Origin of the sequence: Burkholderia sp. Ap-955, assembly GCF_011753045.1 — a bacterium.
Classification (GTDB): Bacteria; Pseudomonadota; Gammaproteobacteria; order Burkholderiales; family Burkholderiaceae; genus Burkholderia; species Burkholderia lata_D.
On record NZ_VWWH01000041.1, the window covers coordinates 1 to 55,778 of the forward strand.

The 55,778-nt window shown below is 67.6% G+C and carries 56 protein-coding genes (1 of these 56 running past the window's edge); 29 read left to right on the plus strand and 27 right to left on the minus strand.

Annotated elements, in window-relative coordinates:
• Window positions 1-50: 50 nt before the first annotated feature.
• Window positions 51-851, minus strand: coding sequence for an SDR family oxidoreductase (locus F3J15_RS21220; protein WP_166893829.1), 801 nt, complete (start codon window positions 849-851; stop codon window positions 51-53).
• Between the two features lie 135 nt (window positions 852-986).
• Here F3J15_RS21220 and F3J15_RS21225 point away from each other — a divergent pair, with 135 nt between their 5' ends.
• Entirely contained in the window at window positions 987-1,946 is a 960-nt protein-coding gene (locus tag F3J15_RS21225) for a GlxA family transcriptional regulator (RefSeq protein ID WP_166893831.1), read from the plus strand.
• A gap of 76 nt (window positions 1,947-2,022) precedes the next feature.
• Window positions 2,023-3,171 (plus strand): epoxide hydrolase family protein, encoded by a 1,149-nt coding sequence (locus F3J15_RS21230; RefSeq protein ID WP_166893833.1) that lies wholly within the window; start codon window positions 2,023-2,025, stop codon window positions 3,169-3,171.
• Between the two features lie 93 nt (window positions 3,172-3,264).
• Here the strand turns inward: F3J15_RS21230 and F3J15_RS21235 are convergent, their stop codons facing one another.
• Complete coding sequence (locus F3J15_RS21235; protein ID WP_166893835.1) at window positions 3,265-3,756, minus strand: 2,4'-dihydroxyacetophenone dioxygenase family protein; 492 nt, start codon at window positions 3,754-3,756, stop codon at window positions 3,265-3,267.
• A 172-nt stretch (window positions 3,757-3,928) separates the two neighbouring features.
• On the opposite strand from F3J15_RS21235, the gene F3J15_RS21240 reads away from it, so the two are divergent.
• Genes F3J15_RS21240 through F3J15_RS21250 form a run of 3 tightly spaced genes read left to right on the plus strand, consistent with a single transcriptional unit; the run spans window position 3,929 to window position 6,007 of the window.
• A complete protein-coding gene (locus tag F3J15_RS21240) occupies window positions 3,929-4,399 on the plus strand; it encodes a MarR family transcriptional regulator (protein WP_089485869.1) in 471 nt (156 codons plus the stop codon).
• Window positions 4,400-4,436: 37 nt separating this feature from the next.
• On the plus strand, window positions 4,437-4,772 hold the full coding sequence (locus F3J15_RS21245; protein WP_166893837.1) for a hypothetical protein: 336 nt from the start codon (window positions 4,437-4,439) through the stop codon (window positions 4,770-4,772).
• On the plus strand, window positions 4,769-6,007 hold the full coding sequence (locus F3J15_RS21250) for an MFS transporter (protein ID WP_166893839.1): 1,239 nt from the start codon (window positions 4,769-4,771) through the stop codon (window positions 6,005-6,007). Before F3J15_RS21245 ends, F3J15_RS21250 begins: the two co-directional genes overlap by 4 nt.
• A gap of 170 nt (window positions 6,008-6,177) precedes the next feature.
• On the opposite strand, the gene F3J15_RS21255 is transcribed toward F3J15_RS21250, so the two are convergent.
• On the minus strand, window positions 6,178-7,128 hold the full coding sequence (locus F3J15_RS21255) for a LysR family transcriptional regulator (RefSeq protein ID WP_166893841.1): 951 nt from the start codon (window positions 7,126-7,128) through the stop codon (window positions 6,178-6,180).
• Window positions 7,129-7,233: 105 nt separating this feature from the next.
• Between F3J15_RS21255 and F3J15_RS21260 the strand changes: the two genes are divergently transcribed.
• Together F3J15_RS21260 and F3J15_RS21265 are read left to right on the plus strand one after the other, a co-directional pair.
• Complete coding sequence (locus tag F3J15_RS21260; RefSeq protein ID WP_069251498.1) at window positions 7,234-8,589, plus strand: aspartate aminotransferase family protein; 1,356 nt, start codon at window positions 7,234-7,236, stop codon at window positions 8,587-8,589.
• A gap of 51 nt (window positions 8,590-8,640) precedes the next feature.
• Window positions 8,641-10,158 (plus strand): CoA-acylating methylmalonate-semialdehyde dehydrogenase, encoded by a 1,518-nt coding sequence (locus tag F3J15_RS21265; protein WP_166893843.1) that lies wholly within the window; start codon window positions 8,641-8,643, stop codon window positions 10,156-10,158.
• Window positions 10,159-10,269: 111 nt separating this feature from the next.
• On the opposite strand, the gene F3J15_RS21270 is transcribed toward F3J15_RS21265, so the two are convergent.
• The 5 genes from F3J15_RS21270 to F3J15_RS21290 all read right to left on the minus strand — a co-directional run bounded on the left by F3J15_RS21270 (window position 10,270) and on the right by F3J15_RS21290 (window position 15,066).
• Window positions 10,270-10,644: a hypothetical protein gene (locus F3J15_RS21270; protein ID WP_089447578.1), complete on the minus strand. Its 375-nt coding sequence runs from the start codon at window positions 10,642-10,644 to the stop codon at window positions 10,270-10,272.
• A gap of 286 nt (window positions 10,645-10,930) precedes the next feature.
• Complete coding sequence (locus F3J15_RS21275; RefSeq protein WP_166893845.1) at window positions 10,931-11,866, minus strand: DMT family transporter; 936 nt, start codon at window positions 11,864-11,866, stop codon at window positions 10,931-10,933.
• Between the two features lie 125 nt (window positions 11,867-11,991).
• Complete coding sequence (locus tag F3J15_RS21280; protein WP_166893847.1) at window positions 11,992-12,924, minus strand: AEC family transporter; 933 nt, start codon at window positions 12,922-12,924, stop codon at window positions 11,992-11,994.
• A gap of 182 nt (window positions 12,925-13,106) precedes the next feature.
• Complete coding sequence (locus F3J15_RS21285; protein ID WP_089485863.1) at window positions 13,107-13,991, minus strand: LysR substrate-binding domain-containing protein; 885 nt, start codon at window positions 13,989-13,991, stop codon at window positions 13,107-13,109.
• Window positions 13,992-14,130: 139 nt separating this feature from the next.
• Complete coding sequence (locus F3J15_RS21290; protein ID WP_166893849.1) at window positions 14,131-15,066, minus strand: AraC family transcriptional regulator; 936 nt, start codon at window positions 15,064-15,066, stop codon at window positions 14,131-14,133.
• Window positions 15,067-15,153: 87 nt separating this feature from the next.
• On the opposite strand from F3J15_RS21290, the gene F3J15_RS21295 reads away from it, so the two are divergent.
• Together F3J15_RS21295 and F3J15_RS21300 are read left to right on the plus strand one after the other, a co-directional pair.
• The gene (locus F3J15_RS21295; RefSeq protein WP_166893851.1) at window positions 15,154-16,584 is read left to right on the plus strand and encodes a cytochrome P450; all 1,431 of its coding nucleotides are present in this window, start codon (window positions 15,154-15,156) and stop codon (window positions 16,582-16,584) included.
• 231 nt (window positions 16,585-16,815) lie between these two features.
• A complete protein-coding gene (locus F3J15_RS21300; protein WP_089429103.1) occupies window positions 16,816-17,127 on the plus strand; it encodes a panthothenate synthetase in 312 nt (103 codons plus the stop codon).
• A 73-nt stretch (window positions 17,128-17,200) separates the two neighbouring features.
• On the opposite strand, the gene F3J15_RS21305 is transcribed toward F3J15_RS21300, so the two are convergent.
• Together F3J15_RS21305 and F3J15_RS21310 are read right to left on the minus strand one after the other, a co-directional pair.
• Window positions 17,201-17,584: a hypothetical protein gene (locus tag F3J15_RS21305; protein WP_166893853.1), complete on the minus strand. Its 384-nt coding sequence runs from the start codon at window positions 17,582-17,584 to the stop codon at window positions 17,201-17,203.
• Between the two features lie 139 nt (window positions 17,585-17,723).
• Complete coding sequence (locus F3J15_RS21310) at window positions 17,724-18,524, minus strand: helix-turn-helix transcriptional regulator (RefSeq protein WP_089432638.1); 801 nt, start codon at window positions 18,522-18,524, stop codon at window positions 17,724-17,726.
• 141 nt (window positions 18,525-18,665) lie between these two features.
• Here F3J15_RS21310 and F3J15_RS21315 point away from each other — a divergent pair, with 141 nt between their 5' ends.
• The gene (locus F3J15_RS21315; protein WP_166893855.1) at window positions 18,666-20,072 is read left to right on the plus strand and encodes an APC family permease; all 1,407 of its coding nucleotides are present in this window, start codon (window positions 18,666-18,668) and stop codon (window positions 20,070-20,072) included.
• A 64-nt stretch (window positions 20,073-20,136) separates the two neighbouring features.
• Window positions 20,137-21,246, plus strand: a complete 1,110-nt coding sequence (locus F3J15_RS21320; protein ID WP_166893857.1) for a P1 family peptidase — start codon at window positions 20,137-20,139, stop codon at window positions 21,244-21,246.
• A 147-nt stretch (window positions 21,247-21,393) separates the two neighbouring features.
• Here the strand turns inward: F3J15_RS21320 and F3J15_RS21325 are convergent, their stop codons facing one another.
• Both F3J15_RS21325 and F3J15_RS21330 read right to left on the minus strand, forming a co-directional pair.
• Window positions 21,394-21,606, minus strand: coding sequence for a hypothetical protein (locus F3J15_RS21325; protein ID WP_069251508.1), 213 nt, complete (start codon window positions 21,604-21,606; stop codon window positions 21,394-21,396).
• 137 nt (window positions 21,607-21,743) lie between these two features.
• Window positions 21,744-23,927 (minus strand): FUSC family protein, encoded by a 2,184-nt coding sequence (locus F3J15_RS21330; protein WP_166893859.1) that lies wholly within the window; start codon window positions 23,925-23,927, stop codon window positions 21,744-21,746.
• A 199-nt stretch (window positions 23,928-24,126) separates the two neighbouring features.
• Between F3J15_RS21330 and F3J15_RS21335 the strand changes: the two genes are divergently transcribed.
• Window positions 24,127-25,074 (plus strand): LysR family transcriptional regulator, encoded by a 948-nt coding sequence (locus F3J15_RS21335; RefSeq protein WP_069251510.1) that lies wholly within the window; start codon window positions 24,127-24,129, stop codon window positions 25,072-25,074.
• A 124-nt stretch (window positions 25,075-25,198) separates the two neighbouring features.
• Here F3J15_RS21335 and F3J15_RS21340 read toward each other — a convergent pair whose 3' ends face one another.
• Window positions 25,199-25,501, minus strand: a complete 303-nt coding sequence (locus F3J15_RS21340; RefSeq protein ID WP_166893861.1) for a DUF4148 domain-containing protein — start codon at window positions 25,499-25,501, stop codon at window positions 25,199-25,201.
• Window positions 25,502-25,717: 216 nt separating this feature from the next.
• Window positions 25,718-26,860, minus strand: a complete 1,143-nt coding sequence (locus F3J15_RS21345) for a porin (RefSeq protein WP_166893862.1) — start codon at window positions 26,858-26,860, stop codon at window positions 25,718-25,720.
• 498 nt (window positions 26,861-27,358) lie between these two features.
• Between F3J15_RS21345 and F3J15_RS21350 the strand changes: the two genes are divergently transcribed.
• Both F3J15_RS21350 and F3J15_RS21355 read left to right on the plus strand, forming a co-directional pair.
• Window positions 27,359-28,693 (plus strand): chloride channel protein, encoded by a 1,335-nt coding sequence (locus F3J15_RS21350; protein ID WP_166893863.1) that lies wholly within the window; start codon window positions 27,359-27,361, stop codon window positions 28,691-28,693.
• 208 nt (window positions 28,694-28,901) lie between these two features.
• On the plus strand, window positions 28,902-30,224 hold the full coding sequence (locus F3J15_RS21355) for a TIGR00366 family protein (RefSeq protein WP_166893865.1): 1,323 nt from the start codon (window positions 28,902-28,904) through the stop codon (window positions 30,222-30,224).
• Between the two features lie 65 nt (window positions 30,225-30,289).
• On the opposite strand, the gene F3J15_RS21360 is transcribed toward F3J15_RS21355, so the two are convergent.
• From F3J15_RS21360 to F3J15_RS21380, 5 genes are all read right to left on the minus strand, one after another.
• Window positions 30,290-31,615 (minus strand): MFS transporter, encoded by a 1,326-nt coding sequence (locus F3J15_RS21360; RefSeq protein ID WP_166893866.1) that lies wholly within the window; start codon window positions 31,613-31,615, stop codon window positions 30,290-30,292.
• A 222-nt stretch (window positions 31,616-31,837) separates the two neighbouring features.
• Complete coding sequence (locus F3J15_RS21365; protein ID WP_089447595.1) at window positions 31,838-32,770, minus strand: 3-keto-5-aminohexanoate cleavage protein; 933 nt, start codon at window positions 32,768-32,770, stop codon at window positions 31,838-31,840.
• A 35-nt stretch (window positions 32,771-32,805) separates the two neighbouring features.
• On the minus strand, window positions 32,806-33,612 hold the full coding sequence (locus F3J15_RS21370) for an SDR family oxidoreductase (protein ID WP_166893868.1): 807 nt from the start codon (window positions 33,610-33,612) through the stop codon (window positions 32,806-32,808).
• A gap of 72 nt (window positions 33,613-33,684) precedes the next feature.
• Entirely contained in the window at window positions 33,685-34,395 is a 711-nt protein-coding gene (locus F3J15_RS21375; protein WP_089485849.1) for a GntR family transcriptional regulator, read from the minus strand.
• A 268-nt stretch (window positions 34,396-34,663) separates the two neighbouring features.
• Entirely contained in the window at window positions 34,664-35,455 is a 792-nt protein-coding gene (locus tag F3J15_RS21380; protein WP_069251518.1) for an IclR family transcriptional regulator, read from the minus strand.
• A gap of 161 nt (window positions 35,456-35,616) precedes the next feature.
• Here F3J15_RS21380 and F3J15_RS21385 point away from each other — a divergent pair, with 161 nt between their 5' ends.
• From F3J15_RS21385 to F3J15_RS21405, 5 genes are all read left to right on the plus strand, one after another.
• Window positions 35,617-36,393, plus strand: a complete 777-nt coding sequence (locus F3J15_RS21385; protein WP_166893870.1) for an ABC transporter substrate-binding protein — start codon at window positions 35,617-35,619, stop codon at window positions 36,391-36,393.
• Window positions 36,394-36,481: 88 nt separating this feature from the next.
• The gene (locus F3J15_RS21390) at window positions 36,482-37,138 is read left to right on the plus strand and encodes an amino acid ABC transporter permease (RefSeq protein ID WP_046547751.1); all 657 of its coding nucleotides are present in this window, start codon (window positions 36,482-36,484) and stop codon (window positions 37,136-37,138) included.
• Entirely contained in the window at window positions 37,135-37,890 is a 756-nt protein-coding gene (locus F3J15_RS21395; RefSeq protein WP_166893872.1) for an amino acid ABC transporter ATP-binding protein, read from the plus strand. The genes F3J15_RS21390 and F3J15_RS21395 overlap by 4 nt, the downstream gene beginning before the upstream one ends.
• Window positions 37,887-39,197, plus strand: a complete 1,311-nt coding sequence (locus F3J15_RS21400; protein WP_166893874.1) for an FAD-binding oxidoreductase — start codon at window positions 37,887-37,889, stop codon at window positions 39,195-39,197. The genes F3J15_RS21395 and F3J15_RS21400 overlap by 4 nt, the downstream gene beginning before the upstream one ends.
• A 79-nt stretch (window positions 39,198-39,276) precedes the next feature.
• Window positions 39,277-40,008, plus strand: coding sequence for a class I SAM-dependent methyltransferase (locus F3J15_RS21405; RefSeq protein ID WP_166893876.1), 732 nt, complete (start codon window positions 39,277-39,279; stop codon window positions 40,006-40,008).
• Window positions 40,009-40,037: 29 nt separating this feature from the next.
• On the opposite strand, the gene F3J15_RS21410 is transcribed toward F3J15_RS21405, so the two are convergent.
• A complete protein-coding gene (locus tag F3J15_RS21410; protein ID WP_166893878.1) occupies window positions 40,038-41,459 on the minus strand; it encodes a cytochrome c peroxidase in 1,422 nt (473 codons plus the stop codon).
• Between the two features lie 94 nt (window positions 41,460-41,553).
• The gene (locus F3J15_RS21415) at window positions 41,554-43,227 is read right to left on the minus strand and encodes an alkaline phosphatase family protein (RefSeq protein WP_166893880.1); all 1,674 of its coding nucleotides are present in this window, start codon (window positions 43,225-43,227) and stop codon (window positions 41,554-41,556) included.
• A 348-nt stretch (window positions 43,228-43,575) separates the two neighbouring features.
• Here F3J15_RS21415 and F3J15_RS21420 point away from each other — a divergent pair, with 348 nt between their 5' ends.
• Window positions 43,576-44,487: an EamA family transporter gene (locus F3J15_RS21420; protein ID WP_166893882.1), complete on the plus strand. Its 912-nt coding sequence runs from the start codon at window positions 43,576-43,578 to the stop codon at window positions 44,485-44,487.
• Between the two features lie 98 nt (window positions 44,488-44,585).
• Here F3J15_RS21420 and F3J15_RS21425 read toward each other — a convergent pair whose 3' ends face one another.
• From F3J15_RS21425 to F3J15_RS21435, 3 genes are all read right to left on the minus strand, one after another.
• On the minus strand, window positions 44,586-44,921 hold the full coding sequence (locus F3J15_RS21425) for a hypothetical protein (protein WP_166893884.1): 336 nt from the start codon (window positions 44,919-44,921) through the stop codon (window positions 44,586-44,588).
• The gene (locus tag F3J15_RS21430; protein ID WP_089447605.1) at window positions 44,918-45,550 is read right to left on the minus strand and encodes a type VI secretion system amidase effector protein Tae4; all 633 of its coding nucleotides are present in this window, start codon (window positions 45,548-45,550) and stop codon (window positions 44,918-44,920) included. Before F3J15_RS21430 ends, F3J15_RS21425 begins: the two co-directional genes overlap by 4 nt.
• Window positions 45,551-45,801: 251 nt before the next feature.
• Window positions 45,802-46,275, minus strand: coding sequence for an Lrp/AsnC family transcriptional regulator (locus F3J15_RS21435; protein WP_039367332.1), 474 nt, complete (start codon window positions 46,273-46,275; stop codon window positions 45,802-45,804).
• A gap of 319 nt (window positions 46,276-46,594) precedes the next feature.
• Between F3J15_RS21435 and F3J15_RS21440 the strand changes: the two genes are divergently transcribed.
• From F3J15_RS21440 to F3J15_RS21465, 6 genes are all read left to right on the plus strand, one after another.
• Window positions 46,595-47,980: an amino acid permease gene (locus F3J15_RS21440; RefSeq protein WP_069251526.1), complete on the plus strand. Its 1,386-nt coding sequence runs from the start codon at window positions 46,595-46,597 to the stop codon at window positions 47,978-47,980.
• Between the two features lie 45 nt (window positions 47,981-48,025).
• A complete protein-coding gene (locus F3J15_RS21445) occupies window positions 48,026-49,228 on the plus strand; it encodes an amino acid aminotransferase (RefSeq protein WP_166893886.1) in 1,203 nt (400 codons plus the stop codon).
• Window positions 49,229-49,388: 160 nt separating this feature from the next.
• On the plus strand, window positions 49,389-49,787 hold the full coding sequence (locus F3J15_RS21450) for a DUF488 family protein (protein WP_011355271.1): 399 nt from the start codon (window positions 49,389-49,391) through the stop codon (window positions 49,785-49,787).
• Between the two features lie 138 nt (window positions 49,788-49,925).
• Entirely contained in the window at window positions 49,926-50,216 is a 291-nt protein-coding gene (locus F3J15_RS21455; protein WP_069251528.1) for a DUF1488 domain-containing protein, read from the plus strand.
• Between the two features lie 16 nt (window positions 50,217-50,232).
• Window positions 50,233-50,472, plus strand: coding sequence for a UDP-glucose 4-epimerase (locus F3J15_RS21460; protein ID WP_069251529.1), 240 nt, complete (start codon window positions 50,233-50,235; stop codon window positions 50,470-50,472).
• A gap of 155 nt (window positions 50,473-50,627) precedes the next feature.
• The gene (locus F3J15_RS21465) at window positions 50,628-50,978 is read left to right on the plus strand and encodes a metal ABC transporter ATPase (RefSeq protein ID WP_089447609.1); all 351 of its coding nucleotides are present in this window, start codon (window positions 50,628-50,630) and stop codon (window positions 50,976-50,978) included.
• Between the two features lie 53 nt (window positions 50,979-51,031).
• Here F3J15_RS21465 and F3J15_RS21470 read toward each other — a convergent pair whose 3' ends face one another.
• From F3J15_RS21470 to lhpI, 3 genes are all read right to left on the minus strand, one after another.
• The gene (locus F3J15_RS21470; protein WP_166893888.1) at window positions 51,032-51,811 is read right to left on the minus strand and encodes a helix-turn-helix domain-containing protein; all 780 of its coding nucleotides are present in this window, start codon (window positions 51,809-51,811) and stop codon (window positions 51,032-51,034) included.
• Window positions 51,812-51,827: 16 nt separating this feature from the next.
• Window positions 51,828-52,232, minus strand: coding sequence for a response regulator transcription factor (locus F3J15_RS21475; RefSeq protein WP_069251532.1), 405 nt, complete (start codon window positions 52,230-52,232; stop codon window positions 51,828-51,830).
• 168 nt (window positions 52,233-52,400) lie between these two features.
• Window positions 52,401-53,336, minus strand: coding sequence for a bifunctional Delta(1)-pyrroline-2-carboxylate/Delta(1)-piperideine-2-carboxylate reductase (gene lhpI, locus F3J15_RS21480; protein ID WP_166893890.1), 936 nt, complete (start codon window positions 53,334-53,336; stop codon window positions 52,401-52,403).
• Between the two features lie 263 nt (window positions 53,337-53,599).
• Between lhpI and F3J15_RS21485 the strand changes: the two genes are divergently transcribed.
• From F3J15_RS21485 to lhpH, 3 genes are all read left to right on the plus strand, one after another.
• Complete coding sequence (locus F3J15_RS21485; protein ID WP_069251534.1) at window positions 53,600-54,337, plus strand: GntR family transcriptional regulator; 738 nt, start codon at window positions 53,600-53,602, stop codon at window positions 54,335-54,337.
• 121 nt (window positions 54,338-54,458) lie between these two features.
• Complete coding sequence (locus F3J15_RS21490) at window positions 54,459-55,580, plus strand: branched-chain amino acid ABC transporter substrate-binding protein (RefSeq protein ID WP_166893892.1); 1,122 nt, start codon at window positions 54,459-54,461, stop codon at window positions 55,578-55,580.
• 65 nt (window positions 55,581-55,645) lie between these two features.
• Window positions 55,646-55,778, plus strand: partial view of a trans-3-hydroxy-L-proline dehydratase gene (lhpH, locus tag F3J15_RS21495; protein ID WP_166893894.1) — the 5' portion only. Its footprint extends 875 nt past the window's final position; 133 of the gene's 1,008 nt are visible here — the first part of the coding sequence; its start codon is at window positions 55,646-55,648; the stop codon falls past the right edge of the window.

Genomic DNA, 55,778 nt, shown 5'->3' on the forward strand with positions numbered 1-55,778 from the left:
ATGCTGCTGGGCGTGCGCGCCACACCGCGCGGCGCGGGCGCCGCCGGCGACTAGCGCGCAGCGGTATAGCGCGGCGCCGGCGTGTCGGCCGACAGGTGCGGCGCCATCGTGCGGCGCGCGGCCTCGTACGCGGTCCATTCGTCACCCGCGTGCAGCGACGGGATCGTCACGAGTTCGCCGCGATCGAAGCCGACCAGCGCCGCGTCGACCATGTCGGTCGCCGACATCACGATTTCCTTCGGCAGGTGCTCGAGCGGCAGGCCGCCCGTCTGCCAGAAATCGGTGGCGGTCGCGCCGGGCAGCACGGCCTGCACCTGCACGCCCTTGTCGGCGAGTTCGTGATGCAGCGACCGGCTGAACGCGAGCACGAACGCCTTGCTGCCGCCGTACACGCCGTTCAGCGTTTCCGGCGAGATCGCGACGATCGACGAAATGTTGATCACCGCGCCGTTGCCGCGGGCGACGAAACCGGGCACCGCCGCATAGGTGAGGCGGGTGAGCGCGGTCACGTTGAGGTCGATCATTCGCGTCATCGCGTCGACGTCGCTGTCGAGCAGCGGTGCATGCGTGCCGATGCCCGCGTTGTTCACGAGCAGCGTGATGCTCGCATCCTGCTTCAGCTTCGCCTCGACGGCGGCGAGTGCGGCGCGGTCGTTGAGGTCGGCGTCGATGATCTCGACGCTGCGCTGCGTGTCGTTCGTGATGCGGTCGGCGAGGGCGGCTAGCCGGTCGCGATTGCGCGCGACCAGGATCAGGTCGTAGCCGCGGCGCGCGAGGCGGTCCGCGTAGACGGCGCCGATGCCCGACGAGGCGCCGGTAATGAGGGCGGTACCGCGATGTGTTTGCGTCATGATGTGCTCCGTTTCGATGGAAATGGCCGGATGGCGTGAAGCCATTCTGGTCTCGAATCGCTGCGACACAAATGACGTAGATGGGTATGATTCAGGACATCGGGTGGCCGACTCGCCCGGGACGGGAGAACCCACATGCACCGCATCGGCTTTCTGATCAGCGACGGCTTCCAGATCATGGCGCTCGCCGCGCAATCGGTGTTCGAGTACGCGAACATGGGCATGAGCGAGCCGTTCTACGAGATGGCCAACTATTCGGTCGACGGCGGCGACGTGCGCTCGTCGCTCGGGCTGCCGGTCGCCACGCACGCGCTGCGCGGGCGGATCGCCGTCGATACGTGGATCGTCGCGGGCGTCAACGATCCGCTCGCTTCGCCGGCGCCGGCCGGCGTCGTCACGTTCCTGCGCCGCACCCATGCACGCGCGCGGCGGATCGCCGGCATCTGCACGGGCGCGTTCGTGCTGGCCGAAGCCGGGTTGCTGGCACAGCGCCGCGCGACGACGCACTGGGCGTTCGGCCGCGACATGCAGCGGTGCTATCCGGAGATACGCGTCGAGGACGACCGGATCTACATCGTCGACGGCCCGATCTGGACGTCGGCCGGGATGACGGCCGGCCTCGACCTCGCACTCGCGATGGTGGAAAAGGATCTCGGCGCCGATGCCGCCCGGTCGGTCGCGCACAAGCTCGTGATGCACCAGCGGCGCGCCGGCGGCCAGTCGCAGCATTCGGAAATGCTGGAGCTCGCGCCGAAATCCGACCGGATCCAGAACGCGCTGAACTACGCGCGGCAGAATCTCGGTCGCGCACTGACCGTCGAGGATCTTGCCGAAGCCGTCCACCTGAGCCCGCGCCAGTTCAGCCGCGTGTTCACGCTCGAAACGGGGCAGTCGCCAGCGAAGGCGATCGAGCGGCTGCGGCTGGAGGGGGCGCGACTGATGATCGAGCAGAGCCGCCATTCGCTCGACGTGATCGCGAAGGAAAACGGCTTTCGCGACCGCCGGCACATGCGCGAGGCGTTCGTGCGCGGGTTCGGCGTCCCGCCGCAGGCGATGCGGCGCGACGCGCGTACGGATGAGCGGGAAGCGGGCTGATGCCCGCAGGCGCGAGACGCCAGCGCGCGTCGGAAAAATCGCGCAGAATCTCCGGCACGCTTCGTGAGGAGACACCATGCACGCCGAGCCGTTCGACATCGCGATACCCGATCACGCGCTGGATGACCTGCGCCGGCGCCTGCGTGCCCGTCGCCCGCCGGTGCTCACACCCGCCGAGCCGTGGCAGCAGGGTGTGGACGGCGCGTGGCTGGGCGAACTGACCGAGTACTGGGCTGAGCGCTTCGACTGGCGTGCGGTGGAGCGTGCGCTGAACCGGTTGCCGCAGTTCGTCGCGGACGCAGGCGGGCAGCGCGTGCACTTCATCCATCGGCGTGGGGCGGGACCGAAACCTTATCCGCTCGTCATCACGCACGGCTGGCCGGGCTCCGTGTTCGAATTCGACGCGCTGATCGATCGCCTCTGCGATCCGGCGGCATTCGGCGGCGATCCTGACGACGCATTCGATGTCGTCGTACCGTCGCTGCCCGGCTTCCTGTTCTCGCCCGCGCCGACGGCACCCGGCATGTCGGCATGGCAGGTCGCCGACTGCTGGGCGGCGTTGATGTCCGGCCTCGGATATCGACGCTTCGGCGCACAAGGCGGCGATCTCGGCGCAGGCGTGTCGATCGCGCTCGGCGCGCGGCATGCCGACCGGGTGGACGGCATCCATCTGAACTACCTGCCCGGCAGCTACGAACCGCCGACCGACGCGGCTATGCCGCTGACCGACGACGAACGGGCCTTCGTGACGCAGCGCGGCGAGTGGGCCGCGCTGGAAGGCGGATACGCGCATGTGCACATGACGAAGCCGCAGACGCTGGCCGTCGCGCTCAACGATTCGCCGGCCGGACTGGCCGCGTGGATCGCCGAGAAATTCCACGCATGGAGCGATTGCGACGGCGACGTCGCACGGCGGTTTTCGCACGATACGCTGCTGACCGGCATCTCGCTCTACTGGTTCACCGGCTGCATCGGCTCATCCATGCAGATGTATTGGGAAAACCGGCTGCAGCCCCTGCGCTTCGCGGCCGGGCAACGCGTGACGGTGCCCGTCGCGTTCGCGCGCTTTCCGAAGGAAATCAGCCGTCCGCCGCGCAGCTGGCTCGAACGCGTGTTCGACGTGGTGCAATGGACCGACATGCCGAGCGGCGGCCATTTCGCGGCGATGGAAGAGCCGGACCGGCTGGCCGACGATATCCGGACATTTTTCCGGCGCTTTCGATAACGACCGGGTCGCCCGGCGCAGCGCACCGGCGGCCATCCGGTCGACAGGGGGCGCGAGCGCCACGCGGATCGTGCCGCGACGGTGGCGCCTGCGTTACCGGGTGACGAACGGCGCAGCGTCGTTCGGCGCCGTACGCGCATGCTTGCGCTGGCGCAGCAGCGCGACGCGGCAGTTCTCGCGCGCGGTCTCGCGGCCGTCGTCGTCGAGCAGCACGAGATCGCCGCGCATCACGTTGAGCGTGATCACGTCCTCACCCGGCGCGCCGAGCGTTTCCGGCGTATGCACCGAGCCGGCCGGTTCGAGCACCGTCGAGCCCGCGTGCGCCACCCAGTCGTATTCGCGGTAGCGCCACGCCCCCTGCAACGTATGGACGAACACCTCGCCTTCATGACGGTGGCGCGGCAGCGTGCCGCCGGCCGGCATCTTCAGCAGCGCGGTCAGCGTGTCCTCGGCCGCATTGATGTGCAGATACTTGATCGCCAGGCCTGGCAGGTCGGCGCTCATCGGCAGCCACGGCAGCGCGTCGCCGGGCAGGCACGAGATCGGCGGCAGGTCGGTGGAGAGCGGGGCGGACGGCTGCGTCATGGCGGGCGGCGGAGCGGAAATGGGGAGCCCGCATTATCGCAGAGCCGGCTCGCGCGGCCGAACGGGACATTTCGCATCGGTTCGTTCGAGCGCACGCGACGACGCGATCCTTACAGCCTGAAATATGCAGTTAAACTGTACAGTTTTACTGTATATCTGATATCTTGAATTCATGAAGACGCCATTGCCTCCCTCCGAAGCGCTCCCGCTGGCCGGCCTTGCCGGCGAACTTCGCATCTCGGTCGGCAAGCTGATGCGGCGGATGCGGGAGCAGATCCACCCGAACGACCTCACCTCGTCGCAGAAATCGGTGCTGTTGCGGCTCGACCGCGACGGCCCCGCGACCGTGTCGGCGCTCGCGCGCGCCGAAAGCGTGCGGCCGCAGTCGATGCGCGTGACGGTCGCGACGCTCGAGACGCTGGGCGCCGTCAGCGGCGAGCCCGATCCCACCGACGGCCGGCAGACGCTGATCGCGCTCACGCCCGGTTTCCGCAAGGTGCTGCAGGCCAACCGTGCGGCCAAGGACGACTGGCTGTTCCGCGCGCTGCATGCGCAGCTGTCGGAGGCCGAGCAGGCCGAGCTCGCGTCGGCCGTGAAATTGCTGCAGCGGCTCGCCGAATTCCAGGAGCCGGCGCGTCCGTAAACCGCCTCGCTCCGCTCGCCGAAAGGACAACCCCAACATGAACCTCCCGCATCTCGTGTCGTATTTCTTCGGCGGCGCGTTTCTCGCGAACGTCGTGCCGCATCTCGTCAGCGGATTGCGCGGCGAGCCATTCCAGACCCCGTTCGCGAATCCGCCCGGGCGCGGGTTGTCGTCGTCCACCGTGAATGTCGTGTGGGGCGTCGCGAACCTCGTGATTGCTTATGTGCTGGTGTGCAGAGTCGGCGACTTCGATCTCCGCGTCACGGCTGACGCGGCGGCATTCGGCCTCGGCATCCTCGCGCTCGGCCTGTTCCTTGCGCGGCGCTTCGGCGAGCTGCACGGCGGCAACGAGCCCGACCGGGAGCGGCCATGAGCGTGCCGGCGGCGGGCGTCTTCCGCTCGCTTCGCAGCTTCAACTATCGCGTGTGGGCGATCGGCTCGCTGGTGTCGAACATCGGTACGTGGATCCAGCGCACCGCGCAGGACTGGCTCGTCCTCACGCAGCTCACGCATCACGACGCGTCGGCCGTCGGTATCGTGATGTCGCTGCAGTTCGGCCCGCAGCTTTTGCTGCTGCCGTGGACGGGTTATGCGGCCGACCGTTTCGACCAGCGCAAGCTGCTGATGGCGACGCAGGCGCTGATGGGCGGCCTCGCGCTCTTGCTGGGGCTGCTGACGGTGACCGGCGTCGCGCAGTTGTGGCACGTGTATCTGTTCGCGTTCCTGTTCGGGTGCGCGTCGGCGTTCGATGCGCCGGTGCGGCAGACGTTCGTTGCCGAGCTGGTCGCCGATCGGGAGCTGGCGAACGCCGTCGCGCTCAACTCGACGTCGTTCAACGCCGCGCGGATGATCGGGCCGGCGGCGGCCGGTTTCATCATCGCGTCGGTCGGCACCGGCTGGGCGTTCCTGCTCAACGGGCTCAGCTTCGTCGCGGTGCTGGCGTCGCTGTCGATGCTGCGTGCCGACGAGCTGCGCGCGCATGCGCGGGCCGGCCGCACGCGCGGGAGCCTGCTCGACGGGTTCCGCTACGTGTGGCAGCGCCCGGACCTGAAGGCCATCCTCGTGATGCTGTTCTTGATCGGCACGTTCGGGCTCAATTTCCAGCTGTTCATCTCGACGATGGCGGCCAGCGTGTTTCATGTCGACGCGCGCGGCTTCGGCGTGCTGTCGTCGATGATGGCCGTCGGCACGATTACCGGTGCGCTGCTCGCGGCTCGCCGCGACCGGCCGCGCTTCCGGCATCTGTGGATCGGCGCGGCGCTGTTCGGGCTCGGCTGCACGCTGGCGGCGCTGGCGCCGGGCTACTGGCTGTTCGGCGCCGCTCTCGTGCTGACCGGGATCGCCGCGATCACCTTCATGAACTCGACCAACAGCCTGGTGCAACTGTCGACCGAGCCGGCGATGCGTGGCCGCGTGATGGCGCTGCGTCTCGCGGTGGCGCTCGGCGGCACGCCGATCGGCGCGCCGGTGGCCGGCTGGGTCGCGAATCATCTCGGCCCGCGCTGGGCGCTCGGTGTCGGCGCGATGTCCGGTTTTGCCGCGGCGCTCGTCGCGACGCATTACGTGAGGCGGATGCGTGCGCAGGCGGGTACGGGCGACAGCGCTTGACCGGCAGTGAAACCGACGTAGGCTACCCGACCGTTCAGCCGTTCAGCCGTTCAGCCGTTCAGCCGTTCAGCCGTTCAGCCGTTCAGCCGTTCAGCCGTTCAGCCGTTCAGCCGTTCAGCCACTCAGCCACTCAGCCACTCAGCCACTCAGCCACTCAGCCACGAAGATCATTACACCTCCGGCCGCGCCGCCGCATGCGCGGCTTCCAGACACGACTGAAACAGCAGCGCCGCCCGCGACGGCCGCGGCGAGCGCCGCAGCAGGCTCACGAACCGGCACCGGTAATTGAACCGGTGCGGCGCGATCGGCTGCATCAGCCCCTTGTTTTCGAAGCTTTCCGCGTAATGGTCGGGGAGGAAGCCGAGATAGCGGCCGGACAGGATCAGCGTCGCGATCGACTCCTGGTCCGACGCGGTCGCGCTGCGCGTGAGCTTCGCGCGATGGCTCAGCTCCATGTTCGGCGAATGGAAGCCGAGGCCCGCGAACGCATGGTTGCCGATCGTCGTCCACGTGAGCTTGCCGTGCGGCGCATCGTAGAGCGGATGCTGGCGGCCGCAGTAGAGCAGCATCCGTTCGTCGAACAGCTCCGAATACACGAGGCTGCCCGAGTTTCGGTGCGCCGGAATGATCCCGACCTGATAGCTGCCGTCGATGATCCCGCGCTCGACCTCGTTGATCGACGCGACATGCAGGTTCAGCGCGACGTCGGGCGCTTCGTCGGCGAACTGGCGGATCGCGTCGCCGAGCCGCGCGTTCGCATTGGTGGCCGTCTTGTCGAATACCGCGATGTGCAGTTCGCCGCCCATCCGGTCGTGAATGCCGTCGATCCTGCTGCGAAATGCTTCCATCGACGCGAGCAGCCGCAACGTCTCCTCGTACACCGTCTGGCCCTCGGGCGTCAGCGTGAAGCCCGCGCGGCCGCGCCGGCACAGCACGAGGCCGAGGCGCGTTTCCAGATCCTTCACGTGCCGGCTGATGGTCGAGATGCCGATATTCAGTTCCAGTTCGGCCGCGGCCATCCCGCCGCACTGCACGACGCCCTTGAAGACCCGCAGCAGGCGGAGATCCATGTCGCTGAGCTGCCCGAGCAGCGCGCGACTCTTCGGTTTCTTTGCTTGCATAGATGCGCAAGTGAACATTGATATTGCGATATTCAAAAGACTAATTGGCCTCCCGACAATGTGCAATATCAACATAAGGAGGAGGGGCGCCACGCGCCGACCGACATGACCGACATCACCACCGCCCAGCAGGACGAAACCAACCTCCGCACCGATGCCGCGTGGCTCGACGCGCACTGGATGCCGTTCACGGCCAACCGCCAGTTCAAGGCCGATCCGCGCATGATCGTATCGGGCAAGGGCGCGTATTACACGGACGCCGAAGGCCGCAAGATCTTCGACGGCCTGTCGGGTCTCTGGTGCACGGGTCTCGGTCATGGCCGCACGGAAATCGTCGAAGCCGTGAGCCGCCAGGTCGCGCAGCTCGACTACGCGCCGGCGTTCCAGTTCGGCCATCCGAAATCGTTCGAGCTCGCGAACAAGATCAAGGACCTGACGCCGGCCGGCCTCGACTACGTGTTCTTCACGGGTTCGGGTTCGGAAGCGGCCGATACGTCGCTGAAGCTGGCCCGCGCTTACTGGCGCGCGAAGGGCAAGGGCACGAAGACGCGCCTGATCGGCCGCGAGAAGGGCTATCACGGCGTGAACTTCGGCGGTATCTCGGTCGGCGGGATCGGGCCGAACCGCAAGCTGTTCGGCCAGGGCCTCGACGCCGACTTCCTGCCGCACACGCAACTGGCTGAAAACAAGTTCTCGCGCGGGATGCCCGAGCACGGCGCCGAGCTGGCCGACCGCCTGCTCGAACTGATCGCGCTGCACGACGCATCGAACATCGCGGCCGTGATCGTCGAGCCGTTCTCCGGTTCGGCGGGCGTGGTCGTGCCGCCGAAGGGCTACCTGAAGCGGCTGCGCGACATCTGTACCGCGCACGACATCCTGCTGATTTTCGACGAAGTCATCACGGGCTTCGGCCGGGCCGGCGCGATGACGGGCGCCGACGCATTCGGCGTGGTGCCGGACATCATGAACTTCGCGAAGCAGGTCACGAACGGCGTGCAGCCGCTCGGCGGCGTGATCGCGACGAAGGAAATCTACGACACGTTCATGGCCGCGGGCGGCCCCGAGTACATGCTCGAGTTCCCGCACGGCTACACGTATTCGGCGCACCCGGTGGCGTGCGCGGCCGGCGTCGCGGCGCTCGACCTGCTGGTGAAGGAAGACGCGGTGGCCCGCGTGCGCGATCTCGCGCCGCATTTCGAGGCCGCGGTGCATGGGCTGAAGGGCCAGCGCCACATCACCGACATCCGCAACTACGGGCTGGCAGCCGGCCTGACGATCGCGGCGCTGCCGGGCGAGCCGGCACGGCGCCCGTACGAGATCGCGATGCGCTGCTGGGCAAAGGGTTTCTACGTGCGCTACGGCGGTGACACGATCCAGCTGGCGCCCCCGTTCATCTCGGAGAAGCGCGAGATCGACAACCTCGTCAACGCGCTGTCCGACGCACTGAACGAAGTGGACTGAGCCGCGGCTTGCCCTGAGCGACAACCGAATTCACGAAAGAGCCTGAACGAGATGAAACACGACAGCAACGTAACTTCCACCGTCGGCCACCTGATCAACGGCAAGCGCGTCGACGGCGGCAGCCGCGTCCAGCCGGTGTTCGACCCGGCCACCGGCGAATCGCACAAGAGCGTCGCGCTTGCCGACAAGCTGACCGTCGAAGCCGCGATCGCGTCCGCGCAGGCCGCGTTCCCGGCCTGGCGCAACACGCCGCCGCTGAAGCGCGCCCGCGTGATGAGCCGCTTCAAGACGCTGCTCGAGGAACACGCCGACGAGCTGTGCGCGCTGATCACGGCCGAGCACGGCAAGGTGCTCGCCGATGCGATGGGCGAACTGCAGCGCGGGATCGAGAACGTCGAATACGCGACCTACGTGCCCGAGCTGCTGAAGGGCGAGCACAGCAAGAACGTCGGCCCCGCGATCGATTCGTGGAGCGAGTTCCAGGCGCTCGGCGTCGCGGCCGGCATCACGCCGTTCAACTTCCCGGTGATGGTGCCGCTGTGGATGTGGCCGATGGCCGTCGCGTGCGGCAACACGTTCGTGCTGAAGCCGTCGGAGCGTACGCCGTCGTCGACGTTGCGCATGGCCGAGCTCGCGCTCGAAGCGGGCCTGCCGCCGGGCGTGCTGAACGTCGTGAACGGCGACAAGGAAGCGGTCGACACGCTGCTGACCGACCCGCGCGTGAAGGCGGTGAGCTTCGTCGGCTCGACGCCGATCGCCGAATACATTTACTCGACCGGCTGCGCGCACGGCAAGCGCGTGCAGGCGCTCGGCGGCGCGAAGAACTTCGCGGTCGTGATGCCGGACGCCGACATCGGCAACGCGGTGAACGCGCTGATGGGTGCCGCGTACGGTTCGTGCGGCGAGCGCTGCATGGCGATTCCGCTGGTCGTCGCGATCGGCGACGAGACGGGCGACCAGGTCGTCGCGGGCCTGAAGGCCGAGATCGAGAAGATGAAGGTCGGCCCGGGCAACGGCGCGGGCGTCGACATGGGCCCGCTCGTCACGCAGCAGCATTTCGAGAAGGTGACGGGCTTCGTCGAAGCCGGCGTGGAAGCGGGCGCGACGCTCGTCGTCGACGGCCGCGGCGTGAAGGTCGACGGTCACGACGGCGGTTACTACCTCGGCCCGTGCCTGTTCGACAACGTGAAGCCCGGCATGCCGATCTACCAGCACGAGATCTTCGGGCCCGTGCTCGGCGTGATCCGCCTGAAGTCGCTCGACGAGGCGATGGCGCTGATCGACGCGCACGAGTACGGCAACGGCACGTGCCTGTTCACGCGCGACGGCGAGGCCGCACGCTACTTCAGCGACAACATCCAGATCGGCATGGTCGGCATCAACGTACCGCTGCCGGTGCCGGTTGCATACCACTCGTTCGGCGGCTGGAAGCGTTCGCTGTTCGGCGATCTGCACGCGTACGGCCCGGACGCCGTGCGCTTCTACACGAAGCGCAAGACGATCACGCAGCGCTGGCCGTCGGCCGGCGTGCGCGAAGGCACCGTGTTCAGCTTTCCGTCGAACCGCTGACGCGCATGCCGGCTGCCTGCAGCCGGCATGACGGGCAAAGGCCCGCTTCGATCGACGATCGGAGCGGGCTTTTTCATGGCCGCGCGGAGGGGGCGGAAGGCCGCAGAACGCTTACGGCGCCACCACGTGCCACATGTTCTTGAAGTTGTCGCCGTTGCGGTCGCCCTGTTTCATGTCCTTCGAGAAGAAGTACAGCGGCTTGCCCTTGTACGCCCATTGCGGGCTGCCGTCATCGCGCTTGATGAGCGTGTAGGGGCCGACCGGGACATCGGTCGCGCTGGCCTTGTAGGGCGGCCAGAAGGATTCGCATTGGCCGGTGCAGGCGCTGGTGCCGGCGTTGGGCTTGTCCTGGTCGAATGTGTAGACGGTCATCCCGTTTGCGGCGACGAGCGCGCCGTTTTCGACTTTCGTGATCGAGCCTTGGGCCGACGCCGAAGCGGATGCAATGGCGAGCAGGGCGGAGCTGACGAGCAGCGCGGCTTTCATGAGGGCCTCCTGTAATCCGGTGGGCGGCCGCGATCGTGCACGGGCGAGCGTGCGCCGGGATCGCGATGAATGGTGCCGGAACGCGGTGCCGTTACCGCCAGTGCGAGCGACGCAGGGTCGAGTGGCGGTGAACGGGGCGCTCCATTCACGATAGGCGGTTTTTGGCGGGGCTGCGAGAACATCGGGGGGCGCATCGGCCGCGCGTGGGTGTTACACCACGGCCGTCATGGTCCGGCTCCGGAATTTGCATCCGTCCCCTTAGGCGCGAGGTACGCACGCCAATGCGTCAGCGCCTCGCCCGATTGGTCAACGCGACGCCCGCGATCACGAGCGCACCGCCGGCCAGCATCGACGGCGACAACGGCTCGCCGAGCAGCGCGACCGACAGCAGCACGCCGAACACGGGCACCAGGTTGGTGAACACGGCCGCGCGGGCCGGCCCGAGTTCGCGGATCCCCTGCGAATACCAGACGAACGCGACCACCGTGCCGATCGCGCCGAGATAGAGCATCGACGCGGCGGCCTGCCACGTCAGCGGCGTACCGCTGTCGGCGGGCGAGCCGAACAGGTGCGCGACGATCAGCAGCGCGAGGCCCCACAGCGCCGCATACGTCGTGGCCGCGAGCGGCGACAGCCCGTCGAGCGCGCACCGGCCGATCACGGTATAGGCGGCCCAGCTCAGCACCGCGCACAGCATGAAGCGTTCGCCTGCGCCGAACGTGTTGCCGAGATCGGTCAGCACCCGCAGCAAATCGCCGCGGCTGATCACGACCAGCGCGCCGAACAGTGCGACGGCGATGCCGGCCCAGCGCGACAGCGACAGGCGTTCGCCGCGCACGACGATCGACAGCAGCACGGCGGTGGCCACCGGGTTCAGCGCGACGAACAGCGCGGTGCGCCCCGCCGGCATCCGCGTCAGCGCCGCGAAAAAGCACACGTTGTACAGGAAGATGCCGGTCGCGCCGAGCCCGAAGGTCGTCAGGATCTGGCGGCCGCTCAGCTTCGGCAGCCCGCCTTCGATCTTCCACGTCAGCACGACCAGCAGCAGCGCGGCGATCGCGAAGCGGCCGGTGGCCGCGGCGGTCGCGGACATCGTCGCGGCGAGGATCCGGCCCGCGATGAACGTGCCGCCCCAGAACAGCGCGACGAGAGTGAGCTTCACGTAGATGGCCGCGTGCGGCCGGGTGGCGACGAGGGCGGCGGGCGGGGCGGGAGCGTTCATGTGACGGAGTATCTCGGTGAGCGCCTGCGGCAACGCGTGAGCGACCGCGCGCGGCAGACGATGCCGAATCGCGCGATGGCCGGCTCGCAGACCGGATTCAGGGGAATGGGAGCGGTGCTGCGTCTTCAGCGAAACACGGGCGCCGACGCGAGCGCGGTCAGCACGACCGGCATCGCGAGTGCCGCGGCGACCGTCTGGAACGCGGTGATGCCGGCCATCAGCGGCGCGTCGCCGCCGAGCTGGCGCGCCATGATGTAGGACGCCGACGACGTCGGCAGCGTCTGGAACAGCAGCGCGACCGTCAGCGCGGCATCGCCGAGCCCGAACAGGCGGCCGGCGGCGAGCGTGATGAGCGGCATCGCCATGAACTTGAACGCCGACGCGACGCACACCGGCTGCAGCCACGCCCGCGCCGCATCGAATTGCAGCGCCGCGCCCACGCACAGCAGGCCGAGCGGCATCGACGCGATGCCGAGCGCGCGCACGGCCGGCTCGACGGCCGCCGGGAACGTGACGCCGCCGGCCTGCATCGCGATCCCGAGCACGCACGCGACGACGAGCGGATTCGACAGGATCTGGCGCGCGAGCGCCGCCGTGCCGAGCCGCGTGTCGCCGTAGCGCGCGAACACGAGCACGCACATCAGGTTGACGGTCGGGACGATCGCCGCGACGCATACGGCCGCGAGCGCGATGCCTTGTGCGCCGAACAGGCCGGCTGCGAGCGCGGTGCCGACATAGTTGTTGAAGCGCACGGCGCCCTGGAATACCGACGTGAAGCCGGCGCCGTCCACCCGCACGAACCGGCGGACCAGCAGGAGAAGCGCCGCGGCGAGTGCGGTCGAACCGACCAGCGCCGCCGCGAGCGGTAAAACGGGCAGTGATTGCAGCCGCGCGTTCGCGAGGCCGTCCGCGAACAGCGCGGGCAGCAGCACGTAGTAGCACAGCCGCTCGGCCTGCGGCCAGAACGCGTCGGCGATGAAGCCCGTGCGCCGCAGGCCGTGACCGAACGCGACCAGCAGCGCAACCGGCGCCAGCGCGAGCAGGACCGGGCCGATCATCGACGCGCCTTCACGCGGGCCGTGCAGGCGGTGCGGGCCGCCGTGAGCGGCTGGCACGCAAAGCGGCAGAACGAGGCGGGAATCCATCCGGCGGGCAACATGGCGACACGCAATCGAAGGAGTGACGATGCCGCCAAGTTAACACGCGCAAGCAACAGGAATAATGGTTAATTATCGGGTGTTCAATGAGAAATTCTCATCGATGACGCGGTGACTTCGGCGGCCAGCGCACGCGCGAAACGTTCGGCCGGACGCGACTGGTGTTCGAGCAGGACGACCGCGCGCCCCATCTGCGGTTGCCCGAACGGCAAGCGCGTGACGGGCGGCAGCCGCGCGAGCGTTGAATCGGGGAGCGCGACGATCGCCGCGCCGAGCCCTCTCGCGACCATGCGCGCGATCGTTTCAGCGCTGTCCAGCACCATCTCCTCGCGCACGCGCACACCGATGCGGCGCAGCTCGGCGGCGATCATGCGGCCGGCCCACGCCTGCGCATCGAAGCGGATGAACGGCAGCGCATCGAGCAGCGTGACCGCATCGCGTTCCGCATGGTCGGGCGGCGCGAGCAGCCAGAAGCGATCCTCGTACAGCGTGGTCCACGTCAGTTCCGCCGGATGCGGGCGCACGGGGCGCGTCGTGATCGCCGCATCGAGTTCGCCGGCCGCGACGCGGTTCGCGAGTTCGGCGGACATCCCGGCCGACACGTGCACGCGCAGCCCCGGGTGCGCCGCGCGCAGCGCGAGCAGCGCGTCGGGCAGCGGGCCGGACAGCGCGGTCTGGATCGCGCCGATCCGCAGGCGGCCGGCCAGCTTCTTCTCGTCGCTGAGCGCATCGGGAATCCGGTCGACCAGCGCGAGCACCTGCTCGGCCTGCGCCAGCAGGATGTTGCCGGCCTCGGTGAGCACCGGCTGGCGGCGCGAGCGATCGAACAACTGCACGTTGTATTCGCTTTCGAGCGTCTTGATCTGCAGGCTCACCGCCGATTGCGTGAGGCCGATGGCTTCGCCGGCGCGCGCGAATGTCCGGTATCGGGCGATGGCGACGAGCGTTCTGAATGCGCGTAATGACATGGGTGAAGTCACGTGAGGGGCGGGATGGACAGCGGACGACAGGCATGCGGAGGGTCCGCGCCCATCGTGCCCGCACGGGTTGGATCCGGCAACCGGGAACCGCTACGGCAACGTCGGCCGACGCGCGATCGCGGTCGCGTCACACCCACAGCCGATACATCCAGAACGATTCGTCCTCGATGAAGCGTTGCGTGAATTCGCTCGGCGAGAAACCGGTGATGCGCTTGACCTCGCGGCTCAGGTGCGCCTGGTCGGCGAACCCTTCGTCCAGCGCCAGCGTGGCCCAGTTGAACGCGGCGCCGGCTTCGTACCGGTCGCGCGCCGCGAAGAACGCGCTTTCCGTCCTGACGAGCGTTTGCCATTCGCGCAGCGATCGGCCGCTGTAGGTCTTGATACGCCGCTCGACCTGGCGTGGGCTGTGGGTATGCCGCCATTCGCGCGCCTGCAGGGCGAGGCGCTCGACCCAACTCCGCCCCGCGTTGCGGAGCGACGACAGCGGCGTAGAGGGCCGTAACGCCCGCCAGCGCGGCGCAAGATGATGCTCGATCGCCGCCAGCGCATCGGCATCGCGTTCCGCGCCGACCAGCGCATCGAGCAGCGGGTGCCAGTCGTCGCTGAGGCACGCATGTGCATCGAGCACGCGGTCGTGGATGTCCGCCAGCGCGATGCCGAACAGCGCCCGCGCCGCATCGGCGGTGAAGCAGATCATGCCGATCCGTCCGCCCGTCGGCGCCCAGGCCACGGTAGGGGCCGAATGGCTGCCCGACAGCGTCGCCGCGGCACCGAAGGGGCGCCACCGGGGCCCGTCGGCCGCGTGTTCGACGAAGCCCATGTCGAGATCCCGATACCACGACACGCACACGAGCGGCGTGGCTGGAAAATGCGAGAGCCGCTGCGCGTCGCTCAATGCGACTCCGCGCGTGTCGTGCAACACGATTGCGACGACCGCGCCCTGCAGGGCAGCCGGCGCGGGGTACAGCCGGCCATGCGGCGACCGCCCGTCGCTCGGCGCGCGAGGGGCGCGTGCCAGCGGATCGGGGCACGACAGCGGGATCGATGACGGGGCGGGGAACATGACGCTGGAGTATAGGGAGCGGCCCGACGCGTGTCGATGTCGTTTGCGTTCAAGACCGCCGGCATGCCGGTGCGGACAATCCGTCCCATGAACACGCGATCCACATCCTCATGTCCATTCCATACGGGCGCCGCGGCTTCGGCGCCCGTGCTTCACCCGCCCGGCGTATGGCCGCCGGGGCCGCCTGCCGGCCTGACCGGTTGGGGTCTGTTGCGCGCAATGTCGCGCGACCTGCTCGGCACGCTGGCCGGCTGGCAGCGCGAATACGGTGATGTCATGCACTTGCGAATGTGGCCCGAGCATGCGGTGGTCGTGACCGATCCCGCGCTCGTGCGCGAACTCCTGGTCACGCATCACGATGCGCTCGGGCGCTGGGAGCGTGCCGTCCGCGTGTTTGCGGAGGTCCACGGCCATAGCGTGCTGATCGCCGAAGGCGACGCGTGGCGCGACAAGCGGCAGGCATTGCAGCCGAATTTCATGCCGAAGGCGGTGCAGACGTTCGTGCCGTCAATTGCGGCGACGGCCGGACATGCGCTCGCGCGGTGGCCCGCGCGCGATCCGGACTGGCCGATCGAAAGCGCGCTGACGTCGCTGGCGATGGACGTGATCATGCGCACGATGTTCTCTGACGCGATCGGCGACGATGCACGTGCGGCCGAGGAAGCCGTACGCGTGGTGAGCGCGGCGGCCAACGCCGATTTCTACTGGCCCGCGAGCACGCCGGACTGGGTGCCGTGGAAGCGCGGCAAGGCGCGGGCGATGGCCGTGCTGAACGGGCTGATCGACCGGCAACTGCATGCGCGTCTCGGCCTGCCGACGCACGCGTGGCCCGACGATCTGCTGTCGCGCCTGTTGCGGCTGCATCGGGACGACGCGCGGCGATGGCCGCTGCAGGCCGTGCACGACGAATGCATGACCGCGTTCCTCGCCGGCCACGAAACGACGGCCGGGGCACTGACCTGGTGGGCGTGGTGCATGGCGACGAACCCGGCGGCGCAGGCCGCTGCGCGCGATGAAGTGTCGCGCGTGCTGGGTGGTGGCGCACCGTCCGCCGAGACGCGATCGTCGTTACGCTACCTGGCGCACACGCTCGAGGAAACGCTGCGCCTGTACCCGTCCGCGCCGATCCTGATCAGCCGCCGCGCGTCGCGGCCGATCGTGCTGGGGCCGTGGCAGTTTCCCGCGCGGACGCTGTTCATGCTGCCGCTGCAACTCATGCAGCGCGATGCGCGATGGTTCGACGCGCCCGACGTGTTTCGTCCCGAGCGTTTTGCGGACGACGCGCCGGCCGCGCCGCGCGGAAGCTACATGCCGTTCGGCACCGGCCCGCGCGTGTGTCTCGGGCAGCATCTGGCGATGACGGAAATGACGGTCGTCGCGGCGCTGATCCTGCAGCGCTACGCATTGTCGGCGCCGCCGGGCATGAAGCCGCCGCGGCCGGTGCTGAACGTGACGCTGCGGCCGGACCGGCCGCTGCATCTCGCGATCGCGCCGGCGGCGGATGGGCGTTCCGCGTGAGGCGGACGGCGCGGCCGGGCGAGCAGGCCGCTGAGTCGACGACACATCGAACGCGACGGCAGGCTCGGCTGATTCGCGCGTCGCGAACGCTTGCCGTTCGCGACACGCAATGAAATCGAATCGTCGGAATATGAATGCGTGCCGGTCGCTGCGTTCGGCGCGACTGGCGCAGCATCGCGCAGCACCTATGCTTGAAGGGCCCAGGCCGGGCGGAGCCCAAGGAGGATGGTCATGCGCATGCTTCTCAACATACGAATCCCTCACGAGCCGTTCAACACGCTGGTGCGCGACGGCAGCGTCGGCGACGTGATCGGGCGAATACTCGAAGCGGTCAAGCCCGAGGCCGTATATTTCACGGAGCAGAACGGCGGGCGCGGGGCGGTCGTGATCGTCGACCTGAATGATCCGTCGCAGATCCCGGCGCTCGCGGAGCCGTGGTTCCTGATGCTGAATGCGGACTGCGAGTTCCGCGTGGTGATGTTGCCGGACGATCTCAAGAACGCCGGGCTCGCGCAGATCGGCGCGAAGTGGAAGTCGACGTAGCGGGAATCAGCGCATGACGATGCCCCTGCCCGAGAACCGGGCAGGCGGCATGACGCGGCGTTCGCGCGCTCTGCTATCGCGCAGGCTGCGATGGTTCGACGTTCGCCGCATCCCTGTCTTTCGGTCGCAAGACCAACAGCAGGCCGCTCAATGCCGCCGCGGCGACGAACACGAAAAAGAACCGTTCGTTCCATTGGCGCAGGCTGTCGGACGCCGTGCCGCCGTGATTCCCGGCCGTGGCGCCGATTTCCAGCAGGAACGTGAAGACCGCCGGCACCGGTGCGGAACCCAGGTAGGCCAGGAACGCGAACTGCAGCCGGCCGCGGGTCAGGATCGACCAGGCGTGTTTCCCCATCAGGCAGGCGACCAGCACCAAGGGCGGCACGATCACGAGCGATGCGGCGCTGATCGCACACAGAAACAGCCAGCCAAGTCCCACGATCGGAATGAGCGACATGAATCGGGATTCCTGTTTTTTGGGCAATCTTGTTGTCGACGGCATATCCGTATCAGCGTCACCGGATGAGCGAGGCACGCGGCGCTTCCCGGAGTGTGCCCGATTCCACGCCGGGTGCCATCCGCCGGCACCGATGCCGTCATCCGGCCGCGTCTTCCCCCAGCGCCTGGATGAAGCGCGAAAACAGCTCGGGCTGCGACGAAATCCCGAGCTTCGCGTACAGGTGCCGCCGGTGCACCTTCACCGTTTCGGGGGATATCGCGAGCCGCTCGGCAATCGCCTTCGACGAATTGCCGCGCAGCACCATTCTTGCGATCGACATCTCGCGATCGGTCAGCACGCCCGCGCCGAAGCGGGCAAGCGCCTGCTCGACCCGCGCACCGAGATCGGCATCGGGCGTCGCGCGCGCCGCGTCGCCCACCAGCCGCCAGTGCTGCCGGATCGCCGCGAGCACCCACGGCATCGCGGCCGTCAGCTTGCCGAGCGGCTCGACGTCGAACCGCGTGCCTGCACCGAGCGACAGCGACAGCAGCATGTCGGCGTTGGGCCGCACGAGGATCTGGATCTCGTCGTCGCCGACTGCATCGCGGAAGTAGCTCAGGAAATATTCGCTCTGCCGGAACAGGTCGGGCGCGACTTCCTCGAGCCGGTAGCAGCCGTCGGCGAGCCCGTCGTGCGCGGCCTGCAGGAACGGGTCGAGCAGATACACGCCGTTCAGGTAGAGCGGCACGGGCGACGCGGCGTCGGTGCCGCCCGTGTCGTATTCGTCGAGCACGAGCGGCACGCCGTCGCGGCCGATCGCGGTCGCGAGCGCATTGTCGAACGGCACCATTTCATTGAGCAGCAGCACCAGGAACCGCCAGAAGCGCGGCTGGCCGAGATGATCGATTGCGCGGCCGAGCGCCTGGTGCATCGCGATTTCGGAAAAGAGACGATCCATACCACCACCGGAAGGGCGTAACACGAAGGGGGAATAGCGGTCCTGAAATTGGCTTCCTAGACTGCCACGCAATCAATCGGGCCCGAGTATGGGCGTTCAAAAAAAAGTGGCAAAGGATTGGCCCAAGCACAGGAGAACGAAATGGCGATGATGTCGGAATCGACGGGCACGCTGCAAGCGGCGCCTGCAACGGAAGACGCGCCGCGCGCGCTGTCGCAGACGCTCAGCGTGCGCGATGCGGTGATGATCACCGTATCGGGCGTGACGCCCGCGAGCTCGATTTTCGTGATCGCGCCGTTCGCGATCCAGCAGGCCGGCAGCGGCGCCGTGCTGTCGTTCCTGCTCGGCGGCGTGCTCGCGCTGGCGTTCGCGCTCTGCTATGCGGAGCTCAGCGCCGCGCACCGCAGCGCGGGCGGCGAGTACGTGATGGCCAAGCGCGTGTTCGGCACGCTGCCCGGCTACCTGACCTTCATCACGGTGCTGTCCGTCAGCGTGTTCATCCCCGCCGTGCTCGCGAGCGGCGCCGCGCCCTACCTGAACAACGCGCTCGGCACGCATTTCAGCAACCAGTCGGTCGCGCTGACGATCGTGCTGCTCAGCTACCTGCTCGGCATGCTGAACATCAAGACGAACGCGTGGATCACGGGCGCGTTTCTCGTCGTCGAGATCGGCGTGCTGATGCTGATCGCGGGCCTCGGCTTCGGTTCGCCGCATCGCGGCGCCGATGCGCTGATCGCGCCGGTCGTCGCGAGCGGCAACGCGCTCGTGCCGGCGACGCTGGCCGCGATCGTCCCGGCGATCGGCACGGCGATCTTCTGCTACAACGGCTTCGGCTCGGCCGCGTATCTCGCGGAAGACCTGCGCGGGGGCAACCGCAATGTCGCGAAGGCGGTGATCTACTCGCTGCTCGTGATCCTCGTCGTCGAACTGATTCCGCTCACCGCGATCGTGCTCGGTGCGCCGTCGCTGGCCGAGCTGACGAAGAGCGCCGATCCGATCGGCTATGTCGTGCGCTCGCTGAGCAACCCGGCCGTGTCGCGCGTGGTCAGCGGCGGGATCTTCCTGTCGGTGTTCAATGCGATCATCGCGATCGTGATCACGATGGGACGGCTGCTGTACAGCAGCGGCCGGCACGCGCTCTGGTCGCGCACCTGCAACCGCGCCTTCTCGACGATCCATCCGCGCTTCGAATCGCCGTGGCTCGCCACCATCGCACTCGCGGTGCCGTCGGCCGGGCTCGTGTTCGTGTCGAGCCTCGACGACCTGACCGCGTTCACGGTCGACCTGCTGCTGCTGATCTATCTGGTCGTCGGGCTGGCCGCGCTCGCGAGCCGCTTCGTGCGCCGTGACGTCGAGCATCATTACCGGATGCCGTTGTGGCCCGTGACGCCGCTCGTCGCGGTAGCCGGCGCCGCGTATACGCTCTACACCACGCTCGCGACGGCCACGAAACCGACCGACCTGATCATCATCGCGGGGCTGCTGGTCGCCGCGCTCGTGATGTATGCAGTCTGGGCGCGCCACAGTGAAGCTTTCCGCACGCTCTGAGCGCGGGATCGAAAGCTTGCCGTACTGAAACACCGAACCATCGAAAGACTGGAGGAATTGCATCATGCGCACGAGGGATCTCGGCATCCGCATCGGACTCGGCTCGCCGGGCCGCTTCAACGCGATCACGGACGTTCCGGGCGTGCGGGTCGGACATTGCACGCTGAACGTCGAGAACGGCGACGCGTCGATCCGCACCGGCGTCACCGTCATCGAGCCGCGCGCGGGCGCCGCGCACGATTCGCCGTGCTTCGCGGGCGTGCACGTGCTGAACGGCAACGGCGACGCGACGGGGCTCGAATGGATCCGCGAGGCCGGCCTGCTGACCACGCCGATCGCCTATACGAACACGCACAGCGTCGGCGCGGTGCGCGATGCGCTCGTCGCGAACGAGCGCGAAGCGGCGGCCGGCCGCGTGTACTGGTGCATGCCGGTCGTGATGGAAACCTACGACGGGCTGCTGAACGACATCTGGGGGCAGCACGTGAGCGCCGCGCATGTGCAGCGCGCGCTGGCTGCCGCGCAGTCGGGGCCGGTTGCCGAAGGCGGCGTGGGCGGCGGCACGGGGATGATCTGCCACGAGTTCAAGGGTGGCATCGGCACCGCGTCGCGCGTGCTCGCGGCCGATGCGGGCGGCTGGACCGTCGGCGCGCTCGTGCAGGCGAACTACGGTGTGCGCGAAATGCTGCGCGTGGCCGGCTATCCGGTCGGCGAAGTGCTGCGCCACGTGCCTTCGCCATTCCGTGCGCCGGACGCGCAAGGCGAGGCCGGGATGGGCTCGATCGTCGTGACGATCGCGACCGACGCGCCGCTGCTGCCGCACCAGTGCACGCGTCTTGCACAGCGCGCGAGCGTCGGGCTGGCGCGCGTCGGCGGCGGCACGGAGGATTCGAGCGGCGACATCTTCCTGGCGTTCGCAACGGGCAACGACGGCCTGCCGGCGGCGAACTACGGCAGCAAGGGGATGCCGACCACCGACGTGAAGATGGTCAACAACGACCATATTTCCGCGCTGTTCGTCGCGGCGGCGGAAGCTGTGGAGGAAGCGATCGTGAATGCGCTCGTCGCGGGTGGCGACGTCGAGTCGCGCGGGGCGCGGGTCGAAGGGCTGGGGCAGGCGCGCTTGCTGGATGCGTTGCGCGAGGTGGGCTGGCGGCCGGGGCGCGGCGCCTGAAACGGCCTGCGCCGCTTCAATCGAAGCGGCGTGGGGTGGCGCGGCGATACGGCGATCGGCCGGGCCGCGATCGGCCGGGCCGCCGCTCGCCCGCGCAAGCGATGCTGCGGGCGGTGCGGGCCTGGCCGTGACGACGCGGCGTCATGCTCAGCTGCCGAAGTAGATGTTGCAGAAGCTGACGGGGCCGACACACGCGTTCGGATCTTCCTGCTTCGATTGCGAACGATCGACACGGCCTGCGGCCTTCACGGCTTCAGCGCGGTTCGCCGGTTGCTGTGCGACGTCTGCCGGTGCCGGCTGTGCGTGAGCAACAGCAGCGGTGAGCGACAGGGCAACGAGGGCGAGGTGCAGCGGCTTCATTTTGGTTTCTCCTGGGTGAGTGCCAGTCTCGCTGGCAGTGAGGAAACTATAGGCTCGCACTGCTTAAAGATTAATCACCGCGGCTGTAGAGCTTATTTCCATCCGGAACAAGGATCCCGTTGCGCGCGCACCGATCGTCAATGGCGATGCCGGTTGAACGGCGCGTCCTTGTCCAGCAGCGCGCTGCGCATGAAGTGCAGGCAGCCGACGATCCGCTGCATCCGGTGCCGCTCGTTGGGCACTGCATACCACGCCTGCAGCGTGTGCTGCGCCGCGCGGATCGCCAGGTTCACCGATTTCAGCGTGCGCGCGTGATGGCCAGGCGTCGGATCGTCGAAGAAGCGCGGCAGTTCGCGCAGCACCGCGTCGATCGAGCCGGTCCAGCGCAGCGTTTGCGGCGGCTTCGATGCGCAGAACGCGTTCAGCTCGTCGCGCAGGTCGATCACCGCGTGGCCGACCTCGAGCGTCGACAGCATCCAGCGCATCGCATCGCGATGCTGTCGCGTGCGCCGCACGAGCAGCGTGCGCAGTTGCGCCATCAGGTCGTGCGTGCTCGACTGGAAGCGCTGCGCGAGGCGCTCCGTCGATCCTTCGCACGCCAGCGTGACCTGGCGGCGCAGGTCGTGCGCGATGCGGCCCGTGAGCCACGGCATGTGGGTGGGGAACACGACCGCGAACACGAGCGAGCACGCGAGCATCGCGATGACGATCGCCAGACCGTTGTTGATCAGCACCTCGGGCGTATACGCGATCACGTTGTCGGGCCCCGCGAGCAGGCAGAAGAACACCGCGAAGCCGATCCCGTAGCCGGACAGTCCCGGCCGCATCGCGAGAAACGCGCCGAGGCCGAGCACCGGCGCGAGCGCGGCGCACAGCAGCGGGAAGCCGTCGATGTTCGGATACACGTAGCACAGGAACACGTAGCCGACGGCGGTCGCGAACGCCGCGCCGACGCTCATCTGCGCGACGAATTTCGGCGCGCGCGGCGACGTCGAGCTGAGCGCGCACGCGATCGCGGTGGCGATCACGGCGAGCGGGCCGCTCGGCCATTCGGACGCAAGCCAGAACGCGCTCATCGCGCCGACGGCGACGATCGTGCGCAGGAACGCGAACCCGACGAAGAACGAATTGGTCTTCACCGCGTAGTGCGTGACCGAGCGCTCGAATGCGTGATCGTCCTGGTCGAGCGACGCATAGGTGTCGGCGTAGCCGAGATATTCGGCGATGAAGCGGTACAGCAGCTCGATCGCGGTATCGAAGTCGAGCAGGCCGCCGGCCGCGTGCGCCTCGATATCTCGCCGCGAGGCCCGCGCGGCTTTCGGCAATGCGCTGTGGAAGCGGCGCAGTTCGAGCAATGCGCCGGTGGCCGGCGCGATGCCGCGCTGCCGTTCGTCGCGCAGTGCGGCGAAGCGCTGCGCGAGCGCGTCGACGTGCGGCGCCAGCGCATCGAGCACCGCGTCCGAGCCATTGGCGCGCAATCGCTTGACGAGCTGGTGCAGCGCATGCAGTCGCGTGCACGCATTCATGAACTCGCTGTTCAGCCGCGCGAGGCGGCGGCTGCGCGCGCGAATGTGCGGATCCTCGAACGAAGCGAACGCGCGGTTGGCCTCGAAGCCGACGATGTCGTCGACGAAATCGGCGAAGCGTCGTTCGAAATCGCCGCGAGCGACGTCGCCCGCGAGCGCGCCGGCCGTGAACGCCGCGAACGTCGCATGGCGGGTGCCGAGCGAACGCATCAGTGCCTTCGCGGAGCTGAGCGGCAGGATCAGCGCGCTGACCGCACCCGAGCACGCGATGCCGAGCGCGACTTCCGCGGCGCGGGTGAGCGCGGACTGGAACAGCGTCTGCGGGGTCATCACGGACGGCAGCCCGATCAGCGCGGCCGTGTAACCGGCGAGCACGAAGCCGTACCAGCGGAAGTGGCGGTTGCGCACCGCGAGCGCGATGCAGGTGCCGATCCACAGCGTGATGCCGGCCATGTACAGCTCGGGCTGCTGCGCGAACAGCCCGCCGAGCGCGAGCGCGGCGACGAGGCCGGCCGCCGTGCCGAGCACGCGGTAGAAGCTCTTCGCGAACACCATCCCCGACAGCGGCTGCATCAGCACGAACACGGTCGTCATCGCCGTGCGCGGCTGCGACATCTCCAGGCGCATCGCGATGCCCATCGCGAGGAGCGCCGCGAACACGGTTTTCGCGAGGTGCAGCCAGATCAGCCCGTCGCTCGCGGCCCAGTCGCGCGCCGCGTCGCCGAGTGGATCGAGCCAGGTTCTCCATCGTGCCGGTTCGATGGAAGGACGCTCGATCGCAGGTTGTGGCTTCATGAAAAGAGGGGGCCGGTACGGGGCCGGCGAGGTGCGCGGCGCATCCGAACGGGTCCGTTCGACTGTTGAGGCGCCGATTGTAGGAGTGCGGCACCCGCGCATTAACGTAGCTGCGGGGAAACGATAGTTGCAGCCGGAGTAACAATCTGTCGCATCCCGTGGAGGAAAATAGCGGCTCCGCTACAGGTTGCTCACAGGAATGGATACCCTACAAAACATGCGGGTGTTTTCGCGCGTCGTCGAGACGGGCAGTTTCACCGCCGCCGCGCAATCGCTGAATTCGACGACGGGCGCGATGTCGCGCGCGGTGTCGGAGCTCGAGGCGCGCCTGCGCACCCGTCTGATGAATCGTTCGACGCGCCGTCTCGCGCTCACGTCGGCCGGCGAAAGCTATCTGCGGCGCTGCCGGCAGATCCTCGCCGACGTCGACCGCGCGGAAGAAGAGGCGAGCTGCGCGCACGAACGGCCGGCCGGCGTGCTGCGCATGCACAGCTTCGCAAGCGTCGGTCATCACTATGTGTTGCCCGCGCTGACGCGCTATCACGCGCAGTTTCCCGACGTGTCGATCGAACTGTCGCTGTCGCAGCGCATGCCCGACCTGTTCGACGGCACGAGCGACATGGCCGTCGTGACCGCGTCGTCGCTGCCTGATTCGGAACTCGTGTCGCACCTGCTCGGCTCGACCTTCAGCATCCTGTGCGCGTCGCCCGACTATGTGAAACGCCACGGCGCGCCGGTACGCCCGCAGGACCTCTCCGCGCACGCGTGCCTGACGCTGTGCACGCCGGCGTTCCCGACGCACGAATGGGTGCTCGAAGGGCCGGAAGGCGTCGAGCAGATCCACGTCGCGGGGCCGGTGCAGACCAATACGGCCGAATCGCTGGCCCTTGCCATCCGCGACGGCATCGGGATCGGCATGCTGCCGCTGTACTCGGCGATCGACGCGTTGCGCGACGGCACGCTCGTCCGCGTGCTGCCCGCGCATATCCTGCAGAAGATGAACGTGTACGCGCTGTATCCGTCGCGCCGCTTCGTCGATGCGAAGGTGCGGACCTGGGTCGAGATGCTGCGTGCCCAGGTGCCGGGGATGATCGCGCGCGACGTCGAGATGCTGAACGCGATCGATCGCGAACCGCAGGCCGCCTGAGCGGCGGGCGCGCACCGGCGCATTGCCACGCCGCCGGTGTCTTCTTTTCAAGCCAATCAAGCGAACGCAACCGCGCCGCGCCTGCATGACATGGTTCACGCGGGCGCGGCGCTTCGTCATGCCGTTACCGCGCGGGCTTGGCGGCCGCGCCCGATTCCGTCGTCGGTTCGCCGGCGCGGCCGTAGGCGGCCTGCGCTGCCTTCTGTTCCGCGAGACGCTTTTCGTGGAGTCGTTCCTGCGCCGCCATGATGTCGTCCGGATAGTTGTTGACTTCGCCGCGCGCCGGGTTGTAGCCGACCGACTCGAGATCGATCAGCTCCTGCAGCACTTGCGCGCGCGTGACGGGCGACTTGGCCGACTGGGCGAAAGACAGGGCCGGTGCAGCGAGCAGGACGGCAGCGGCGGCGGTAACGACGAGCGATTTCACGAGGTTCTCCTGGGGGCGGGGTGGGCGGCCGGTTCGACGCGCGATGCGTGACCCCGACCTTTGCTGGCAGTCTACGCAGCGCCCGCGCGCGTAAAAACCCCGATTCCAGGCAGGCTGCCTTCCAGATGGCACAACATTGATGGAGGCCGCCCGCGGCCGGCGAACCCGCGTGCGAACGCAGGTTCGTGGCCATCGGGCGACGCGGCATCGCGCCGGTCAGAAGCGCGTGCGCATGCCGATCGTGCCGACGATCTGGTTCGCCGTGCTCGATGCGCCGCCCGAGCCGTTGATGAACGCCTGGTAGCCGCGGCCCGCTGCGTGCTGGTACATCGCTTCCGCATAGACGTCCGTGCGGCGCGACAGCTTGTAGACGGCCTGCAGGTCGACCTGGTGCCACTTCGGATCGGTGCCGTGCTTGCTGTCGGGGTTCGACACGCTGGCGTCCGTGTACACGTAGGCCGCGCCGAGGCTGACGGCCGGCGTCACCGCATAGCGCACGTTCACGTCGTAGTTGTTGAACGCGATCTGGCCGGTCGAGCCGAACGACCCCGTGTTGTCGTATTGCGAACGCGTATAGACGAAGCCGACGGTGGCCGGGCCGAACCCGTAGCTGATGCCGCCGCCGTACGAACGCATGCGGTCCGAGCCGATCGACCAGCCGCCCTGGTTCAGGCTCTTCGCTTCGGCCGCATCGGTCGCGCCGGGGCTCGCGCTCGTCGAGCCCTTCGTGCCGTTCATCTGCAGGTACGCGCCGGCCAGCTTCAACGGGCCGTTCGTGTAGCTCGCCGCGACGCTATACGCGCGGTTCGCGCCGAAGTTGGTCGCGTTCGAGAACGCATACATCGCGCCGACCTTGAAGCCCGCATAGGTCTCGCTCGTGTACTTGACCGCGTTGTTGATGCGCAGCGAGTGGTTCAGGTTGTCGTTGTCGAACGGATGCGCGAAGCTCGCGTCGCCGAAATCGCCGGCCGTGGCCGACAGCGGCGCGACGAAGTCGACCATCGTGTCGTACTGGCGGCCGAGCGTCAGCGTGCCGTAGCCGTTCTGGCTCAGGCCGACGTACGCGTGGCGGCCGAACAGCTTGCCGTCCTGCCCGAGCCCGCCGTTGTTCACGTTGAAGCCGTTCTCGAGCACGAACAGCGCCTTCAGGCCGCCGCCGAGATCCTCGGTGCCGCGAAACCCGACGCGGCTGCCGTTGACGGTGCCGCTGTTCAGGCGCCACAGCGACGCGCCGTTGGCGTTGTTGGTGTAGACGATGCCGGCGTCGATCAGGCCGTACAGCGTGACCGAACTCTGTGCGTGAGCGAGCGGGGCGAACAGTGCGGCGATGCATGCGCCGGCGATGAGGGTTTTTTTCAAGTCAGGGCTCCTGCGTGTGGGACTGGGAACGAAAGTTCGGCGCAAGTATAGGAACGCATCGCGCGCGCAAGGCCGCCGGGGCCGCGAGCGCACCTTTCCGGATCCGACAAGAGTCCTTCACAAAACTGACACGATGTGCCGCGCGCGCCTGATGCCGGTGGTTTCTGCGCGATCGCGCGCGGGTGGCATCCGCTCGTCCGTGACCGGTTGTCGCGTCGCTGCAACACGCGCGGGGCGCGGCGCGGCGGTTGGTCGGCGTGACCGGCGCGCGGAGAATGGGGCGCCCACGCCGACGACGGGCGTCACACGCGTATCCGGATTGACGCGGATTTGTCGCAGGCGATGGGCCATCCCGTGCCGTCCGACGCCATACATTCATGAAATGCATGAGTCGATTCGAAAAAGACGTTTGTCTCATGATGGGCGCCGGCCTACGATGCGGTCCTGACGGCGGCGTGCATGTTGCACGCCGTCTTGTCGATTCCATTCGCCGATCCCATGCGCCCCGATCTCCCGTCCGTCCCCGCATCCTCTCCGCCGGCCGCCAGCCCGTTCGCGCGCATGGCCGTCGTCACGATCCTGACCGGCGTCGGCGCGGGCCTCGGCGGCATGCTGCTCGCGCTGCTGCTGCATGCGATCCAGCACGTCGCGTACGGCTACAGCGTCGCGCACGTGATCGGCACCGAGAGCTTCCTCACCGGCGTGTCCGGCGCCGATCCGCTGCGCCGCGTCGCGGTACTGGTCGTCTGCGGGATCGTCGCCGGCGGCGGCTGGTGGGCGTTGTACCGGTATGGCCGGCCGCTCGTCAGCATCCGCCGCGCGGTGCGTGCAGCCGATCCGCGGATGCCGGTCGTCAGCACGACGGTTCATGCGCTGTTGCAGATCGTCACCGTCGCGCTCGGCTCGCCGCTCGGCCGCGAAGTCGCGCCGCGCGAGATCGGTTCGCTGCTTGCCGGGCGGCTTGCGCATGCGGCGGGGCTCACGCCCGACGACTGCCGGCTGATGGTCGCGTGCGGTGCCGGCGCGGGCCTCGCGGCCGTCTACAACGTGCCGCTCGGCGGCGCGATCTTCGTGCTCGAAGTGCTGCTCGGCACGTTCGAACTGCGTGCGCTGGTCGTGGCGGTCGCGACGTCGGCGATCGCCGCGGCCGTTGCGTGGATCGGCCTCGGCAACGAACACCAGTACACGGTGCCGCCGTTCGTGCTGAGCACGCCGCTGGTGGCGTGGTCGATCGTCTGCGGTCCGCTGTTCGGCTTCGCCGCGTACGGCTTCGTGCGGCTCACCACGCGTGCCCGGGCGAACGCGCCGAAAGACGGGCGGTTGCCCGTGCTCGCGCTGGTCAACTTCGCGATGATCGGCGTGCTCGCGATGTGGTTTCCGCCATTGCTCGGCAATGGCAAGGGCCCGGCGTCGCTGGGCTTCGACGGCACGCTGACGATCGGTCTTGCCGCGGCGCTGCTCGTGATGAAGGTGCTGATCGAGGCCGGCAGCCTGCGGGCGGGGGCGGAAGGCGGCCTGCTGACGCCGGGCCTCGCGAACGGCGCGCTGCTCGGCGTCGTGCTCGGCGGGCTGTGGAGCCTCGTGTGGCCGGGCGCGGAGATCGGCGGGTGCGCACTGATCGGCGCAACCGCGTTTCTCGCCGCGTCGATGCAGATGCCGATCACGGCGGTCGTGCTGCTGCTCGAATTCACGCGCGCGGATCACGACAGCCTCGTGCCGATGCTGCTTGCGGTGGCCGGCTCGCTGGTCGCGTACCGGTGCGCGCAGCGGCTGGCGGAGCGGCGGGTGAATCCGGTTGCAACCGTGAGCACGCCTGCGACTGCCGTTCGCTGACGCACACGCATCGGTCCTTTCCACCGGCGGTGCCGATTGCACCGCCGGTCGTCGTTTTCCTCCCTGTTTGCCCATCCGCGCCAGCATGCGATCGCAGCAGCGTGCTCCAAAGCGCGTGCGCCGGTTCTGTGCAAGAATCCGCGCGTTTCCGCGCCTCCACCAACAACGACACGCGCGGACGTCCCTATCAGGAAACGAGGAGCTCAAGTTGATACAGCGCATTTCCCGCTTTTTCACGCAGGTGGTCCACCGCGTGTTGCCCGACCCGTTGATTTTCGCGATCCTGCTGACGATCGTCACATTCGCGCTCGCGTTCGGCCTCACACCGAACACGCCCGTGCAGCTCACGACGATGTGGGGTTCCGGTTTCTGGAACCTGCTCGCGTTCTCGATGCAGATGGTGATGATCCTCGTCACCGGTCACGCACTCGCGAGTTCGCCGCCCGTGAAGCGCATGCTCGTGGCGCTCGCAAGCATCGCGCGCACGCCGGGGCAGGGCGTGATGCTCGTCGCGTTCGTCGGCGCGCTCGCGTGCGCGATCAACTGGGGCTTCGGCCTCGTGCTCGGCGCGATGCTCGCACGCGAAGTGGCGCGCCGTGTCGCCGGCAGCGATTACCGGCTGCTCGTTGCGTCCGCCTACATGGGCTTCCTGAGCTGGCACGGCGGCTTGTCGGGCTCGGTCCCGCTCGTCGCGGCCACGAAGGGCAATCCGATGGAGAAGACCATCGGGCTGATTCCCGTGTCGGAGACGATCTTCACCGGCTACAACGCGTTCATCACGATCGGCCTGATCGTGATGCTGCCGTTCCTCGCGCGCATGATGATGCCGAAGCCGGGTGACGTCGTCAGCGTCGATCCGGCGCTGCTGGCCGAACCGCCGAGCGTCGAGCGCCAACTCGGGCCCGACGCGACGTTCGCGGAACGGCTGGAGGAAAGCCGCCTGCTGTCGGTCCTCGTCGCGGCGCTGTGTGCGGCGTTCCTCGTGCTGAAGTTCGTGCAGAAGGGCTTCGCGCTCGACATCGACACCGTGAACCTCGCGTTCCTCGCGGCCGGCATCCTGCTGCACCGTACGCCGATGGCCTATGCGCGCGCGGTGGCCGGCGCGGCACGCGGCGCATCGGGGATCATGATCCAGTTTCCCTTTTACGCGGGCATCCAGGCGCTGATGGATCATTCGGGGCTCGCGGGTGTGATCACGAAGTGGTTCGTCGATATCGCGAACGTGCACACGTTCCCGCTGCTCGCGTTCCTGAGCTCGGCCGTGATCAATTTCGCGGTGCCGTCCGGCGGCGGCCACTGGGTCGTGCAGGGCCCGTTCGTGATGCCGGCCGCTCAGGCGCTCGGCGCCGATCTCGGCAAGGCCGCGATGGCGATCGCGTACGGCGAGGCCTGGACCAACATGGCGCAGCCGTTCTGGGCGCTGCCCGCGCTGGCGATCGCCGGGCTCGGCGTGCGCGACATCATGGGGTATTGCGTGACGACGCTGCTGTTCTCGGGCGTCGTGTTCGTCGCGGGGATGTATCTGTTCTGACGGGGCGACGCGAGAGACGGGCGACGTACACGTCCGCCTCTCGCGATCCCGAATCCGGCCTGCCGTCAGCCGTGCGACCGCGCCGGCCGCTCGTGTCCGTGCCGCAACGCGAGGCTGGCGAACGCCGCGATGACGAGCGCGGCCGCCAGCAGCGTCAACCCGTTCTTCGCATTGCCGGTTGCCTGTTCGATCGCACCGACGACGGTCGGTCCGACGAAGCCGCCGAGCAACCCGCACGTATTCACCAGTCCGAGTCCGCCGGCCAGCGCGCTGCCCGCGAGCCGCGACGCCGGAAACGTGAACACGATCGACTGCACGACGAAGAACATCGACGCGGCCACGCACACGCAGAGCAGCCCCGCCAATGGCGACGCATGCGCGGCGCCGACCATCCCGGCCGCCATCACGACCAGCCCCGCACACAGCATCCGGCGCGAATGCCGCGACTCGCGCGCAAAGCGCGGCAGCGTGGCGGCGCCGCACGCGGCGGCGAGCCAGGGCAGCGCGGTCAACAACCCGACCGCGAACGGCGAGAAGCGTCCCGATGCGCCGATGATGCCCGGCAGGAAGAAGATCACCGTGTAGATGGTCAACTGGTGGCAGAAGTACACGAAGATCGCGAGCCAGATCTGCGGATCGCGCAGTGCGGCGCCGAACGCGTGGCCGCCGTGCGCCGCGACGCCCGCGTCCTGTTCGGCGGCCAGCTTGCGCTCGAGCGCGCGGCCGGTTTCCGGGGCGAGCCACGGCGCGGCGCTCGGACGATCCGGCAGCCGTGTCCACACGACGAACGCGAGCAGGATCGCCGGAATGCCTTCGACGACGAACAGCCATTGCCAGCCGTGGAAGCCGAGCGTGCCGTCGAGTTCGATCAGCGCACCGGCCAGCGGCCCGCCGACGATATTCGCAATGCACACGCCCAGCAGGAAATAGCCGGTCGCACGTGCACGCTCCTCGCGGCCGAACCAGTACGTCAGGTACAGCATCACGCCGGGAAACAGGCCGGCTTCGGCAGCCCCGAGCAGCAGGCGCATCACGTAGAACGACGTCTCGCCGCTGACGAATGCCATGGCGACCGACAGTGCACCCCACGTGATCATGATCCGCGTGATCCAGAAGCGCGCGCCGACGCGATGCATGATCAGGTTGCTCGGAATTTCGAAGAACGCATAGGTCAGGAAGAACAGCCCCGCGCCGAGTCCGTACGCGGCCGATGAAATGCCGAGATCGACCCCCATCGAATGTTTGGCGAACGCGATGTTGGTGCGGTCGAGGAAGCTGATCACATACGCGGTGATCAGCAGCGGCAGGAGTTTGCGGAACAGCAGCCGGTTCAGCGACGCGCTCGCGTCGCCGGCGGCGGAAGACAGGGCCTGGGCGTGATGAGTGGACATGCGGACGACTCCGGTAAGGGCGAACCGGCGCGCACGGCAAGCACGGTGCGCCGCGTTCGGCAGATGCCGCTGCGATGCATGCAGCGGATGGGCAGACGACGGAGCCGCGCCGGCAGCGCTCGAACGGAGCGGGGCGATGATGGGCGTCCTGGCGCCGGCCGGCTCGGGCCGGCGCCTTGTCACTGCGCTTGCGGATTCTGGTGTTGGGGGGCTACCCGGCGATCAGAAATTCACCGCGTCGCCGCCCTTGAGTGCGAGCATCGTGCGCGCCTCGGCCGGTGTCGCGATCTCGAGCGACAGGCCTTCAAGCACCTGTCGCATCTTCAGGACCTGCGCGGCGCTCGATTCCGCGAGCTTGCCCGGCGCGATCCACAGCGAATCCTCGAGCCCGACGCGCACGTTCGCGCCTTGCGCGGCGCCGATCGTCGCGAGCGGAATCTGGTTGCGCCCGGCGCCGAGGATCGACCACACGTAATCGCTGCCGAACAGGCGGTCGGCCGTGCGGCGCATGTGCATCAGGTCCTCCGGATGCGCGCCGATCCCGCCGAGCAGGCCGAACACGCTTTGCACGAAGAACGGCGGCTTCGCGAGCCCGCGGTCGACGAAGTGCGCGAGGTTGTACAGATGCGAGATGTCGTAGCACTCGAATTCGAACCGCGTGCCGTTCGCGCCGCAGCGCGTGAGGATCGTTTCGATATCGGCGAACGTGTTCTTGAACACGAGGTCGCGGCTCTTCTCGAGATGTTCGCGTTCCCACGGATGCTTCAGCTCGCGAAAGCGCTCGAGCATCGGGTACAGCCCGAAGTTCATCGAGCCCATGTTCAGCGATGCGACTTCGGGCTGGAAATGCAGTGCGGGCTGGAGTCGTTCGTCGACGGTCATGTGCGGGCTGCCGCCCGACGTGAGGTTGATCACCGCGTCGGTTTGCGCCTTGATGCGCGGCAGGAATTCGGCGAACACGGCCGGATCCTGGGTCGGCTTGCCGTCGGACGGATTGCGTGCGTGGAGGTGCAGGATCGCTGCGCCGGCCTCGGCGGCCGCGACGGCGGCCGTTTCGATCTCGTGCGGCGTGACAGGCAGGTACGGCGACATCGACGGCGTATGGATCGCGCCGGTCGGCGCACAGGTGATGATGACTTTGCGAGCGTTTGCCACGGATGGATTCCTTTCGGTGAACGATGCAGGGTGCGTCAGAGCACTTCGACGTTGCCGCAGACGGAGATCGCTTGGCCCGTGATGCCGTGCCCGCCCGGCGAGCACAGGAACAGCGCGGTTGCGGCGATCTCGGCCGGATCGGTCATGCGCCGCAGCGAGATCTTCTCGAGATAGCGCGTCTCCATTTCGTCGTAACCGATGCCGAGCTGCTGCGCGCGTGCCTGGATCACGCGGCGCATCCGCGGGCCGCGCACGATGCCGGGCTGAATGGCGTTCACGCGAATGCCGAGCGGGCCGAGTTCGATCGCGAGGCTCTTCACGAGCCCGACCACCGCCCATTTGGTGGCCGCATACGGCGTGCGGAACGCATAGCCGAGCCGGCCGGCGACCGACGACAGTGCAATGATCGCGCCGCCGTGTTTCGACTCGCGCAGCAGTGGCACCGCGCGGCGCGCGAACTGGAATTGCGCGGTCAGGTTGATCGCGACGGTTTGTTCCCACTGCACCGGGTCGATTTCGTCGATGCCGCCGGTCGGACCGGCGATGCCGGCATTGTTGACGAGCACGTCGAGGCCGCCGAGCGTGGCCGATAGGTCGGCGAACACGCGATCGACGGCGGCCGGATCGGATACGTCGGCCAGCGTCGCACTGATCGCGCCGGCTCCGGCGCGCGGCGGCCGGTCGGCGAGCGCTGCAATCGCGGCTTGCGACGCGTCGCATACATGCACGTGTGCGCCGCATTCGGCGAATGCGTCCGCGATTTCAAGACCGATGCCCGATGCGCCGCCCGTCACGAGGACGCGCAGGCCGTCATAGGGTTTCAGCAGGTCGGAAGCTGTCATGCCGGGTTGTCTCCATCGTTGATGTAGTCGGATCGCAGACGCTCGCGACCGGGCGCCCACGGCAGGCGGCCGCTACGGCTTCGCGTTCACGGTCCGCGGGGTCTGTTCCGCCCGAAGCGTCTCGGCGAGATCGTGTGCCGCGCCGCCGATGTCGAGCGCGATGCCAGCGCGCACGCCTGCGCCGTCGCGCCGTTCGAGTGCATCGACGATGGCGCGGTGCGCATCCATCGAGCGCCGCATGTGCGGGATGTCGAGCGCGACCATGTTGAGGAAGGGGCCGACGCGCATCCACAGGTTCTCGACGATCGCGAGCGTGCTTTCGCTTGCGCCGTGCGCGTAGATTGCGCTGTGGAACGCGAAATTGCTTTGCAGGTAAGCGCGCGAGCGGCCTGCCTCGACGTGCGCCTGCATCGTCTCGCAGGTCTTGCGCACGGCCGCGATCTGCGCGCCGCTCATTCGTCCGCACGCGCGTTCGGCGATGCAGCCTTCGAGTGCGATACGCACGTCGCGCAACTCGTCGAGCATGTCGAGCGTCATCGGCGGCACGACGAGCGCGCGATTCGGGCCGTCGACCAGCGCGCGCTCGGCGTGCAGGCGGGTGAGTGCGGCGCGCACGGGCATCGTCGACGAGCCGACCGCCTCGGCGACGCTGCGCAGGCTCAATGCCTGGCCGGGCGCGAAACGGCCGCTCATCAGCGCTTCGCGCAGTTGCTGGTAGACCTTGTCGGCCATCGTTTCCTGTTCAACGGCTTTCAGTGCGGGCGTGACGATACGAGGCGCCAAGACGGGGTTCTCCGAGGTTTGATATGTGATGTGTGATCACACTTGCAATGTGCGAAGTGTTGACGATCGAAGGCATCGAGTCAAGTCGAACGGGATCGGGGAAAACGCGGAGGAGGGTGGTTGAAGCGGCTGTCAGGCCGACACCGCGACCGGCCCGGCTACCGCGAACGAGCAGGCGCCCGGCGCGGGCAAGGATATTGGCAGCGGCACCCGCGCGTCGTGCAACCTGACCTGCTGCGACGGCGCGGCGCCTGCCATGTGGCGCGTGCTACTCGAGCGTCCGGATCGAATTGCTGATGCCGCGGGCGCAGTCGATCACGGCCGGCGCGAGCTTGCGGCGCGCGTCGTCGAACGTCCAGCGGCTCGTCGGCGCCACCACGTGCACGGCGGCCACCGGCTGCCCCTGGCTACCGAGCACGGGCGCGGCAATCGACATGTCGCCGATGAACAGCTCCTCCTGGTTGGTGGCATAGCCTTCGCGCCGCGCGCTGTCGAGCAGTGCGACGAGTTCGTCGAGCGCCGTGACCGTGCGCGGCGTATGTGGCGTGCGCGCCATGCCGTCGAGCCGCGCGCGTGCGTCGCCGGGCGGCAACGCGCTCAGGAACGCGCGGCCGCTGCCGGTGCAGTACATCGGGATGCGGCTGCCGATCGGCATGTGGATCGGCACGAACTTCGTGGACACGAAACGCGCGACGTACACCATTTCGTCCTCGTCCGGCTCGGTGAGGTTGGTGGTTTCGCCGGTCAGGTTCGTGAGTTCGGACAGGAACGGATTCGCCACGTCGATCAGCGTATCGGCCGCGAGATAGTTGAAGCCGATCCGCATCACGTGCGGCGTGAGCTGGTAGCGCCGCGTAACCGGATGCTTGCGGATGTAACCGAGCTTCTCGAGCGTGTAGACCATCCGCTGCGCCGAGCTTTTCGTCATTCCGGCCGCGTCCGCCACTTCCGCCAGCGTCATCGTGCGCCGCTTCGCGCTGAACGCGCGCAACACGTTCAGCCCTTTCTCCAGCGACTGGTTGAACAGCAGGTCGGTTGACTGATCGGGCGACGTTTCCATGGGCAAGGGACCGAATCGATTCGATATCTCATCATATAGTATCGAATATCGATACTCAAAAATCTTTTTACGATATTTTTGATTCGTTTTAAGATCAACTCATCGTCGCAGTGTCGATCCGCGACCGGCCGGCGCACCGAAGTATTCGAGAAGGAGACACCATGGTTTCGTTCATCAAGCGGTTCGGCGCACTGGCCGCCGGTTTCGCCACCTGCATCGCGCTCGCGACGGCATCGGCCGGCGCCGTCGCGGCCGAGCTCACGCTGAAGGTCGGCGCGACGGCCACCGGCGTGCCGTTCACGTTTCTCGACGTCAAGAGCAATTCGATCCAGGGGATGATGGTCGATGCGATCACCGCGGCCGGGAAGTCGGCCGGGTTTCGCGTCGACGTGCAGCAGACCGTGTTCTCGGCGCTGATCCCGTCGCTCACCACGCAGAAGATCGACATCATCTCGGCCGCGATGCTGAAAACGCCGGCGCGCCAGCAGGTCGTCGATTTCTCCGACACCGTCTACTCATTCGGTGAAGGCCTGATCGTGAAGGCCGACGACCCGGGCCGCTATACGTCGATGGACGACTTCAAGGGGCAGGTGGTCGGCGCGCAGGTCGGTACGGCGTTCGTCGACGCGCTCAACAAGAAGGGCATCTTCAAGGAAGTCCGGACCTACGATTCGATCGCCGACATCATGCGCGATGTCGCGCTCGGCCGCATCAAGGCCGGCTTCGCCGATCAGCCGATCGTCGCGTATCAGATCGAACACGGCGTCAACCGCCAGGTCCGGCTCGTGCCCGAATACCAGAGCGTCGTGAAGGGGCAGGTCTGCTTCATCGTACGCAAGGGCGACACGGCGACGCTCGAACAGCTCAACGGCGCGATCCGGAAAATGAAGGGCGACGGCACGCTGCAGCAGATCCTGCAGAAGTGGCACATGAGCTGAGCGCGCGCCCGGGATTCCCGAGCGGTATCGCCCGCGCATCGCGGGCACCCACTGCGACGTGCCGCCGGGCCGTCGCATAGGAGACCTCATGTTTTTTCAGAACGCGATCGATTTCCTGCCGATCCTGCTGAAGGGGGCGGTGGTCACGATCGAGATCACGGCATGCGCGTTCGTGCTCAGCTCGGTGCTCGGGCTGATCCTCGCGTTGCTGAAGGTGTCGCCCAACCGTGCCGTGTCGACGGTTGGGAGCACGGTCGTCAACGTGATTCGCGGCCTGCCGATCATCGTGCAGCTGTTCTACATGTACTTCGTGTTGCCCGATCTCGGCATCCAGCTGTCGGCATTCCAGGCCGGCGTGCTCGGTCTCGGCATCGCGTATTCGGCATACCAGGCGGAAAACTTCCGCGCCGGCATCGAGGCGATCGACCGTGGCCAGATCGAAGCCGCGCACGCGATCGGCATGCGCGGGCCGATGATCATGCGGCGCGTGGTGCTGCCGCAGGCGTTCCGCATCGCGCTGCCGCCTTACGGCAACACGCTGGTGATGCTGCTGAAGGATTCATCGGTCGCGTCGACGATCACGGTCGCGGAGATCACGCGCGCCGGCCAGCTGATCGCGTCGTCGACGTTCCAGAACATGAGCGTCTATACGCTCGTCGCGTTGCTGTATCTCGCGCTCGGCCTGCCGTTGATGTTCGGCGTGAACCGGCTCGGCAAGCGACTCTCGCTGAGGAGAAGCGCATGATCCGGATCGATGCGATACACAAGCGCTTTCAGCAACACGCCGTGCTGAAGGGCGTCAGCCTCGACGTGCGGCAAGGTGAGGTCGTGTGCCTGATCGGCCCGTCCGGCTCGGGCAAATCGACCGTGCTGCGCTGTATCAACGGCTTCGAGACTTACGACGAAGGGTCGATCACGATCGACGGCATGAAGGTCGATGCGCATTCGAAACGAATCCACGAGCTGCGGATGCGCGTCGGGATGGTGTTCCAGCGCTTCAACCTGTTCTCGCATCGCACGGCGCTCGAGAACGTGATGGAAGGGCCCGTCCACGTGCGGCGCACGCCGGCCGCGCAAGCGCGCGAGCAGGCCCGCGCGCTGCTCGACAAGGTCGGGCTCGCGCACCGGATGAATGCGTATCCGTCCGAGCTGTCGGGCGGGCAGCAGCAGCGCGTCGCGATCGCACGCGCGCTCGCGATGGAGCCGCAGGCGATCCTGTTCGACGAACCGACGTCGGCGCTCGACCCCGAACTCGTCGGCGAAGTGCTCGGCGTGATGCGCGGGCTCGCGCGCGACGGCATGACCATGGTCGTCGTCACGCACGAAATGGCATTCGCGCGCGAGGTGGCCGATCGCGTGTGTTTCCTGCACGACGGCACCATCTGCGAAAGCGGATCCGCACGCGACGTGCTCACGCAGCCGAAACATCCCCGCACGCAGGAATTCCTGCGTCGACTGCTGGCGTCGGACGACGCCGTCAACCCGGATCGAACATGAGTGCAAGGAACGCGGCACCCGGATGGCCCGACTCCCAGTGGCCGGATTCGCTGTGGGCGGCGACCGCCGCGCCGGCGCCCGAAACGCCCGCGCTCGACGCATCCGTGTCGTGCGACGTGGCGATCGTCGGTGCCGGTTTTACCGGCCTGTCGACCGCGCTTCACCTGGCCGAACGCGGCGTGAACGTGCGCGTGATCGACGGCGCGCAGCCGGGCTGGGGCGCGTCCGGCCGCAACGGCGGGCAAGTGATCCCCGGCCTGAAATACGACCCCGACGAATTGATCCGCCGGTTCGGCGACGAAGCCGGCGAGCAGCTTGCCGCCGTCGTCGGCGGTGCGGCCGACACGGTATTCGACCTGATAGCGCGGCACGCGATCGACTGCGATGCGCGACGCCACGGCTGGATCCAGCCGGCGCCGACTGCCGCGATGCTCGACACGGTCGCCCGGCGTGCGCAGCAGTGGGCCGCGCGCGGCGCACCGGTCGAACTGCTCGGTCGCGACGAGGTCGCGCGCCGGCTCGGCACGCATGCGTACGCGGGCGGCTGGATCGATCGCCGCGCGGGCAGCGTGCAGCCGCTCAGCTATACGCGCGGCCTCGTGCGCGCGGCGCAGGCGAGCGGGGCGGTCGTGCACGGGCTGACGCGCGCCGTCGGGCTGACGCGTGCCGACGGCCGCTGGCAGGTCGCGACGGCCGGCGGCGCGACGGTATCGGCGGACCGCGTCGTGATCGCGACCAACGGGTACACGGACGGGCTGTGGCCCGGCTTGCGCCAGTCGGTGATCGCCGCGAACAGCTTCATCGTCGCGACGCAACCGCTCGCGCCGGAACTCGGTCGCGACATCCTCGCCGGCGGCGAGGTCGCATCGGATGCACGGCGCCTGCTGCTGTACTTCCGGCGAGATGCTGCGGGACGCCTGCTGATGGGCGGCCGCGGCCCGTTCGCGGAACCGCGTGCGACGAGCGACTGGCGCCATCTCGAACGCGCGACGACGCTGCTGTATCCGCAACTGAAGGGTGTCCGGTTCGAGTACCGCTGGGCCGGGCGCGTCGCGATCACCGCGGATTTCATGCCGCACGTGCACGAGCCCGCGCCGGGCGTGACGATCGCGCTCGGCTACAACGGGCGCGGCATCGCGATGGCGACGACGCTCGGCAAGCATCTGGCCGCGCACCTGTCGGGCGATGCGCAACTGCCGCTGCCGTTCCGGCGCACGCCGATCCGGCCCATTCCGTTTCACGGGCTGCAGCGCTTCTATATCGCGGCCGGCGTGGCCTGGTATCGGTTGCTCGACAGCCTGTCGTGACGCAGGCGAGACGCCGAGTCGCCATCCGCCGGCGGATCAGGCAGAATCGGCTCCCCCAGTTGCTATCGACGGAGGCTGCATGACCGACCCGAACGACCCGCCCGGCCGCCAGGCATACGCGAGCTTCGCGCAACGCTACGCCGACATCGCGCCGACGAAGGCACACAACGCGCTCTACGAACGTCCGGCAACGATGGCGCTGCTCGGCGACGTCGACGGCCTGACGGTGCTCGACGCCGGCTGCGGGCCCGGCATCTGCAGCGCGCACCTCGCACGCCAGGGCGCGACGGTGCATGCGTTCGACGTCACGCCGGAGATGGTCGCGCTGGCGAGAACGCGCTGCGCGGGCCTCCCGGTCGACATCGTGGAGGGCGATCTGGAGGGGCCGCTCGCCTGGTTGCCCGACGAAGCGTTCGACAAGGTCGTCTGTTCGCTCGCGTTCGACTACGTGCGCGATCTTGCGCCGACGCTGCGCGAATTCCGGCGCGTCGCGCGGCCGGGCGCCACGCTCGTGTTTTCGATGGCGCATCCGATGCGTGACTGGATGGACGAACGCACGCGCGGCGAGGGCACCTATTTCGATACGTCCCGCTTCGGCGTTCACTGGTCGGGTTTCGGTGAACCGAAACCCTATGTCGAAGCGTGGCGGCGGCCGCTCGCCGATATCCTGAACGCCGTGGCCGACAGCGGCTGGCGGCTCGACCGGTTCGTCGAGCCGAAGCCGCTGCCCGAGATGAAGGCCGCGTCGGAGCGGCTTCATGCGGAGCTGTCGCTGGCCCCGGCCTTCCTCTGCATCCGCGCGCGCCGCTGACACGACGCGGCGCGGCGGTCATCCTGCGCTCAGTGCCGCACCGGCTCGTCGTTCAGCGTGCCCAGGAACGCTTCGATATCCTTGATGTCCTGCGCCGTCATCGCGGGCTTGTCGCCCGGCTTGCGATCGAACGGCGCATCGGTCACGTCGACGTTCGCGCGATATTTCGGCGGAATGTCGTCGTACTCGTCGACCTTGCCGTCCGCGCCGCGCGAATAGAACTTCTGCGGAGAGATGCTGCGCTCGTTGTAGAACGCCATCACCTGGTCGAGCGTGTGGAACACGCCGTTGTGGAAGAACACGTGGCGCGTCGCCGCGTTGCGCAGCGTCGGCGTCAGGAACATCGCGCAATACTGCGTCTGGTCCTTCAGGTCGTCGCGGAACGGCCCGCACACGCCGAGATCGTAGAACGCCGGGTTGCGGTTCTGCGCCAGCTCCTTGTTGCGCGGCGCGCCGAGCGCCTCGTACTGGTAATCGGTAAACATCGGCGGCAGCCCGTCCTTGCCGGGTTTCGACAGATGGCAGCCCGCGCAATTCGCCTTGTCCGGATCGTTGAACAGGCGTAGTCCGCGCAGTTCGGCCTGCGTGAGCCGCGCACGGCCTTCGAGCCAGCGGTCGTACTTGCTGTTGTACGGATGGAACGACGGATCTTCCACCTGGTAGCGCGCGATCGCGAACATCGCCTCCGACACCGCGAGCTGCGGGCTATCGAACACGCGCGCGCCGAACAGTTGCTCGAGCTGCGCGCGGTGCGACGACTGCTTGAGCTTGCGCGCGACGTCGTCGACGCTCGCGTTCGCCATCTCGACCGGATTCAGCAGCGGGCCGAACGCCTGCTGCTGCAGCGTATCGGCGCGGCCGTCCCAGAACATCCCGCCCTGCGGCACGAGCTGCGGCGCGGCCGACGTGCCGGCCACCTTCTGCGCCTTGACGACGCCGGCCGCCGACGCGGCCTGCTGCGCGACGGTCGGCGCGGCGTCGTTTTCACCGGCATCGGGGCCGATGCTGAAGTTCGGCTGGCGATACAGGTACATCAGCGACGGCGGCGGGCGATAGCCCTGCTGCGTCATCGCGAGGCCGCCCGGCTGCACGTCGAGCGCGTTCGGCGGGCCGTACGCATGATCTGGGCTGTGGCACGACGCGCACGACTGCTTGCCCGACGCGGACAGCGACGGATCGGCGAACAGCGCACGGCCGAGCTGCGCGACCGCCGACAGCGGCTGCGCGGCGGGCCGCTGCAGCACGACCGGATGCGGGTTCGCGCCCGTCCAGTCGGCGACGACGGTACCGATCGCCGCGGGCACCTGCGCGGGGAACGCGATCGCGAACGCGCCATAGCCGAGCACGGCGGCGCCGATCACGAACGCCGCGCGGCGCAGCAGGCGGGAAGGCGAGCGCGGCGCGGGCGTGCCGGTCGTGTCGGGGGACGGGAACGCGGGGCGAGCTGTCATGCTGTCGGTCGGAAATCGGGCGCCGCACGAAGCGGCGCGTTAAACGGAAACGGCCGGCGCATGATGCGCCGGCCATGCGGTCACGACGTACCGGTCAGATCGCCGGGGCCGCGCTCAATGCGGTGCCGAGCGTCGGGTCGAGGTACAGCGGCGTCGTGTTCGGCTTCGACGTGAAGTCGAACAACGCGCGCAGGTCGCCCGCCGTCGCATCGAACGAACCGCCGCCGATGCGCTGGCCGCCGAGCCAGTTGTCCTCGATGAAGCGCACGACGGACGCCTGGTCGAGCATCGTGTGATCGACGTAGTTCTGCTTCGCGTACGGCGAGATCACGATCAGTGGGATGCGCACGCCCGGGCCGCAGCGGCCGTTCACGGTCGCGCCGTTCACGCCGGTGGTGCCGCCCGTGCCGCACTTGCCGTTGCCGTTGACCTGGTCGACCGGGTCCGACGACGCGCGCGTCGGCGCGGTGTACACGTGGTCGTACCAGCCGTCCGAGTCGTCATAGGTGACGATCACGGCCGTGTTCTGCCAGTCCGGCTGCTGCTGCAGGAAGTTGACGACCTTCGTCACGAACGCCTGCTCGTCGAGCGGATCCGAATAGCCGGCGTGCCCGTCCTGCGCGGCCGGGGCCTTCAGGTAGCTGACCGACGGGAAGTTGCCGGCCTTCACGGCGGCGAAGAAGTCGTCCGTGTCGTACTGGTGGTTCGCGGGTTCGGCGGTCTTGCCGTCCGTCTGGAGGCTCGAGCCGATCGCCGCGACCGAGCTCGGGCGCGTGTGCTGCGGGTTCGCGGTCGACGCGTAGTACTGGAACCAGTTGTGGTGCGGGATGTAGTCGGCCGTCGCGGCGTTCACGGCGGTGGCGACCGTGCTGCGCGCGCAGCCCGTCGTGCCGTTGCCATTCGTCGTCGACAGGTTGAAGCCGCCCATGAAGCCGCCCCACGTGATCTTCGCGGCGTTCAGCAGGTCGCCGATGTTCTTGCCCGCCATCATCGCCTGGTCGGTCGTGCTCGAGCACACGTCGAAGCCCGGGTCGACGTCGTTGATCATCGTGAAGCCGCCTTGGCCGTCGTTGATGTAGTACGAGCTGGCGGCGAGCGTCGACGGCTGCTTCGACGTCTTGACGATCTGCATCCCGTTGGTCTGGCCCGACACGACGTTCAGCGCGCCCGGCGTCGACGGGCCGTACGACGTCGTGAACGTGTTGTCGCTCATCGCGAAGCGCTGAGCGTAGTTCCACAGGGCGGTCACGGTGTTGCCGTCGAAGTAGCCCATCACCTGGCCCTTCGTGCCGAACGCGCCGGCGCCGCCGGACGAGCCCTTGCCGGTGTATTTCGGGAACAGGTCGGCGAGGCCGTTGTCCTCGGCCTGCTGCTCGGCCGTGTACGCGTGGTTCTGGTCGGCGGTCGCGGCCTGCGTGCGGTCGAGGCGGAACGGGTTCGCCGCGTCGGTGCCGTTGGCCGTGTTCGTGAAGTTCGGGTTCGCGGTGAGCAGCGTGCCCGTCAGGCCGTTGGGCGTCGGCGTGCCGGACTGGGCGGTGAACGCCGGTTCGCCCGACGGGTTCGTCGCGTTCGGGTAGGTGCCGAAGTAGTGGTCGAACGAGATGTTTTCGCCGTAGATCACGACGACGTGCTTGATCGGCGTGGCGGTCTGCAGCGCATCCTGCGACGACACGGCGGGCGTCGGCGTGGAATCGTCGCTGCCGCCGCAGGCGAACAGCGCCAGCGCCGCGGCTGCGCAGGCGGTGACGAGCAAGGCTTGACGGAACATCGGGAAACTCCAGGTAAGGTCTTCGATGGTGGAGAGCGGCCCCGTCGCCGTGTCGGTTCGGCGCAGAGCTCTTGAGCGAGCACGCGCATTGGAACAGCCGCGTATGAAGATATGGGGACGGAGTGGTTTCGTCGCGGTTGCGCTGCGGTATCGATTTCATTACGGCGGAATGCGATGCGAAAGTGAACGGAAAGGGGTAGACCGCATGCCCCCTTCGCGTCACATACCGCGGCGCGCGGGCCGGTTGCCGCGGATGCCGCGCGGGGCGGGCGAAAGGACGTCATCGACCGATGGGCGCACGGTGCGGTGCGGCGCCCGTTTTTGACAATCGGATGACATATTCCTACGATGAACGCCCTGCGGCGACGATTTCGCGTGGCCGACCGTCAGCGAGTATTCATCGTGCCGATCCCCGTTCTGTTTGCCGTTCTGTGTGCGGCGTTCCTGCACGCGTCATGGAATGCGCTCGTCCGCAGCAGCGGCGACCGGCTCCGGTCGGCCACGGTGCTGCAGATCGCGATCGGGCTGTTCGCGCTGTCGTTCCTGCCGGCCGCGGCGCCGATCTCGGCGGCGAGCTGGGCGTGCGTCGTCGCGTCGGCCGTGCTGCACGTCGTCTATACGCTGCTGCTGGTGCGCGCGTACGAGCACGGCGACCTGACCGTCGCGTATCCGGTCGCGCGCGGCACCGCGCCGCTGCTCGTCACGCTCGGCGCGGCGGCGTTCGCGGGCGAGCACCTGAATGCCGGCGCGCAATGCGGGCTCGTGCTGATCTGCGCGGGCATCCTGGCGATCGGCCTGGAGCGCGGGCGCGGCGCGAAGCACCGGATGATGCAGGTGCTGCCGACCGCGTTCGCGACCGGCGTGTCGATCGCGGCCTACAGCGTGGTCGACGGGATCGGCGTGCGGGAAAGCGGCAACACGGTCGGCTACACCGCGTGGATGTTCGTGCTGACGGGCGCGATGATGGCCGCGTACTACCGGCTGCGGGCGGGGCCGCTGCGGCTGACGCAGGAGGTCGGCGAAACGGCGAAGGCCGCGTGCGGCGGCGTGTTCGCGGCGCTCGCGTACGGCATCGTGATCTGGGCGATGGATCGCGCGCCGATGGGGCCGGTCTCGGCGCTGCGCGAAACGAGCGTGGTGTTCGCGGCGCTGATCGCGCGCGTGTATCTCGGCGAGCGGCTGACGCCGCGCCGGGCGGCCGGTTGCGTGGTGATCGCGGCGGGGGCGTTGCTGATCAGTGCGTTCGAAGCGGTGAGGTGAGCGGCGCCAGGCGTAGCAAAGCGAACTATCGCCGGTGAAGATCGTTGACGGAGATCGAGGCGGGGCATAAGGTGCCGAAGCCGCCTCGGTAGTCCGGCCTAACGCAAGAAACCTAGCGCCGGTGCCGCGTAGCTTGCAAGATGAAAAAGGACGACCAATAACGTAGCGGCAAGGAACGCGACCACCCAGGTGCGGGACGACCAGCGCCGGTAAGCAAAGGCGTTGAGCGTGGCAAACACGAACGAAGGCCACAGGGTCAGGGCAAGCAGACCCACGATGAACACTGTATGAGATGCGCAGTGTTCCATGTCGTTACAGCCAGTCGAATGTGACGGTGTAGCGGGCCAATGAATATGGCTGAACGTATAAAGGGATGCCCAGGTGACGAGCAAGCCCCATGTGAGTCCCAGAATGGCGACCGCCAGTCGTTTCATTCAACTTCCCAGAAAAGAATTTCTTTCGAATCTGCCAGGTCTGAATACCAATTCCCTCGTCGCCCCCGAAGATAATCGAGCGGGTTGATCATGCTCGGTACGCCTATGCGAAACCGCCAGAACGACACGGCAGAGGGAGTCAGGGTGTCGTTGTTCCAGAGGTCGATATGTCCGCCGCTCAACGCTCCAGCAGAATCTCCTTCCTGTCGCCAGTAGCCGAAGAAGTAAATGATGCCGGTGCGGCCCTTTATCTTGTTCTGCCAATCCGGGCCGGTGATATTTTCCGGCTTTCCCACGCCTAGGAATGGGCGAAGCTTTAACCATTCAGCCAGCTCATAGGCGCGCGTCGCAGTTGCCTTGCCATTAAGGACCAGGCGTCCGAGCGTCTGTTTTCCAGGCATAGGTTTCAATACCTTCTGAGAAAACGACTTCATGCTGCTGCCGATTGCGTGGAAAGTTACGCTCATCCTGATCGCACATTGATTTTGATATTCGCCAGTCGGGTCGTCGTATGGGTCTTCCTTTGGGTATGCGTTCCAAAGCTGTTGAAACGTCAGCGCTTTGAGCTGTACTGTTTTTTCAGAGAGCGGCGTGCTGTTGGTGCGGACTTTCGTGGGCGGATTCGGCATCGGTTACGCCCCGTTCGTGATGGTGGCCGGACCGCTGCCTCTTGTCGCTGCTACTGTTTTTTTGCATCGTCGATCCTCGGTGCATTAAGGAGTCGAAGACGATCGCTGATAGGAAACAAGTCGCCTATTGGACTTGTACGATTTTTCGCGAAATTTGCCGACTATGAGTGTCTTGTTAATCCGTGATATCGGGCAAGGACGGAGCGACCGCGTTGTTCCACGCAATTGCTGATCGCAACCGGGCGCTGGCGTTACGCCTCGACCGGCATCGCACTCGTGCACTTGATCTCGTCGAGGCACACGCTCGAATGCACGCCGCTCACGCCGGGAATGCGCATCAGCGTCTCGAGCAGGAACCGCGACAAGCCTTTCAGATCGTGCGCGACGACCTTCAACACGTAGTCGATGTCGCCCGTCACCGAGAAGCATTCCTGGATCTGCGCAAGATCCGACACGAGCTTCTGGAACTTCGACAGGTCGCGGATATGCCCGCGCTCCATCGTCACATGCACGAAAGCGGTCACGCCGAAACCGAGCGTGTCGGGGCACAGCCGGGTTTCGTAGCGGCGGATCGCGCCGATCTCCTCCAGCCGCCGATGGCGGCGCAGCGTCTGCGCAGGCGACAGGCCGACGGCCTTCGCCAGATCGAGGTTCGACGCGCGGCCGTTCTCCTGCAGAATCGCGAGCAAGTGGCGATCGAGGCGATCCAGAACCGGTTCATGCATTTTTGTTTCCTCATCCGTCTCCTGGATGCAATCTTATCTCATAATGTAGGGTTTGCATGAACGGGTTACGAAACCCGATTTCGCCGTCGCGACGCTAAACTGACGCCGGATTTTCGTGTGCGAACGCAGCACTGCGGGCGCGGCGACGGTCGGCGGCCGGTCTGGCGGGCACGCCGACGCGAATCGGGCGCCGCCACGCGAAGATTGCAGTCCCCAACCCGGCGGCTCCACGAACGGCCCCGGCACAGTAAAACAGCGCCCGGCACACCGAGGCGCGCCGCACCCCGCTGCAGGCGGGGGCGGACAAAGTGGAGAAGACATGGTTTCTGGAAACGAGAGCGACGGCCTGAAGCGCGGGCTGAAGAACCGGCACATCCAGCTGATTGCGCTCGGCGGCGCGCTCGGCACGGGGCTGTTCCTCGGCATCGCGCAGACGATCAAGATGGCAGGCCCGTCCGTGCTGCTCGGCTACGCGGTGGCCGGCATCGTCGCGTTCTTCATCATGCGCCAGCTCGGCGAGATGGTCGTCGACGAGCCCGTCGCCGGCTCGTTCAGCTACTTCGCCAACAAGTACGTCGGCCACTTCACCGGCTTCCTGTCGGGCTGGAACTACTGGGTGCTGTACATCCTCGTCAGCATGGCCGAGCTGTCGGCCGTCGGGATCTACGTGCAGTACTGGTGGCCGGGCGTGCCGACCTGGGTGTCGGCGCTGGTCTTCTTCGTCGCGATCAACCTGCTCAACCTGGCCAGCGTGAAGTCGTACGGCGAGACGGAATTCTGGTTCTCGATCATCAAGGTCGCCGCGATCGTCGGGATGATCGGCTTCGGCGGCTGGCTGCTCGCGAGCGGCCATGCGGGGCCGGAGGCGAGTGTCCGGAACCTGTGGCAGCACGGCGGCTTCTTCCCGAACGGCGTGTCGGGGCTCGTGATGTCGATGGCCGCGATCATGTTCTCGTTCGGCGGGCTGGAGCTGATCGGCATCACCGCGGCCGAGGCCGACGATCCGAAGCGCAGCATTCCGCGCGCGACCAACCAGGTGATCTACCGCATCCTGATTTTCTACATCGGCGCGCTCGCCGTGCTGCTGTCGCTGTATCCGTGGGAAAAGGTCGTCACCGGCGGCAGCCCGTTCGTGCTGATCTTCCACGCGCTGAGCAGCAACCTGGTGGCCAACGTGCTGAACGTGGTCGTGCTGACGGCGGCGCTGTCGGTCTACAACAGCGGCGTGTACAGCAACAGCCGGATGCTGTTCGGCCTCGCGAAGCAGGGCAACGCGCCGAAGGTGCTGTGCTCGGTGAACAAGCGCGGCATTCCGCTCGCCGCGCTCGGCGCGTCGGCGCTCGCGACCGGCGTGTGCGTGCTGGTCAACTACTTCATGCCGGGCAAGGCGTTCGAGGTGCTGATGGGCCTCGTCGTGTCGGCGCTGATCATCAACTGGGCGATGATCACGCTGATCCACCTGAAGTTCCGCCAGGCCAAGCGTGCAGCCGGGGAGGAGACTTCCTTCCGCAGTCTGGGCTATCCTTTCACGAATTACCTGTGCCTGGCTTTCATGGCCGGCATTCTCGTCGTGATGTACCTGACGCCGGATCTCCGCCTGTCGGTGTACCTGATCCCGGTATGGCTCGCGGTGCTCGCGGTCGGGTATCGCTTCCGTCAGAAGAATGCTGGCTATGCGGTGCACGACGGCGCATCCGCACGCTGACGCAGGCCACCACCATCATTCTTCCAAACGAGACCGACTCAAGCCATGTTCGAACACATCGACGCGTACCCGGGCGACCCGATCCTGACGCTCAACGAGAACTTCCAGAAAGATCCGCGCGACCAGAAGGTCAACCTGAGCATCGGCATCTACTTCGATGCCGAAGGCCGGATTCCGGTGATGGGCGCCGTACGCGAAGCCGAAACCGCGCTGCAGCGCGACAGCGGCGCGAAGCCGTACCTGCCGATGGTCGGCCTGGCCGCGTATCGCGATGCAGTACAGGCGCTCGTGTTCGGCGCCGATCACCCGGCCCGCGCGGCCGGTCGCATCGCGACGCTGCAGACGCTCGGCGGCTCCGGCGCACTGAAGGTGGGCGCCGATTTCCTGAAGCGCTACTTTCCGGATTCGCAGGTGTGGCTCAGCGATCCGAGCTGGGAAAACCATCGCTTCATCTTCGAGCGCGCCGGCTTCACGGTGAACTCATACCCGTACTACGACGAAGCGACGGGCGGCCTGAAGTTCGACGCGATGCTCGCGGCGATCGACGCGCTGCCGGCGCGCAGCATCGTGCTGCTGCACGCGTGCTGCCATAACCCGACCGGTGTCGATCTCGACGAAGGGCAATGGGAGAAGCTGATCGACGTGATCGAGGCGCGCGGGCTGCTGCCGTTCGTCGACATGGCGTACCAGGGCTTCGGCGCGGGCCTCGACGCGGACGCGTTCGCGGTGCGCGAGCTGGCCCGCCGTGGCGTGCCGGCGCTGGTCGCGAACTCGTTCTCGAAGAACTTCTCGCTGTATGGCGAGCGCGTGGGCGGCCTGAGCGTCGTCTGCGAGGATGCCGCCGCGGCCGACCGCGTGCTCGGCCAGCTGGCCGGCGCGGTGCGCTCGAACTACAGCAACCCGCAGACCTACGGCGCGAAGGTCGTGGCAACCGTGCTCGGCACGCCTGCGCTGCGCAAGCAGTGGGAAGAGGAACTGGCGGCGATGTGCCGCCGCATCGCGCGGATGCGTCAGTCGATCCATGACGGCCTGCGCGACCACGTCAGCGGCGAAGCACTGACGCGCTACGTGAAGCAGCGCGGGATGTTCACGTACACGGGCCTGACCGAATCGCAGGTCGACGCGCTGCGCGAAGTGCACGGCGTGTACGTGCTGCGTTCGGGCCGGATGTGCGTCGCGGGCCTGAACGACTCGAACGTCGCCATCGTCGCGGATGCCATCGGCAAGGTGCTGAAGAGCGGCGTCTGAGCGCGGCGCGCCCCGGCGCGCAACGCGGCTGGCCGAACCGGCTGTCTCCGCAAGGGGGCAGCCGGTTTTTTGTTGTGCGGCCGCAATGTGCGCCACCGGCTGACGCGGGGCAGGCGCGGCGGTACGATCACGGCATCCAACGCCATTCGGAAGGAGCGACATGGGCATCCGGATCATCCAGCTCGGCACGCCGCGCGCGGCCGGCGAGGGCCTGCGGATCGGAACGGTGCGGCGGCCGCCGCGCGGCGTGCCGAAGGCGGAATTCGCGTCGCGCAACTACTATGATGTATGGTTGCCGACGCTGTCGCCGAGCCCGGAACTCGTCGCACAGGCGCAGGCGGCTGAAACCGATGCCGAATGGAACGCGTTCCGGCGTCACTTCCGTGCGGAGATGGCGCATGGCGATGCGCCGAAGGTGCTCGACCTGCTGGCGGCGCTGTCGGCGACCACCGCGTTTTCGATCGGCTGTTATTGCGACGACGAGCGCCATTGCCACCGCAGCGTGCTGCGCGAGCTGCTCGCGGAGCGCGGCGCGGCGATCGAGCCCGACGCGGGCTGAAAGCCGGTTGTAGCGGCATCGTGCAACCGCGCCGGCACGCAGCCGCGCCGTGATCGTGCGGCGCAGCGAACCGGTTGACGTGGGTCAAGCGTGCGGGCGCGTGCGCCACTATGCTCTTGTCATGGAGCCATCACGACGATGACAGGCGGACAGATGCAGATTACCTTCCCGCCGGAACCACCCGAATATTGCGCACGCGACCTGGTCGTGGCGTTTTCGGCACTGGTCGACGGACGTTGCGTACAGTGCGCGGTCACGGCCGAGGCGCTGGAAGATCATTTCGGCGCGCCGTCGCTGCTCGAACGGGACCTGCTGGCCGCATTCGACGCGCACCGGCCGGCGATCGAGGCGATGGCACGCCGCATGCTCGAGGAAATCGGCGGCCGGCCGGTGCTGCTGCACAGCGGCCACTTCCGGCTCGAAGACTGATACCGCAGGAGGGCGCATGTCACTGCAAGGCAACATTCACGAACGCGACTGGTCCGTCGAAGTCGAGACGCGCCCGTGCGAATCGGGCGAATTCCGCTGCCGCGTGTCGGTCGAGCACGGCACCGGCGCCGCACGTTTTCATCATACGTTCGAGCACAGCCATGCGTATCCGACCGAGCGCGAGGCGATGATCGAAGGGTTGCGGGCCGGCATGACCTGGATCGAGATGAAGACGTCGCAGACCTTCAACGTATGAACGGACCCGCGCCGGCGACGGCGCGGGCAGACTATCGGCCGGGCAGCGATCGCAGAAATCGCGCCGGGCCACGGGCAACACGTGCCGCCGCCTTTCGGTGCGGGCGGCACATGCAAGGCGGTCGACGAGCGGGCGGCCCCGTCAGGAGACACGACATGGGCGTGGGCATGCAGATCGTCTACCTTGGATTCGCGGGTTCCGCCGCGGTCGAAGCCGAAGCCGGCGTGCAACTGGTGCAGCTTGATCGGTTCCGCGCGCTGATCCGCGGTTGCCACCTCGCGATCGAATCGCGTGCCGCCGCCGGTGGCGCGCGCCGGTACGACGTGCGGCTCGACCTCGTGACGCACGACGCGGCGCTGATTCCGCTGCCGCCGTGCGTCGGCGACGACCTGAACGACGCGCTGCGCCGCGCGTTCGCGCAGGCCGAACAGGCGCTGATCGCGTGCCAGGCGGGCGGTGCAAGGGTGGGGCTGCGCGACGCGGTGGCCGGCGGTGCGGTGCACTGATGCATCGCCGCGCGGCGTCGCGCGGGCGGCCAGCCAGGCGTAGCCTTGGCCCGTCAGACCCGTGCGAGCGCTTGCGAGTCGATGATGCGCACGCGCTTGCCGCGCGTTTCGACCAGCGCTTCGCGATGGAACCGCGAGAACATCCGGCTCACGGTTTCGAGCTTCATCCCGAGATAGCAGCCGATTTCCTCGCGCGTCATCCGCAGGTTGAATTCCGTCGCCGAATAGCCGCGCGCCTCGAAGCGCGACGACAGGTTCAGCAGGAAATGCGCGACGCGTTGCTCGGCCGACATCGTGCCGAGCAGCAGCATCTGGCTCGATTCGCGGACGATCTCGCTGCTCAGCATCTGGTAGAGGAAGTGCTGCATCGGCTTGATCTCACGGCACGCCGCTTCGAGCGCACCGAACGGGATGATGCACACGACGCTGTCCTCGAGCGCGATCGCGTCGCAGCAATGCCGGCCGCAGCCGATGCCGTCCATCCCGAGCGTTTCACCGGCAATCTGGAAGCCCGTCACGTGCTCGCGGCCGTCGCGATGCATCATCACCGTCTTGAACGACCCCGCGCGCACCGCATAGATGCTCTGGAATGGATCGTCGATACGGAACAGCGCGTCGCCCTGGCGCACCTGCCGGGTCGTGCAGATGATCGAGTCGAGGCGGCCGTATTCGGCCGCGGTCAGGTGCGGCGGCAGGCACATCGTGCGCATCGCGCACACCGAGCAGCGCGCGGCGGGATGTTTGGCGGCGTCGGCGCGCGTGACCGCGCGAAGCGGAATCGTCGGCCGAGGCGCGATGGATACGTCGGCGGCGCAGGGGGTGGCTGTGGACATGAGTCACTCCGGCTCGTCAGGGGCGGTGCACGCGAGCGTGCACCAGGGATTCGATGACTTGGCATGCGGCGTCGAATTCGACGGTCTTGTCGAAGAAGTAGTCGGCTCCGGCCAACGCGCATGCCTCTCTGAATGCCGGCGCCGAGTGATTCGTCAGCACGATCGTGACGATGCGCGGCGCGGCCTTCGACAGCGTCCCGATCAGGTCGAGGCCACTGCCGTCCGCCAGCCGCAGGTCGACGATCACCACGTCCGCCTGGCTGCTGCGGATCTGCGTCCACGCATCCTGGCCGTCTTCCGCTTCGCCGACGACGGCGACACCTCGGATCGCGCCGACGAGCAGCGCGATCCGCTGCCGGACGGCGACGGCGTGATCGACGAGAAACACCCGGAGCGCGGCGGGTAACGGGCTGGCATTCATGCCGGCAGTATCGTGTTGCGCCGCCGAAAATGAAATCGGCCGAATTGGAAGTTGATGTAGGCCGCTGCGACGCGTTGTAGGGCGATTCCTACAACGCGTACGGGAAATCGCCGGAGGGGCCCCGGGGTGGCGGTGCCGCGAGCGCGGCTGAAGGAGGACGTTGCCGGGTCAGCCGGCCTGGCGCGCCGCCAGCGCATCGCGCGCCGTGCGGCACGCGGCGAGATCCCACGCCGCACAGCCGACGCTCTTGAACAGCAGCGGCCCGTTGCGGTCGAATGCGCCGCCGAGCACGTCGGCGAGCGACGCGACGTGCTGCCAGTCGACCTGCGCGACGATCAGGTCGCCGGCTTCGTGGCGCGCGCCGGCCGGATCGTCGACGACCAGCCGGCTGGCGCGCACCGTGTTCGCGTCGATCTCGGCCGCGTCCGCGGTGAACGCGCCGACGCCGACCACGAGCCGGCCTTCGCGCGCGGCTTCGCGATAGACGGGCGTGCGGCTCGTCGTCAGCGTGACGACCACGTCGATCGCATCGGGAATCGCGTCGCCGTCGAGCGGCACGAGGCGCGGCGCCTGCGCGCGGTGCGCGGCACAGAATGCCGCTGCGCTGTCGGCGCGCGTGCCGCGCACGTGGAGGCGCGCTTCGGGAAAGATCGCGGCGAGCGCTTCCGCGTGATTGGCCGCCTGTTTCCCGGTGCCGATCAGCAGGATGTCGCGCGGCGCGGCGTCATGCAGCGCCTGGATGCCGAGCGCGGTGATGGCCGCCGTGCGACGCCCGGTGACCGTCGGGCCGTCGAGCGCGAAGCGCATCTCGCCGGTGGTCGCGTCGTAGGCGGTGACCTGGCCGAGGATCGTCGGGAGCCCGCGCGCGCCGTTGCCCGGGCACACGTTCACGAGCTTGTGGGTCGCGAGGTCGCGCGCGCTCGACGGCATCGACAGCATCACGCCGCCCGCCTGCAGCGGCACGACCAGGCGTTCGGGGCTGACGATCTCGCCTGCCGCATAGTCGGCGACGGCCTCCCTGAGCGTGGCGAGCAGCGCCGGGTAGTCGAGCAGCGCGGCCGTGTCGGCCGCATCGAAAACGGGAATCGGGGAAAGAGCGGTCATCGTGTACGTCGTATGCGTCGGTGAGCGTGGACGACGGGCGCATGCCGCGCCCGCCACAGGGCTGCCGGATACCGTGACACAGGGCAGTGTGGATCGAATCTATACCACTTGCTGGCCCACCCGCAACCCAGAAAATAAAGCGCCTCGCCGATTTTGGTTCTAATATCTGTCCAGAAGGGGCGCCATGGCCTCGATGCCGGCGCGCTCCGGTATAGTGCGAACCCATTCCAGATTCACGCCCGCGACCGGGCAGGAGCCATACGATGATGTCCGCGCGTCCCGACACACTCGAAGGCGGTTTCAGGCCGCTGCAGATCTACGAGCAGGTGGCCGAGAAGATCCGCGACGAAATTCGCGCGGGGCGCTATGCCGCCGAGTCTCGGCTGCCGTCCGAGCGCGAGCTCGCGGGGCTGTTCCAGGTCGGCCGGCCGGCCGTGCGCGAGGCGCTCGGCGCACTGCAGAACGAAGGGCTCGTGTTCACGAAGCGCAATTCGGGCACCTACGTCGTCGCGTCGCCGCTCGACGTGCTCGCGCAGCGCGGTGACATGCACCGGGCGTCCGAACCCGATTTCAGCCCGACGTCGACGCTCGACGTGCGGCTGATCCTGGAGCCCGCGATCGCGCGCCTCGCAGCCGCGCACGGCCGCGCCGACCCGGGCGCCGAACGCTATCTGGCCCAGATGGAAACCATTACCGACGTCGACGATCCGCACCAGCGCGCGCTGTGGAACGAGAGCGACCGGCTGTTCCACCGGCAACTCGCGTTGATGACCGGCGACGCGCTGATCGTGAAGATCGCGGACGAAGTCGCGAAGACGATGGACCAGCCGCTGTGGAAGCGGCTGAAGGACGACGGCATCTACGATGCGGGCCGGATCCGGCTCTACGTGTCCGAACACCGGCTGATCTACGAGGCGATCGTGTCCGGCGACGCCGATGCGGCGGCGTTCTATGTGGAGCAGCACATCCTCCGCGTGCGGCGCGACATCGCACCGAAGTGACCGCATTGGGTTCGTTCTGGTCTGAAAAATGACCAGAATCGACATTTTTATTTTTAAATTGCTTGCATGGTGACCACGCGTATCCTACATTGGTTTCACACAAAACCAATCAGGAGACATCATGCGACACCTCGTTACCGCGCTCTCGGTGGCCATCGCCGCCGGCGCGCTGACTTCCGCGCATGCGCAGGAAGTCGTTATGATCGGCCATTCGGCACCGCTGACCGGCCCGCAGGCCGCGAACGGCAAGGACAATGAAAACGGCGCGCGCCTGGCCGTCGACGAACTCAACAAGGCTGGCGTCAAGGTCGCCGGCAAGACCGTCACCTTCAAACTGGTCTCCGACGACGACCAGGCCGACCCGAAGGCCGGCGTGCAGGTTGCCCAGAACCTCGTCGACAAGGGCGTGGTCGCGGTGCTCGGGCCGTACAACTCGGGCGTTGCCATTCCCGCCTCGCGCGTGTACTCGACTGCCGGCGTGCCGATGCTGCCGGTGGCGTCGAACCCGGCACTGACGAAGCAGGGCTTCAAGAACATCTTCCGGATCGGCGCGAGCGACGAACAGCTCGGCGGCACGATGGCCACCTTCGCCGCGAAGACGCTGAACGCGAAGACCGCCGCCGTGATCGACGATCGCACCGCGTACGGGCAGGGCGTGGCCGAGCAGTTCATGAACGTCGCGAAGGCGAACGGGATCAAGATCGTCGACCAGGAATTCACGAGTTCCTCGGCGACCGATTTCCTCGGCATTCTCACCAAGATCAAGGCCAGCAACCCCGACGTGATCTTCTTCGGCGGCTATGCGGCACAGGGCGCGCCGATGGCCAAGCAGATGAAGCAGCGCGGCGTGCGCGCGAAACTGCTCGGCGGCGACGGCATCTGCTCGGCCGACATGGGCAAGGTCGCGGGCGACGCGGCGTCGATCGTCTACTGCGCGCAGGGCGGCGTCGCGCTCGAGAAGACGGCGGCCGGGCGCGAATTCCTGAAGAAGTACCACGACACGTATCACACCGATACGCAGGTCTATGGCGTGAACTACTACGACGGGATGAAGCTGCTCGCCGACGCGATGGTCAAGGCCGGCACGACCACCGACAAGGCGAAGCTGATCGCGCAGCTCGCGAAGTCGAACTACGCGGGCGTCGCGGGCACCTATTCGTTCGACGCGAACGGCGACCTGAAGGGCGCGCCGACCACCGTCTACGTGATCCGCAACGGCCTGCCGGAACCGTACGCGAAGTAACGGCCAGCCTGCCATCGGACGGCGGCGCGGCCGCCGTTCTTCGTTTCAACGCTTTCGATTCCCCCATGAAAATTTCCCGATCCCTTTCCACCGTCGAAGTCCATACCGGCGGCGAAGCGTTCCGCATCGTCACGAGCGGGCTGCCGCGCGCGCCCGGCGACACGATCGTCCAGCGCCGCGCGTGGCTCAAGGAAAACG

Coding starts and splice junctions, on each gene's coding strand:
- F3J15_RS21220 (WP_166893829.1), bottom strand. CDS start 851: ATGACGCAAACACATCGCGGTACCGCCCTCATTACCGGCGCCTCGTCG.
- F3J15_RS21225 (WP_166893831.1), top strand. CDS start 987: ATGCACCGCATCGGCTTTCTGATCAGCGACGGCTTCCAGATCATGGCG.
- F3J15_RS21230 (WP_166893833.1), top strand. CDS start 2,023: ATGCACGCCGAGCCGTTCGACATCGCGATACCCGATCACGCGCTGGAT.
- F3J15_RS21235 (WP_166893835.1), bottom strand. CDS start 3,756: ATGACGCAGCCGTCCGCCCCGCTCTCCACCGACCTGCCGCCGATCTCG.
- F3J15_RS21240 (WP_089485869.1), top strand. CDS start 3,929: ATGAAGACGCCATTGCCTCCCTCCGAAGCGCTCCCGCTGGCCGGCCTT.
- F3J15_RS21245 (WP_166893837.1), top strand. CDS start 4,437: ATGAACCTCCCGCATCTCGTGTCGTATTTCTTCGGCGGCGCGTTTCTC.
- F3J15_RS21250 (WP_166893839.1), top strand. CDS start 4,769: ATGAGCGTGCCGGCGGCGGGCGTCTTCCGCTCGCTTCGCAGCTTCAAC.
- F3J15_RS21255 (WP_166893841.1), bottom strand. CDS start 7,128: ATGCAAGCAAAGAAACCGAAGAGTCGCGCGCTGCTCGGGCAGCTCAGC.
- F3J15_RS21260 (WP_069251498.1), top strand. CDS start 7,234: ATGACCGACATCACCACCGCCCAGCAGGACGAAACCAACCTCCGCACC.
- F3J15_RS21265 (WP_166893843.1), top strand. CDS start 8,641: ATGAAACACGACAGCAACGTAACTTCCACCGTCGGCCACCTGATCAAC.
- F3J15_RS21270 (WP_089447578.1), bottom strand. CDS start 10,644: ATGAAAGCCGCGCTGCTCGTCAGCTCCGCCCTGCTCGCCATTGCATCC.
- F3J15_RS21275 (WP_166893845.1), bottom strand. CDS start 11,866: ATGAACGCTCCCGCCCCGCCCGCCGCCCTCGTCGCCACCCGGCCGCAC.
- F3J15_RS21280 (WP_166893847.1), bottom strand. CDS start 12,924: ATGATCGGCCCGGTCCTGCTCGCGCTGGCGCCGGTTGCGCTGCTGGTC.
- F3J15_RS21285 (WP_089485863.1), bottom strand. CDS start 13,991: ATGTCATTACGCGCATTCAGAACGCTCGTCGCCATCGCCCGATACCGG.
- F3J15_RS21290 (WP_166893849.1), bottom strand. CDS start 15,066: ATGTTCCCCGCCCCGTCATCGATCCCGCTGTCGTGCCCCGATCCGCTG.
- F3J15_RS21295 (WP_166893851.1), top strand. CDS start 15,154: ATGAACACGCGATCCACATCCTCATGTCCATTCCATACGGGCGCCGCG.
- F3J15_RS21300 (WP_089429103.1), top strand. CDS start 16,816: ATGCGCATGCTTCTCAACATACGAATCCCTCACGAGCCGTTCAACACG.
- F3J15_RS21305 (WP_166893853.1), bottom strand. CDS start 17,584: ATGTCGCTCATTCCGATCGTGGGACTTGGCTGGCTGTTTCTGTGTGCG.
- F3J15_RS21310 (WP_089432638.1), bottom strand. CDS start 18,524: ATGGATCGTCTCTTTTCCGAAATCGCGATGCACCAGGCGCTCGGCCGC.
- F3J15_RS21315 (WP_166893855.1), top strand. CDS start 18,666: ATGGCGATGATGTCGGAATCGACGGGCACGCTGCAAGCGGCGCCTGCA.
- F3J15_RS21320 (WP_166893857.1), top strand. CDS start 20,137: ATGCGCACGAGGGATCTCGGCATCCGCATCGGACTCGGCTCGCCGGGC.
- F3J15_RS21325 (WP_069251508.1), bottom strand. CDS start 21,606: ATGAAGCCGCTGCACCTCGCCCTCGTTGCCCTGTCGCTCACCGCTGCT.
- F3J15_RS21330 (WP_166893859.1), bottom strand. CDS start 23,927: ATGAAGCCACAACCTGCGATCGAGCGTCCTTCCATCGAACCGGCACGA.
- F3J15_RS21335 (WP_069251510.1), top strand. CDS start 24,127: ATGGATACCCTACAAAACATGCGGGTGTTTTCGCGCGTCGTCGAGACG.
- F3J15_RS21350 (WP_166893863.1), top strand. CDS start 27,359: ATGCGCCCCGATCTCCCGTCCGTCCCCGCATCCTCTCCGCCGGCCGCC.
- F3J15_RS21360 (WP_166893866.1), bottom strand. CDS start 31,615: ATGTCCACTCATCACGCCCAGGCCCTGTCTTCCGCCGCCGGCGACGCG.
- F3J15_RS21370 (WP_166893868.1), bottom strand. CDS start 33,612: ATGACAGCTTCCGACCTGCTGAAACCCTATGACGGCCTGCGCGTCCTC.
- F3J15_RS21380 (WP_069251518.1), bottom strand. CDS start 35,455: ATGGAAACGTCGCCCGATCAGTCAACCGACCTGCTGTTCAACCAGTCG.
- F3J15_RS21385 (WP_166893870.1), top strand. CDS start 35,617: ATGGTTTCGTTCATCAAGCGGTTCGGCGCACTGGCCGCCGGTTTCGCC.
- F3J15_RS21390 (WP_046547751.1), top strand. CDS start 36,482: ATGTTTTTTCAGAACGCGATCGATTTCCTGCCGATCCTGCTGAAGGGG.
- F3J15_RS21395 (WP_166893872.1), top strand. CDS start 37,135: ATGATCCGGATCGATGCGATACACAAGCGCTTTCAGCAACACGCCGTG.
- F3J15_RS21400 (WP_166893874.1), top strand. CDS start 37,887: ATGAGTGCAAGGAACGCGGCACCCGGATGGCCCGACTCCCAGTGGCCG.
- F3J15_RS21405 (WP_166893876.1), top strand. CDS start 39,277: ATGACCGACCCGAACGACCCGCCCGGCCGCCAGGCATACGCGAGCTTC.
- F3J15_RS21410 (WP_166893878.1), bottom strand. CDS start 41,459: ATGACAGCTCGCCCCGCGTTCCCGTCCCCCGACACGACCGGCACGCCC.
- F3J15_RS21415 (WP_166893880.1), bottom strand. CDS start 43,227: ATGTTCCGTCAAGCCTTGCTCGTCACCGCCTGCGCAGCCGCGGCGCTG.
- F3J15_RS21420 (WP_166893882.1), top strand. CDS start 43,576: ATGAACGCCCTGCGGCGACGATTTCGCGTGGCCGACCGTCAGCGAGTA.
- F3J15_RS21425 (WP_166893884.1), bottom strand. CDS start 44,921: ATGAAACGACTGGCGGTCGCCATTCTGGGACTCACATGGGGCTTGCTC.
- F3J15_RS21430 (WP_089447605.1), bottom strand. CDS start 45,550: ATGCCGAATCCGCCCACGAAAGTCCGCACCAACAGCACGCCGCTCTCT.
- F3J15_RS21435 (WP_039367332.1), bottom strand. CDS start 46,275: ATGCATGAACCGGTTCTGGATCGCCTCGATCGCCACTTGCTCGCGATT.
- F3J15_RS21440 (WP_069251526.1), top strand. CDS start 46,595: ATGGTTTCTGGAAACGAGAGCGACGGCCTGAAGCGCGGGCTGAAGAAC.
- F3J15_RS21445 (WP_166893886.1), top strand. CDS start 48,026: ATGTTCGAACACATCGACGCGTACCCGGGCGACCCGATCCTGACGCTC.
- F3J15_RS21450 (WP_011355271.1), top strand. CDS start 49,389: ATGGGCATCCGGATCATCCAGCTCGGCACGCCGCGCGCGGCCGGCGAG.
- F3J15_RS21455 (WP_069251528.1), top strand. CDS start 49,926: ATGACAGGCGGACAGATGCAGATTACCTTCCCGCCGGAACCACCCGAA.
- F3J15_RS21460 (WP_069251529.1), top strand. CDS start 50,233: ATGTCACTGCAAGGCAACATTCACGAACGCGACTGGTCCGTCGAAGTC.
- F3J15_RS21465 (WP_089447609.1), top strand. CDS start 50,628: ATGGGCGTGGGCATGCAGATCGTCTACCTTGGATTCGCGGGTTCCGCC.
- F3J15_RS21470 (WP_166893888.1), bottom strand. CDS start 51,811: ATGTCCACAGCCACCCCCTGCGCCGCCGACGTATCCATCGCGCCTCGG.
- F3J15_RS21475 (WP_069251532.1), bottom strand. CDS start 52,232: ATGAATGCCAGCCCGTTACCCGCCGCGCTCCGGGTGTTTCTCGTCGAT.
- lhpI (WP_166893890.1), bottom strand. CDS start 53,336: ATGACCGCTCTTTCCCCGATTCCCGTTTTCGATGCGGCCGACACGGCC.
- F3J15_RS21485 (WP_069251534.1), top strand. CDS start 53,600: ATGATGTCCGCGCGTCCCGACACACTCGAAGGCGGTTTCAGGCCGCTG.
- F3J15_RS21490 (WP_166893892.1), top strand. CDS start 54,459: ATGCGACACCTCGTTACCGCGCTCTCGGTGGCCATCGCCGCCGGCGCG.